The 53576-nt window shown below is 71.9% G+C and carries 49 protein-coding genes, 1 pseudogene and 1 riboswitch (1 of these 51 only partly in view); of the genes and pseudogenes, 25 read left to right on the top strand and 25 right to left on the bottom strand.

Features of this window, described 5'->3' with window-relative positions; all coding sequences use genetic code 11:
- On the top strand, positions 1-733 hold a 733-nt coding region (locus tag KBX08_RS10835), incomplete at its 5' end, for an L-dopachrome tautomerase-related protein (protein ID WP_210782930.1).
- 17 nt (positions 734-750) lie between these two features.
- On the opposite strand, the gene KBX08_RS10830 is transcribed toward KBX08_RS10835, so the two are convergent.
- The gene (locus KBX08_RS10830; RefSeq protein WP_210782928.1) at positions 751-1506 is read right to left on the bottom strand and encodes a dienelactone hydrolase family protein; all 756 of its coding nucleotides are present in this window, start codon (positions 1504-1506) and stop codon (positions 751-753) included.
- 182 nt (positions 1507-1688) lie between these two features.
- On the opposite strand from KBX08_RS10830, the gene KBX08_RS10825 reads away from it, so the two are divergent.
- Positions 1689-2621, top strand: a complete 933-nt coding sequence (locus tag KBX08_RS10825) for an SDR family oxidoreductase (RefSeq protein WP_210782926.1) — start codon at positions 1689-1691, stop codon at positions 2619-2621.
- A gap of 134 nt (positions 2622-2755) precedes the next feature.
- On the opposite strand, the gene KBX08_RS10820 is transcribed toward KBX08_RS10825, so the two are convergent.
- The 8 genes from KBX08_RS10820 to KBX08_RS10785 all read right to left on the bottom strand — a co-directional run bounded on the left by KBX08_RS10820 (position 2756) and on the right by KBX08_RS10785 (position 14495).
- A complete protein-coding gene (locus tag KBX08_RS10820; protein ID WP_307850508.1) occupies positions 2756-4777 on the bottom strand; it encodes an FAD-dependent oxidoreductase in 2022 nt (673 codons plus the stop codon).
- A gap of 102 nt (positions 4778-4879) precedes the next feature.
- Complete coding sequence (locus KBX08_RS10815; RefSeq protein ID WP_210782924.1) at positions 4880-5560, bottom strand: response regulator; 681 nt, start codon at positions 5558-5560, stop codon at positions 4880-4882.
- On the bottom strand, positions 5557-8106 hold the full coding sequence (locus tag KBX08_RS10810; RefSeq protein WP_210782922.1) for a DUF4118 domain-containing protein: 2550 nt from the start codon (positions 8104-8106) through the stop codon (positions 5557-5559). Before KBX08_RS10810 ends, KBX08_RS10815 begins: the two co-directional genes overlap by 4 nt.
- Positions 8107-8178: 72 nt before the next feature.
- Positions 8179-9060, bottom strand: a complete 882-nt coding sequence (locus KBX08_RS10805) for a potassium-transporting ATPase subunit C (protein ID WP_210782921.1) — start codon at positions 9058-9060, stop codon at positions 8179-8181.
- Entirely contained in the window at positions 9060-11255 is a 2196-nt protein-coding gene (gene kdpB, locus KBX08_RS10800) for a potassium-transporting ATPase subunit KdpB (protein ID WP_210782919.1), read from the bottom strand. Before kdpB ends, KBX08_RS10805 begins: the two co-directional genes overlap by 1 nt.
- A gap of 20 nt (positions 11256-11275) precedes the next feature.
- Complete coding sequence (gene kdpA, locus KBX08_RS10795) at positions 11276-12931, bottom strand: potassium-transporting ATPase subunit KdpA (RefSeq protein WP_210782917.1); 1656 nt, start codon at positions 12929-12931, stop codon at positions 11276-11278.
- On the bottom strand, positions 12931-13020 hold the full coding sequence (gene kdpF / locus KBX08_RS33735; RefSeq protein ID WP_036410889.1) for a K(+)-transporting ATPase subunit F: 90 nt from the start codon (positions 13018-13020) through the stop codon (positions 12931-12933). The genes kdpA and kdpF overlap by 1 nt, the downstream gene beginning before the upstream one ends.
- Positions 13021-13454: 434 nt before the next feature.
- Complete coding sequence (locus KBX08_RS10785) at positions 13455-14495, bottom strand: TRM11 family methyltransferase (RefSeq protein ID WP_210782915.1); 1041 nt, start codon at positions 14493-14495, stop codon at positions 13455-13457.
- 72 nt (positions 14496-14567) lie between these two features.
- On the opposite strand from KBX08_RS10785, the gene KBX08_RS10780 reads away from it, so the two are divergent.
- Complete coding sequence (locus KBX08_RS10780) at positions 14568-15455, top strand: zf-HC2 domain-containing protein (RefSeq protein ID WP_210782913.1); 888 nt, start codon at positions 14568-14570, stop codon at positions 15453-15455.
- Positions 15456-15553: 98 nt separating this feature from the next.
- On the opposite strand, the gene KBX08_RS10775 is transcribed toward KBX08_RS10780, so the two are convergent.
- Positions 15554-16198, bottom strand: coding sequence for a TetR/AcrR family transcriptional regulator (locus KBX08_RS10775; protein WP_210782912.1), 645 nt, complete (start codon positions 16196-16198; stop codon positions 15554-15556).
- Between the two features lie 140 nt (positions 16199-16338).
- Here KBX08_RS10775 and KBX08_RS10770 point away from each other — a divergent pair, with 140 nt between their 5' ends.
- The 8 genes from KBX08_RS10770 (at position 16339) to KBX08_RS10735 (ending at position 24270) form a co-directional block, all read left to right on the top strand.
- Positions 16339-17505, top strand: coding sequence for an acyl-CoA dehydrogenase family protein (locus tag KBX08_RS10770; RefSeq protein WP_210782911.1), 1167 nt, complete (start codon positions 16339-16341; stop codon positions 17503-17505).
- Positions 17495-18709, top strand: coding sequence for an acetyl-CoA C-acetyltransferase (locus KBX08_RS10765; protein ID WP_210782909.1), 1215 nt, complete (start codon positions 17495-17497; stop codon positions 18707-18709). The genes KBX08_RS10770 and KBX08_RS10765 overlap by 11 nt, the downstream gene beginning before the upstream one ends.
- 15 nt (positions 18710-18724) lie before the next feature.
- Positions 18725-20881: a 3-hydroxyacyl-CoA dehydrogenase NAD-binding domain-containing protein gene (locus KBX08_RS10760; RefSeq protein ID WP_210782907.1), complete on the top strand. Its 2157-nt coding sequence runs from the start codon at positions 18725-18727 to the stop codon at positions 20879-20881.
- The gene (locus KBX08_RS10755; protein WP_210782905.1) at positions 20878-21999 is read left to right on the top strand and encodes a CaiB/BaiF CoA-transferase family protein; all 1122 of its coding nucleotides are present in this window, start codon (positions 20878-20880) and stop codon (positions 21997-21999) included. The genes KBX08_RS10760 and KBX08_RS10755 overlap by 4 nt, the downstream gene beginning before the upstream one ends.
- Before the next feature lie 114 nt (positions 22000-22113).
- The gene (locus KBX08_RS10750) at positions 22114-22572 is read left to right on the top strand and encodes a YbaB/EbfC family nucleoid-associated protein (RefSeq protein WP_210782903.1); all 459 of its coding nucleotides are present in this window, start codon (positions 22114-22116) and stop codon (positions 22570-22572) included.
- Between the two features lie 3 nt (positions 22573-22575).
- Positions 22576-22917, top strand: a complete 342-nt coding sequence (locus KBX08_RS10745; protein ID WP_210782901.1) for a WXG100 family type VII secretion target — start codon at positions 22576-22578, stop codon at positions 22915-22917.
- Between the two features lie 220 nt (positions 22918-23137).
- On the top strand, positions 23138-23980 hold the full coding sequence (locus KBX08_RS10740) for a hypothetical protein (RefSeq protein ID WP_210782899.1): 843 nt from the start codon (positions 23138-23140) through the stop codon (positions 23978-23980).
- Between the two features lie 14 nt (positions 23981-23994).
- Positions 23995-24270, top strand: coding sequence for a hypothetical protein (locus tag KBX08_RS10735; protein ID WP_210782897.1), 276 nt, complete (start codon positions 23995-23997; stop codon positions 24268-24270).
- Here the strand turns inward: KBX08_RS10735 and KBX08_RS10730 are convergent, their stop codons facing one another.
- Positions 24271-25122 carry a cytochrome c oxidase assembly protein gene (locus KBX08_RS10730; protein WP_210782895.1) on the bottom strand — a complete coding sequence of 284 codons (852 nt, stop codon included), beginning with the start codon at positions 25120-25122 and terminating at the stop codon, positions 24271-24273. It lies immediately after the preceding gene.
- Positions 25119-25601, bottom strand: a complete 483-nt coding sequence (locus KBX08_RS10725; RefSeq protein WP_210782893.1) for a DUF2243 domain-containing protein — start codon at positions 25599-25601, stop codon at positions 25119-25121. Before KBX08_RS10725 ends, KBX08_RS10730 begins: the two co-directional genes overlap by 4 nt.
- Before the next feature lie 188 nt (positions 25602-25789).
- Here KBX08_RS10725 and KBX08_RS10720 point away from each other — a divergent pair, with 188 nt between their 5' ends.
- From KBX08_RS10720 to KBX08_RS10705, 4 genes are all read left to right on the top strand, one after another.
- Positions 25790-27052, top strand: coding sequence for a DUF2786 domain-containing protein (locus KBX08_RS10720; protein ID WP_210782891.1), 1263 nt, complete (start codon positions 25790-25792; stop codon positions 27050-27052).
- Positions 27053-27198: 146 nt separating this feature from the next.
- Positions 27199-27555, top strand: a complete 357-nt coding sequence (locus KBX08_RS10715; protein WP_238690835.1) for a YciI family protein — start codon at positions 27199-27201, stop codon at positions 27553-27555.
- On the top strand, positions 27552-28805 hold the full coding sequence (locus KBX08_RS10710; RefSeq protein ID WP_210782887.1) for an RNA polymerase sigma factor: 1254 nt from the start codon (positions 27552-27554) through the stop codon (positions 28803-28805). Before KBX08_RS10715 ends, KBX08_RS10710 begins: the two co-directional genes overlap by 4 nt.
- 91 nt (positions 28806-28896) lie before the next feature.
- Positions 28897-29553 (top strand): bifunctional 2-polyprenyl-6-hydroxyphenol methylase/3-demethylubiquinol 3-O-methyltransferase UbiG, encoded by a 657-nt coding sequence (locus KBX08_RS10705; protein ID WP_210782885.1) that lies wholly within the window; start codon positions 28897-28899, stop codon positions 29551-29553.
- A 47-nt stretch (positions 29554-29600) separates the two neighbouring features.
- Here the strand turns inward: KBX08_RS10705 and KBX08_RS10700 are convergent, their stop codons facing one another.
- From KBX08_RS10700 to KBX08_RS10670, 7 genes are all read right to left on the bottom strand, one after another.
- Complete coding sequence (locus KBX08_RS10700) at positions 29601-31061, bottom strand: alpha/beta hydrolase (RefSeq protein WP_210782884.1); 1461 nt, start codon at positions 31059-31061, stop codon at positions 29601-29603.
- A gap of 125 nt (positions 31062-31186) precedes the next feature.
- A complete protein-coding gene (locus KBX08_RS10695) occupies positions 31187-31456 on the bottom strand; it encodes a hypothetical protein (protein ID WP_091395128.1) in 270 nt (89 codons plus the stop codon).
- On the bottom strand, positions 31453-31800 hold the full coding sequence (locus tag KBX08_RS10690; protein WP_210782883.1) for an ArsR family transcriptional regulator: 348 nt from the start codon (positions 31798-31800) through the stop codon (positions 31453-31455). The genes KBX08_RS10695 and KBX08_RS10690 overlap by 4 nt, the downstream gene beginning before the upstream one ends.
- A 163-nt stretch (positions 31801-31963) precedes the next feature.
- The gene (locus KBX08_RS10685; protein ID WP_210782881.1) at positions 31964-32137 is read right to left on the bottom strand and encodes a CsbD family protein; all 174 of its coding nucleotides are present in this window, start codon (positions 32135-32137) and stop codon (positions 31964-31966) included.
- A 73-nt stretch (positions 32138-32210) separates the two neighbouring features.
- On the bottom strand, positions 32211-34457 hold the full coding sequence (locus KBX08_RS10680) for a cation-translocating P-type ATPase (protein WP_210782879.1): 2247 nt from the start codon (positions 34455-34457) through the stop codon (positions 32211-32213).
- 12 nt (positions 34458-34469) lie between these two features.
- On the bottom strand, positions 34470-35420 hold the full coding sequence (locus KBX08_RS10675) for a hypothetical protein (RefSeq protein WP_210782877.1): 951 nt from the start codon (positions 35418-35420) through the stop codon (positions 34470-34472).
- Positions 35421-35433: 13 nt separating this feature from the next.
- Entirely contained in the window at positions 35434-35643 is a 210-nt protein-coding gene (locus KBX08_RS10670) for a heavy-metal-associated domain-containing protein (RefSeq protein WP_210782875.1), read from the bottom strand.
- Positions 35644-35737: 94 nt separating this feature from the next.
- On the opposite strand from KBX08_RS10670, the gene KBX08_RS10665 reads away from it, so the two are divergent.
- Positions 35738-36034 carry a metal-sensitive transcriptional regulator gene (locus KBX08_RS10665; protein ID WP_030329541.1) on the top strand — a complete coding sequence of 99 codons (297 nt, stop codon included), beginning with the start codon at positions 35738-35740 and terminating at the stop codon, positions 36032-36034.
- A gap of 6 nt (positions 36035-36040) precedes the next feature.
- Here the strand turns inward: KBX08_RS10665 and KBX08_RS10660 are convergent.
- Positions 36041-36607: pseudogene (locus tag KBX08_RS10660) on the bottom strand (HAD-IC family P-type ATPase); the annotation flags it as partial.
- 242 nt (positions 36608-36849) lie between these two features.
- Here KBX08_RS10660 and KBX08_RS10655 point away from each other — a divergent pair.
- Both KBX08_RS10655 and KBX08_RS10650 read left to right on the top strand, forming a co-directional pair.
- Positions 36850-38220 (top strand): YibE/F family protein, encoded by a 1371-nt coding sequence (locus tag KBX08_RS10655; RefSeq protein WP_210782873.1) that lies wholly within the window; start codon positions 36850-36852, stop codon positions 38218-38220.
- Between the two features lie 166 nt (positions 38221-38386).
- A riboswitch (cyclic di-AMP (ydaO/yuaA leader) is annotated at positions 38387-38517 on the top strand.
- Positions 38518-38521: 4 nt separating this feature from the next.
- The gene (locus KBX08_RS10650) at positions 38522-39541 is read left to right on the top strand and encodes a hypothetical protein (protein WP_210782871.1); all 1020 of its coding nucleotides are present in this window, start codon (positions 38522-38524) and stop codon (positions 39539-39541) included.
- A 56-nt stretch (positions 39542-39597) separates the two neighbouring features.
- On the opposite strand, the gene KBX08_RS10645 is transcribed toward KBX08_RS10650, so the two are convergent.
- Entirely contained in the window at positions 39598-40332 is a 735-nt protein-coding gene (locus tag KBX08_RS10645; protein WP_210782869.1) for a carbonic anhydrase, read from the bottom strand.
- Between the two features lie 226 nt (positions 40333-40558).
- Here KBX08_RS10645 and KBX08_RS10640 point away from each other — a divergent pair, with 226 nt between their 5' ends.
- Positions 40559-40894: a MarR family winged helix-turn-helix transcriptional regulator gene (locus KBX08_RS10640; RefSeq protein WP_210782867.1), complete on the top strand. Its 336-nt coding sequence runs from the start codon at positions 40559-40561 to the stop codon at positions 40892-40894.
- Between the two features lie 51 nt (positions 40895-40945).
- A complete protein-coding gene (gene mycP, locus KBX08_RS10635; protein WP_307850505.1) occupies positions 40946-42175 on the top strand; it encodes a type VII secretion-associated serine protease mycosin in 1230 nt (409 codons plus the stop codon).
- A 102-nt stretch (positions 42176-42277) separates the two neighbouring features.
- Here mycP and KBX08_RS10630 read toward each other — a convergent pair whose 3' ends face one another.
- The 3 genes from KBX08_RS10630 to eccCa form a co-directional block, all read right to left on the bottom strand.
- On the bottom strand, positions 42278-42556 hold the full coding sequence (locus tag KBX08_RS10630) for a WXG100 family type VII secretion target (protein WP_030329555.1): 279 nt from the start codon (positions 42554-42556) through the stop codon (positions 42278-42280).
- A 25-nt stretch (positions 42557-42581) separates the two neighbouring features.
- Positions 42582-42890: a WXG100 family type VII secretion target gene (locus tag KBX08_RS10625; protein ID WP_030329557.1), complete on the bottom strand. Its 309-nt coding sequence runs from the start codon at positions 42888-42890 to the stop codon at positions 42582-42584.
- A 206-nt stretch (positions 42891-43096) separates the two neighbouring features.
- Positions 43097-47062 (bottom strand): type VII secretion protein EccCa, encoded by a 3966-nt coding sequence (eccCa, locus tag KBX08_RS10620; protein ID WP_210782865.1) that lies wholly within the window; start codon positions 47060-47062, stop codon positions 43097-43099.
- Positions 47063-47228: 166 nt separating this feature from the next.
- Between eccCa and eccD the strand changes: the two genes are divergently transcribed.
- A complete protein-coding gene (gene eccD / locus KBX08_RS10615) occupies positions 47229-48626 on the top strand; it encodes a type VII secretion integral membrane protein EccD (protein WP_210782862.1) in 1398 nt (465 codons plus the stop codon).
- Positions 48627-48645: 19 nt separating this feature from the next.
- Here eccD and KBX08_RS10610 read toward each other — a convergent pair whose 3' ends face one another.
- Entirely contained in the window at positions 48646-49833 is a 1188-nt protein-coding gene (locus tag KBX08_RS10610; protein ID WP_210782860.1) for a type VII secretion protein EccE, read from the bottom strand.
- Positions 49834-49996: 163 nt separating this feature from the next.
- Here KBX08_RS10610 and eccB point away from each other — a divergent pair, with 163 nt between their 5' ends.
- From eccB to KBX08_RS10590, 4 genes are all read left to right on the top strand, one after another.
- Positions 49997-51592 carry a type VII secretion protein EccB gene (eccB, locus tag KBX08_RS10605; RefSeq protein ID WP_210782857.1) on the top strand — a complete coding sequence of 532 codons (1596 nt, stop codon included), beginning with the start codon at positions 49997-49999 and terminating at the stop codon, positions 51590-51592.
- A gap of 46 nt (positions 51593-51638) precedes the next feature.
- Positions 51639-52049 (top strand): hypothetical protein, encoded by a 411-nt coding sequence (locus KBX08_RS10600; protein WP_238690716.1) that lies wholly within the window; start codon positions 51639-51641, stop codon positions 52047-52049.
- Positions 52042-53313 carry a WXG100 family type VII secretion target gene (locus tag KBX08_RS10595; RefSeq protein ID WP_210782855.1) on the top strand — a complete coding sequence of 424 codons (1272 nt, stop codon included), beginning with the start codon at positions 52042-52044 and terminating at the stop codon, positions 53311-53313. Before KBX08_RS10600 ends, KBX08_RS10595 begins: the two co-directional genes overlap by 8 nt.
- Before the next feature lie 207 nt (positions 53314-53520).
- A protein-coding gene (locus KBX08_RS10590) for a hypothetical protein (RefSeq protein WP_210782853.1) crosses the window boundary here: on the top strand, positions 53521-53576 show its 5' end (the start). Its footprint extends 319 nt past the window's final position; 56 of the gene's 375 nt are visible here — the first part of the coding sequence; its start codon is at positions 53521-53523; its stop codon lies off the right edge, out of view.

The following is a 53576-nucleotide window of genomic DNA, read 5'->3' as shown; positions in this document are numbered from 1 at the left end:
GGTGATCACCTTCCCGACGGACGTGGCGCTGCCGACGACGTATCTCAACGACGTCCGCTTCGACCTGCGGCGGGGCGAGGCGGGGGTCGCGTACATCACCGACTCCGCCGACTCCGGGCCGAACGGGATCATCGTGGTGGACCTGGCCAGCGGAGCCTCCTGGCGGCGGCTGCACGACCACCCGTCCACCAAGGCGGAGCCGCTGACGTCGTTCCGGCCGGTGGTCGAGGGCCGACCGTTCCTCGAACGGCCAGCCGACGGCCCGCCGAAGCCGGTGAGCATGGGCTCGGACGGCATCGCCATCTCCGCCGACGGCGACCGGCTCTACTACTGCCCGCTGGCGTCCCGACGCCTGCACAGCGTGTCCACGGAGGCGCTGGCCGACCCGGGCGTCACCCAGGAGGCGGTCGCCGCCACAGTCGTCGACGAGGGCGACCGGGGCACCGCCTCGGACGGCTTGGAGAGCGACGACGCCGGACGGCTCTACCTCACCTCGTACGAGCACAACGCGGTGCTGCGTCGACTGCCCGACGGCGAGTACGAGACGCTGGTGCACGACCCGCGACTGCTCTGGCCGGACACCATGTCGGTGGCCACCGACGGGTACCTCTACGTCACCGCCAACCAACTGCACCGGCAGCCGCAGTACCAGCTGGGCAAGGACCTGCGACGCAAGCCGTACGCGCTGTTCCGCACCCGCATCGACGCCGGTCCGGTGCTGCTGCGCCGCTGATCAGGCAGGCGCGCTCGTCAGCTGACGGGCAGGGTGCGGTCCAGCAGGTCGAAGAGGGCGGCCCAGTGGCGTTCGGTGGCCTGCTCGTCGTACGCCGGGGTGTCGGCCATCGTGTAGCCGTGGTGCGCGCCGACGTACACCTCGGAGCGGTAGCGCACCCCGGCGGCGTCGAGCGCCTCCTCCAGCGTGGCGATCTGCTCGGGCGTCATCGACTGGTCGGCGTCGGCGTGCCCGAAGTACACCTCGCCGGTGATCGAGCCGACGCCCAGGTGGGGGCTGTCCGGCGCGTCGGTGACGATCCGCCCGCCGTGAAAGCTCGCCACCGCGGCGATGCGGTCCGGGTGCGCCTCGATGGCCCGCAGCGCGTTCGTGCCGCCCATGCAGTAACCGGTCATGGCGACCGGGCCCGGCTGGACGTCGTCGCGGGCGGCCAGGAAGTCGAGGAACGCGGCGGTGTCCCGGTTGATCACGTCGGGAGTCAACGCGCCAACCAGCGGCATGATCTTCTCGAAGAGGGCGGCGCGCTGGTCGGCCTCGCCGAGGCGGGACAGGTCGAACAGCGGTGCCCGGCCGGCCCGGTAGAACAGGTGGGGCGTCAGCACCAGGTAGCCGCGTTCGGCGATCCGCTCGGCCATCTCGACCAGGCGCGGGCGCGGTCCGAAGGCGTCCATGAAGAGCAGCACCGCCGGGAACGGGCCGTCCCCGTCCGGTCGGGTCAGGCTCGCGTCCGCCACTCCGTCGCTGGTCGGGATGTCCACCGTCGTCGTCAGCACCGCGCCTCCTCGTACGCCGATCTTGGTCCGTTCGGAACGTTACTCGCCAGAGCGGCGAGTACGGCACCGGTCCGTCAGCCAGGGACTGCCGATCCCTGGACAAGGCCACCCTGGGCGGTGGCCGGAGCCTGACCCAGTGTTGGTGGCGACCAATAAAGGACACCGTTGACCTGGGGGTTGTCGTGCTCGACCTGACCGTTCCGGAGCTGACCGGAAAGCTCGCCGTGGTGACCGGAGGCAGCGACGGGCTGGGCCTCGGTCTGGCCGCCCGGCTGGCGCGCGCCGGTGCCGAGGTGGTGCTGCCGGTCCGCAACCCGGCCAAGGGCACCGCCGCGCTGGAGGCCGTCCGGGCCGCCGCGCCCGGTGCCGTCGTGTCGACCCGGCCGCTGGACCTCGCCTCGCTGGGGTCGGTGGCCGCGCTGGCCGACACGCTGCTCGGCGAGGGCCGACCGATCCACCTTCTCATCAACAACGCGGGCGTGATGACCCCTCCCACCCGACACGCCACCGCGGAGGGCTTCGAGCTCCAGTTCGGCACCAACCACCTCGGCCACTTCGCGTTGACCGGACGGCTGCTGCCGCTGCTCCGGGCGGGGCAGGCCCGCGTCACCACGATGTCGAGCAGCGCCGCCCGCTCCGGCCGGCTGGACTGGGACGACCTCCAGAGCAACCGCAGGTACGCGTCGATCCGCGCCTACAACGCCTCGAAGCTGGCCACCCTGCACTTCGGGCTGGAACTCGACCGGCGCAGTCGGGCCGGTGACTGGGGCATCGTGAGCAACGTCGCCCACCCGGGCACCACCATGACCAACCTGTACGCGTCCGGCCCCAATCTGGGCCGCAGCCGCCCCTCGCTGCACCACTCGATCATGGGTCGGCTGGCCCGCTGGGGGATCCTGGTGCATTCGGTGGATGCTGGGCTGCTTCCTGCCCTGTACGCGGCCACCAGCCCACAGGCGCAGGGCGGCCGGTTCTACGGCCCGGACGGTGTGGGCCAGTTCACCGGCGCACCAACCGAGTTGACCGTCTACCGCTCGGCGCGCAGCACCGACGACGCCGCCCGGCTCTGGGCTGCCTCAGAGCGGCTGGTAGGCGTCGAGTACCCCGGCAACTGATTGGGGCGCCCCGCCGTGAACGCGGCGTCAAGAAATGGCGGTGGCCCGCGCCCGCTCGGCATCGAGGTGATCCAGGTCGACCCGCTGCTGGTGGCCCCGCCACTTGACCGGGTCGACCCGGCACCCGCCTCCGGTCAGGCACGCACGAAGCGCACCGCGTCCGCGACCACGTGGCCGTCGGTGTCCTCGGTGCGGATCAGCACGCTTCCGTCGCTGCCCGCCGTGAACTGATAGGTGCCCAACGGCACCCACTGGCCGCCGGACTGTCGCTGGTTGACCGTCCGGGTGACCAACCCCCCGGAGTACGCGATGTCCACCGGCACGTTCGTCGCCCGGTTCGGGTCCGCGGTCCAGCGCAACTGCACTGTCCACGACCCGGAGGCGGGAAGTGAAGGGCGGAACCGCAGCCGGTTGACGCCCTTGGCGGTGTTGCCGTCGTGCTCGTAGTCCGGGCCGTAGTAGCCGCCGATGCTGGTGCTGCGCAGCCACGTCCCGGCCCGGGTGATCCCGCTGGACGCGGCGTTGTCCAGGATCACCTCGCTCGTCGAGCCCCACTCCAGCACCGCGCCGTCCTGGCGCAGCCGGGTCTGGAGGGCGGGCACGGAGACGGCCTGCACTGCCAGGTTCCCGGCGAGCGCCAGGGAGGCCGCTGTGGCAGCGGCCTGCCCGAGGATCATGAAGACGGGTTCCATCCGGATCGAGCCGTACGCGATGTGACTCGCCGAGAGACAGACGGGCACCAGCAGGTTGGCGCACTGCGCCTGGTGCGGCACTATCGCGCGGTAGCTCACCGGGTACGGCGCCGGCACGCCGATCTGCACGTCTCCCTCGTTGCGCACCTTGCCGTCGACGACCACCCGCTGACAGTTGTGCGAGTCCATCGTGTAGCTGGCCAGGCCCACCGAGTCGGTGGCGCGTACCCGGCCCCGGCAGTCGGCCTCGGTCATCACGTACGCGGAGATCATCCGGCGTGCCTCGCGGATGTAGAGCATCGGTGGCCAGCCGCCCGTGCCGGTGAACTCGTCCACCGGCAGCCCCCACCGGGCCGTCGAGTCGCGTACCGACGCCGGCAGTCGGGGGTCGTTGGCCAGGAACCACATCAGCCCCTGCTGGTAGGTGCGGTGCTCGGCGATGATGCTCTCCCGCGTGGCCCAACTCGCCGTCGGGTACGCGTAGTTGAAGCCGATGTTGTCTGTCGACACGGCCCCGTTGTTGTTGGAGTCGGTCTTCCCGCCGCCGACCGAGTGGGTGGTGAAGTACGGCCCCGCGTAGCCGGCCTGGATGTGCCGCAGCAGCAGCTCGTACCGGATCGGGTCGTAACCGGACGGTTTGCCGAACGGGATCCGGTTGGCCGCCTGGGTCAGACACATCCGGAAGCAGTACGCCTGGATCTTGTCGTCGCCGCTGCCCTGCGGGGCGAGCGGGGTGGCGGAGATGCCCGGCAGCAGCCCGCTGGCGGGCGAGCCGGCCGTCACGTACGGGTCGACGGGGTAGGCGAACTGGTGGGTGTTGCGCGACTGCACCCCGTTGATCGTCTCGCCGTAGGTGTCATTGGACTCCCGCCCGACGGTGAACCCCACCCCGGCCATGGCCAGCAGATCGCCCTCGTAGGTGGCGTCGACGAACACCCCACCCCGGTAGATCGACCCGTCCTCGGTGCGCAGCTCGGTGATCCGGTTGCCGGTTCGACCGATGCCGGCCAGCCGGGCGTCGACGACCACCGGGACGCCCGCCTCGGCCAGCATCTCGGCGAAGACGGCGGTGGCGACGCGCGGTTCGAAGGTCATCCGCAGCGGTGACGTCGGCGTGAGGGTTCCGCCGTGGTACTTCACGTACACCCGGCGATAGAACTCTGCGGCCAGCCCGCCGATGGACGCCTGGACGCCGGTGTCGGTGGCGCCCAGCCCGGCGGTGCTCAACCCGCCGACGTGGCCGGTGGGCTCCACCACCACTGCGGTGCGGCCGAGCCGGCGCATGGTGATCGCGGCGGCCAGCCCGCCGGAGGTGGCGCCGTAGACGACCAGGTCGGCGGTGGTGACGGCGGCTCGGGCGGGGACGGCCCGGAACGGGTCGGTGAGACCGGCGAGGACGAGGCCGGCACCGCCGGCGACCAGCAGCCGGCGACGGGACAGGGGCAGGGGCAGGGGCACGGACACGGCGGGCTCCCGAGGGGTAACCGGTGAAGGGGACGGTTACAGAAGCACGCCGCTGCCGCTGCGAAAGAAATTCTTCAATCTCTGCCGGCGGGTGTCAACGGTTCACGGCCGGTAGCGGTAACCCATTCCCGGCTCGGTGATGAGGTGGCGGGGGCGGGCCGGGTCGTCCTCCAGCTTGCGCCGCAGCTGGGCCAGGTACTGCCGCAGGTAGTTGGTCTCGTTCTGGTATTCCGGCCCCCACACGTCCTGCAGGAGCTGACGTTGGCTGACCAGCTTGCCGGGGTGACGCAGCAGCTTCTCCAGCACACTCCACTGGGTGGGGGTCAGCTTGACCTCGGTGCCGTCGTCCCGCAGCACGCTGTGGTCGGCCAGGTCGACCGTGTGCTGGCCGATCCGCAGGGCCGGCACCGCTTCGCTGGGCGCGCCGAGGCGGCGGGTCACCGCGCGGATGCGGGCCAGCAGCTCCTCCACCCCGAACGGCTTGGTGACGTAGTCGTCCGCGCCCGCGTCCAGCGCCGCGACCTTGTCCTCGCTGCCGGCCCGACCGGAGAGCACGATGATCGGCACTGTGGTCCACCCGCGCAGGCCCCGGATCACCTCCACGCCGTCAATGTCGGGCAGGCCGAGGTCCAGCACCACCAGGTCGGGCGGGTGGCTGGCGGCGGCCTTCAACGCGGCGGCCCCGGTGCCGGCGACGTCCACGTCGTACCGGCGGGCGCGCAGGTTGATGCGCAGGGCACGCAGGATCTGCGGTTCGTCGTCGACGACCAGGATGCGCGTCATTCCTGCGGCCCCTCCGAGCTGGTCGGCGCGGCGGGCAGCCGCAGCACCATGGTGAGCCCACCGCCGGGGGTGGTCTCCGGGGTGATGCTGCCACCCATCGCCTCGGCCAACCCCCGGGACAGGGCAAGACCGAGACCGACGCCGGTCTGGTTGTCCCGGTCACCGAGGCGTTGGAACGGCAGGAAGACGTGCTCCCACTGGTCCTCCGGAATGCCCGGCCCCCGGTCGATCACCCGCAGCTCGACCTGGCCGGCGTGGGCGCTGGCGGTGATCGTGGGCGGTTGGTCCGGCGGGCTGTACCGCAGCGCGTTGGCGACGATGTTGACCAGCACCCGTTCCAGCAGGCCCGGGTCGGCGGTGGCAGCGGGCAGGTCGGCCGGGATGTCCGTACCGACGGTCGCGGCGGCCGGGCCAAGGTCGTCCAACGCCAGGGGTACGGCGTCCTCCAGGCCGATCGCGGTTGCCGAGATGCCCAGCACGCCCGCCTGGAGCCGGCTCATGTCCAGCAGGTTGCCGACCAGCCGGGCGAGGCGGTCCAGCGACTCCTCGGCGGTCTCCAACAACTCCTCGCGGTCGGACTCGTCGAACTCGATGTCGTGGCTGCGCAGGCTTGTCACGGCCGCCTTCGCGGACGCCAGCGGGGTACGCAGGTCGTGGCTGACCGCCGCGAGCAGCGCGGTGCGCATCCGGTCGGCGGCGGCGAGAGGCCGGGCCGTGGCGGCCTCCTCGGCGAGCCGTTCCTGGCGCAGCGCGACGGCGGCCTGGGCGGCGAACGCCTCGACGATCCGCCGGTCGGCGGCCTCCAACCGCCGGCCGCAGAGGACGACGGTGATCCGGTCGTCGACAGGTACCGCCGTCTCACCACCTTCGGGTGTGCAGGCCGGGCCCTCGCCGACGCTGGCCACGACGCTCCAGGCGTGCTCCTCGCGGGCCCGGTCGGGGCGCCCGCTGGCGTCCTCGGCCAACTCCAGCACGCTCACCGCACGCAGCCCGAAGGTCTCCCGGAGCTGATCCAGTAGGGCGGGCAGCGGACGTTCGCCGCGCAGCACGCCTCCGGCGACGGCGGCGAGGGTCTGCGCGTCGGCGGCGGCCCGCGCGGCCTCCCGGGTACGCCGGGCGGCCACGTCGACGATCCAGCTCACCGCGAGGGCAACGCCGACGAAGACGGCCAGGGCGAGCAGGTTGTCCGCCTCGGCGATGGTCAGCGTGCGGAAGGGTGGGGTGAAGAACCAGTTGAGCAGCAGCGAGCCGCCGAGCGCGGCGACCAGGGCCGGCCACACCCCGCCGACCAGCGCGACCCCGACGACCCCGGCGAGGAACAGCAGGATGTCGTTTGTCAGCGTCAGGTCGGGCAGGGTCCTCAGCAGCACTGTGAGCAGCGGCATGCCCAGCACCGCCAGGCCGAAGCCGAGCAGTCGGCGGCGTCGGGACAGCGCCGCCGGAACGGCCGCCGCCCGCCGGCCCTTGCCGGCCTGTTTGTGGGTGACCAGGTGCACGTCGATCGCCCCGGACAGCGCTGTGGTGGTCACCCCGACACCCCGGGCGAAGATCTGCGCGAGGCGACCACGCCGGCTGGCCCCCAACACCAACTGGGTGGCGTTCACGCCCTGGGCGAAGTCGAGCAGCGCGGCCGGCACGTCGGTGCCGAGCACCTGGTGGTACGTGCCGCCGAGGCTCTCCACCAGCACGCGTTGCCGGGCCAACTGGGCCGGGTCGGCCCCGGCCAGGCCGTCGCTGCGGGCCACGTGCACGGCGAGCAGGTCGGCGCCCTTGCTGCGGGCCGCGACCCGGGCCGCCCGACGGATCAGCGTCTCACCCTCCGGGCCACCGGTCAGCGCGACCACTACCCGTTCCCGGGCCTCCCAGGTGGCAGCGATCCCCTGCTGGCTGCGGTAGCGGTCGAGCTGCTCGTCGACCTTGTCGGCCAGCCAGAGCAGCGCCAGCTCGCGCAGCGCGGTGAGGTTGCCGACCCGGAAGTAGTTTCCCAACGCGGCGTCGATCTTGTCGGGTCGGTAGATGTTGCCGTGCGCCATCCGCCGACGCAGCGCCTCCGGGGTCATGTCGACCAGCTCGACCTGCTCGGCGGCGCGGACGATCTCGTCCGGCACGGTCTCCCGCTGGGTGGTGCCGGTGATCTGCGCGACCACGTCGTTCACCGACTCCAGGTGCTGCACGTTGACGGTGGACAGCACGTCGATCCCCGCGTCGAGCAACTCCTGAATGTCCTGCCAGCGCTTGTCGTGCCGGGAACCGGGCACGTTGCTGTGCGCCAGCTCGTCGACCACCGCGATCTGTGGCCGGCGGGCCAGCACCGCGTCCAGGTCCATCTCGGTGAACGCCGCGCCGCGGTAGTCCATGATGCGGCGGGGCACCTGCTCCAGGTCGCCGAGCATCGCGGCGGTGTGTTGGCGGCCGTGGGTCTCCACGAAGCCGATCACCACGTCGGTGCCGCGCGCGGCCCGCCGCCGGGCCTCCTCCAACATGGCGTACGTCTTGCCGACGCCGGGTGCGGCCCCGAGATAGATGCGCAGTTCTCCGCGTGGCACGGGGACCATCCTCCCTGGTCAGATCGACGGGCGGGGCCGCGCCGGTCGGCACGGCCCCGCCCGCGAGGGTGCTCAGCGTGCGGCGAACTGCTTGTCGAGGGCGAGGTTGAGCTCCAGCACGTTGACGCCGGGCGCGCCCAGGAAGCCCAGCCCACGCCCGCCGGTGTGCTCCTCGACCAGCTTGCGGACCGCCGCCGGGTCCGCGCCGCGCTCCCGCGCGACCCGGTTCACCTGCAGTTCGGCGTACGCCGGGCTGATCTGCGGGTCGAGACCGCTGGCGCTGGCGGTGACCGCGTCGGCGGGCACCGCCGGCTCGGCGAGCGCGTCGCCCCGGATCGGGGTGACCACCCCGCCGGCGGCCACGTAGTCCTCGCCGGGCTGGGCCGGCTCCACAGTCACCCCCTGGTACTCGGGGACGAACGGGGTGGCCGGGGCGGCCTGGTTGACGCTGACCACCCGGGTGACCGGGCCGGTCAGACCGTCGGCGCGGAAGACCGCGAGCACGGCACCTACCCCGTCGTCGGTGCAGTAGGGGCGCCGGCCGTCGACGCCGTTGAGTTCGCCGACCGACTTGCTGCGCCCGCAGACCTGGGTGAGCAGGCTCTCGCTGGACTCCTCCGGATCGGTGGCGATGGTGTCGACCACGCTCTCCGGGCCCAGGTTGCTGGCCGAGGTGGCCGTCGGGTCGTAGCCGTCGCCGGCGGCGGAGGGGCGGGACTGGAAGTACCGGGCGACGGGGTTGCCGTCCGCGTCGGTGAAGGACTGGCCGATCAGCGCACTGCCGACAGTCGTCCCGCCGGAGGAGATCAGCGAGCCGTCGGTCTTGTGGTTGAGGCCGGGTAGCTGACCAACCGCTACCAGGGCCAGCGGGTAGACCAGGCCGAGCAGCACAGTGAAGACGAGTACGGCGCGCAGCGCGGCGAGGTGTTGGGCGATCCAGGTGGGTAGGCGCATCACGAAATCCCCGGGATGAACTGGATGAGCAGGTCGATGAGTTTGATCCCGATGAACGGCACGATGATGCCGCCCAGCCCGTACACCAGCAGGTTGCGGCTGAGCAGCTTCGACGCGGCGGCCGGCCGGTACCGCACGCCCCGCAGGGCGAGCGGGATCAGCGCGATGATCACCAGGGCGTTGAAGATGACAGCGGACAGGATCGCCGACTCCGGGCTGGACAACCGCATGATGTTCAGCGCGTCCAGGCTCGGGTAGAGGCCGGCGAACATGGCCGGGATGATCGCGAAGTACTTCGCGATGTCGTTGGCGATGCTGAACGTGGTCAGCGCGCCACGGGTGATCAGCAACTGCTTGCCGATCTCCACGATCTCGATGAGCTTGGTCGGGTCGGAGTCGAGGTCGACCATGTTGCCGGCCTCCTTGGCGGCCGACGTGCCGGTGTTCATTGCCACCCCGACGTCGGCCTGCGCGAGCGCCGGCGCGTCGTTGGTGCCGTCACCGGTCATCGCGACCAGCCGGCCACCCTCCTGCTCCCGCTTGATCAGCGCGAGCTTGTCCTCCGGCGTCGCCTCGGCCAGCAAGTCGTCCACCCCGGCCTCGTCGGCGATCGCCTTCGCGGTACGCGGGTTGTCGCCGGTGATCATCACGGTTCGGATGCCCATCCGGCGCATCTCGTCGAACCGCTCGCGCATGCCGGACTTGACCACGTCCTTCAGGTGGATGACACCCAGGGCGCGGGCGGGCGCACCGTCGACGTGCTCGGCGACGACCAGCGGGGTACCGCCGGTGCCACTGATCGCGTCCACGATCTCGCCGACCTGCTCGGTGGGGTGACCGCCGTTCTCCCGTACCCACTTCATCACCGCGGCGGCGGCGCCCTTGCGGACCCTGCGGGCCGCGCCCACCGCGCCGGCGTCCACGCTGGCGTCCGGGGTGAGGTCGACGCCGCTCATCCGGGTCTGCGCGGTGAACGGTACGAAGGTCGCGTGCGGCATCACGCCGGGCTCACGCTCGCGCAGCCCGAACTCGTTCTTCGCCAGGACGACCACCGAGCGCCCCTCCGGGGTCTCGTCGGCCAGGCTGGACAGTTGCGCGGCGTCGGCCAGCGTCGCGGGGTCGACCCCCTCGACCGGTACGAACTCGGCGGCCTGCCGGTTGCCCAGCGTGATGGTGCCGGTCTTGTCCAGCAGCAGGGTGTTGACGTCGCCGGCAGCCTCGACGGCCCGGCCGCTCATGGCCAGGACGTTGCGCTGCACCAGCCGGTCCATGCCGGCGATGCCGATGGCGGAGAGCAGCGCGCCGATGGTGGTGGGGATCAGGCAGACCAGCAGCGAGATCAGCACCACGCCGGTGACACCGGAGTCGGTGATCGCCCCACTGTTCGGCGCGGCCGCCTGGTACGCCTTGGAGAAGATGGCCAGCGGCTGGAGGGTGACAACTGCCAGCAGGAAGATGACGGTGAGCGCGGCGAGCAGGATGTTCAGCGCGATCTCGTTCGGCGTCTTCTGCCGGTTGGCCCCCTCGACCAGGGCGATCATCCGGTCGATGAAGCTCTCCCCCGGCTTCTGAGTGATCTTCACGATGATCCGGTCGGAGAGCACCTTGGTGCCGCCGGTGACCGCGCTGCGGTCGCCGCCGGACTCCCGGATGACCGGGGCCGACTCGCCGGTGATGGCCGACTCGTCGACGCTGGCGATCCCCTCGACGATGTCGCCGTCGCCGGGAATGATGCCGCCCGCCTCGACGAGCACGACGTCGCCCTGACGCAGGTCCGGCGCCGGCACCGCCTCGTCGCGGTAGGTGTTGGCCCGCGCGCCCGGCTTCCAGTCGATCAGCCGGGTGGCGATGGTGTCCTTCTTCGCCTGCCGCAGGGTCGCGGCCTGGGCCTTGCCCCGACCCTCGGCCACCGCCTCGGCCAGGTTGGCGAAGACCACTGTCAGCCAGAGCCAGATGGTGATCGCCCAGGCGAACACCGACGGGTCGATCACCGCCAGGACGGTGGTGAAGGCAGCACCGACCTCCACGATCAGCATCACCGGGTTGCGCCACAGCGTGCTGGGGTTGAGCTTGCGTACCGCGTCCGGCAGGGACCGGATCAACTGCTTGGGGTCGAGCAGGCCCCCGCCGATCCGGTTGCCCTGGGTGGCGGGCGTGCCGGGGAGTTGCTCTGTCGGGGCGGACGTGACGGACATGTCCTCGTTCCTCATGATGGTCAGAGCCCCTCTGCCAGCGGACCGAGCGCGAGCGCGGGCAGGAAGGTCAGCGCGACGAGGACCACGGTGACGCCGACGACCATGCCGATGAACAGCGGTCGGTGGGTCGGCAGGGTGCCCTCGGACGCGGGGGTGGGTGCCTGGCGGGCCAGCGAGCCGGCCAACGCGAGCACGAAGATGAGCGGCAGGAACCGGCCCAGCAGCATGCACAACCCGAGCGCGGTGTTCCACCAGGTGGTGTTGACCGTGATGCCGGCGAAGGCGGAACCGTTGTTGTTGCTGGCCGACGTGAACGCGTACAGCACCTCGGAGAGGCCGTGCGGGCCGACGTTGAGCGCCGTGGAGTTGTTGCCGGTGCCGAACGCCGCCGCCGTGCCGACGAGCACCAGGATCGGTGTGATCAGGAAGTAGAGCGAGGCGAACTTGATCTCCCGCGAGCTGATCTTCTTGCCCAGGTACTCGGGGGTGCGGCCCACCATCAGGCCGGCCACGAAGACCGTGATCACCGCGAGGATGAGCAGGCCGTACAGCCCCGAACCGGTACCGCCCGGCGCGACCTCGCCGAGCATCATGTTGACCATCGTCATCATGCCGCCCAGCGAGGTGAACGAGTCGTGGAACGAGTTCACCGCACCGGTCGAGGTGAGCGTGGTGGCGGCGGCGAAGGTGGCCGAGTTCGACACGTCGAACCGCACCTCCTTGCCCTCCATCGCCGCGCCGACCGCCTGCGGCACCGTGCCGTGACCGGCCAGCTCGAAGATGTTGGTGATGGCGACGCTGAGGAACGCGAGGATGCCCATCACCGCGGCGATGGCGTAGCCCTGCCGGTTCTGCCCGACCATCCGGCCGAAGACCCGGGGCAGGCTGAACGGGATCAGCAGGAGCAGGAAGATCTCCAGCCAGTTGGTCCAGGTGGTGGGGTTCTCGAACGGGTGCGCGCTGTTGACGTTGTAGAAGCCACCACCGTTGGTGCCCAGCTCCTTGATCACTTCCTGGCTGGCGACCGGACCACCGGTGATGGTCTGGGTGCCACCGGTCAGCGTGCTCACGTCGGTGCCGCCGGACAGGTTCTGCACCACGCCGCCGATCATCAACACGATGGCGCCGAGCACCGCGATCGGCACGAGGATGCGCAGCACGATCCGGGTCAGGTCGACCCAGAAGTTGCCGAGCTGCCCGGTGCGGCTGCGGGCGAAGCCGCGTACCAACGCGACAGCCACCGCGATGCCGACCGCCGCCGAGGTGAAGTTCTGTACGGCCAGACCGGCCATCTGCACCAGGTGGCCCATCGTCGACTCACCCGAGTACCACTGCCAGTTCGTGTTGGTCACGAACGACACGGCCGTGTTCCACGCGCCGTGCGGCACCACCGGGTCGAGCCCCAGCGACAGCCACAGGTGGTTCTGCACCCGCTGGAACAGGTACAGGAACAGGATCGAGACCGCGGAGAGCGCCAGCACGCTGCGGGCGTACACGCCCCAGGTCTGCTCGGCGGCCGGGTTGACCCCGACCAGTCGGAAGATGCCCCGCTCGACCCGCGACTGCCTCGTGCCGGAGACCGCCCGGAACATGTAGTCACCGAACGGCTTGTAAACGGCGACCAGGGCCGCCACCAGCGTCAACACGAAGATGACGCCTGCTGTTGTCGTGGTCATCAGAAGCGCTCCGGGAACAGCAGGGCGAACACCAGGAACGCGCCCAGGACGACCGCGAGCACCAGACCGACGGCGTTGACGGCGTTCACAGCTTCTCCACCGCCCGGACCACCAGGGCGAGCACTGCGAACAGCACCACCGTCAGGACCACGAAAACCACGTCAGACACGCTGACTCCTCAGCCGGAAAGGTTCGTCGCGACCGCCTTCCGGTCGCGCCGGGCAATCAAAGCCCCACCACCCGCCGGACGGCAGGGGTCATAACGCGACCATGACGGCGGCGAACCTTTTCTTGACGTGGTTTTCACACCTACCCACTGAACAGGTGAAATGCGGCACAGAGCACCGGTGGTCCGCGAGGTCAAGACGGGTGGTCCGCCCTTTGCTCTGCACCCGCGGAGGCGACACTCACGGTCTGTAGCTGGTGCCTCCGCGGGTGCAGAGCAAAGGGGAATGCAGGAGAGAGACCACGCGCGACCCGGATGGGATGGCTCATGGCGCGGCGGGGCGGAGGTGCGAGCCCGTCAGGCCGGGCGGCGGGCCACCAGCACGTCGCGCATGATCGACTGGTCCACCCGGTGCCGCAGCGCGCGGTAGGGCTCGGCGTCGACCACCGTCAGGCCGGCGTCGGCCAATGCCGCCGCCGCGTCGTCCCGACTGGCGACGTGGGTGTTCCAGGAGATCCCGAGCGCACCACCGGGGCGCAACAACCGGGCCCAGACCGGCGCGGCGTCTGCGAGCAACGCCAGCGGATCGCGGGTCAACCCCTGCCCAGCGGTACGACTGCCGTGCTGCACGCCGTACGGCGCGTCGGCGACGACCAGGTCGACGGTCTCCGGGCGGAAGAACTCCGCCGACCGGGCGGTGTCGGCGTTGACCACGTCCAGCAACTGCGTCTGGCCGGCCTTGTGCTCCTCGCGGGTCGGCGCCAACTCGATCCGCACCCGCCGGCCGACCACCTTGCGCTCCCGGCGCACCGGCCCCGACTCCAGCACCCGGTGCTTGACCCGCTTCTGCTTCAGCCAGGTGGTGATGAACGCCCGGTACGCCTCGACGTCCTTCTGGTCGCGCTCGATCCCGGCAGCGTCGAAGCCGTACATCAGCGCCTGGTTGAGGGTGGTGCCCCGACCGCAGAGCGGGTCGAGCACCCGGAACCGGCGGCTTGTCATCTCGGCGGCCCAGTCCGAGGCGAGCAGGGTGACGTTGAGCAGCAGCTTGGTGAACTGCTCATTGGTCTTGCCCGGGTACTTCTGGATGGTGAGCAGATCGTCGTCGTAGCGGTCCAGGCGGGTCCACTCGATCGGTCGCAGCAGCTCGCCGACGATCTCGAACAACGCGTACCCGGCGGAGAGGTTGCCCAGGACGGCCAGGTCACGCTCGGTCAGCCCGTCGCCGGTGAACGTGATGTAGGACGCCCCTCCCACGACCTCGGTGTTCAGCTCGCCGATCCGGCCGTCCAGCGCCGAGCGGCCGAAGATCTCCAGCTCGGCTCGGGTGAGGTCGACTGCGGCGCGGGCGTACACCCGGTTGGTGGCGGGCAGGATCAGCAGGCCGTAACGCGTCATGATCCGGCGAGTATTCCACAACCAGTCACTGTCGCCGGGAACCGGAGCGGCTGCCGGAGCGACTACTGATACATGGGGTGTGAGCAGTGGCGGGAGGTCCTGTCCGCGCAGCTGGACGGGGAGGAGACCGCCGCCGAACTGACGGCGGTGCAGGGGCACCTGGACGGGTGTGCCGAGTGCCGGGCCTGGTTCACGGCGGCGGCCGCGGTGACCCGTCGGGTTCGTACCCGATTGGTGGTCGAGGTGCCCGACCGGACGGCGGCGATCCTTGCCGCCGCCAGCGCGGCCCCGGCCCGCCGTTCACGGTGGCGGCGCGGCCCGCTGGTCGCCGGCCTGCGGAAGGTGCCCGGACGGGGCCAGCTCGCCGCCGGGTTGCGTGCGGCGTTCGGACGTGGCCCGCTCGTCGCCGGCCTGCGGTCGGCGCTCGGGCTGCTCGGCGCGGTGCAACTGGTGCTCGGCCTGGCCCAGGTGGGCCGGGGCGCGACCGCCGACCACCTGCACCCCACCGGCCAGCACCTGTGGCACGAGTCGGCGGCGTGGAACGTGGCAGTGGGCGCGGGCTTCCTCTTCGTGGCGCTGCGCCGCAGCCCACCCGCCGGTCTGCTGCCGATGCTCAGCGCGTTCGTCGGCACGTTGCTGCTGCTGTCGGTAAACGACCTGGCCACCGGTTCGGTGGGCGGGGAACGGCTGATCAGCCACGGCTTCCTGGTGGTCGGCTACCTGATCACCGTGCTGCTGTCCCGGCCCGGGCTGCGCCCCGGTGGCCCGGCACCACAGCGGCAGCCGACACCGTCGCGCTGGCGGTTCGGGGCCGACGAGGTGGACCGGCCGCTGCGGGTGGTACGCCCCGAGTCCTATCCGGCGCAGGCGGCCGACCGGTACGCCGCACCGGCGGCGCATGCCGGCCAGGCCGCTCCGGCGGCTCGTACCGGCCAGGCCGGCGACCGACGCGCCGCCTGAGCGACCGGCGCCCTTCGGCGGACGGCGGTCAGCGCTCAGCGGCCCCGGCGTTCAGCGCTTGGCGGCCCCGGGCGGTCAGCGCTCAGCGGCCCCGGCGGTCAGCGCTCTGGTCGCGTCGGTTCGCGGTCGGCGAGGACCTGCGGGATGACCTGCTCGACGATGGTCAGCAGGGTCGTGGTGAGCAGCAGGTGCACCTGGGCGCGGGTCAGCGCGCCACGCTGGAGCCATTCGCGGGCCGTCGAGGTCGCCAGACCCCCGTACGCCCGGACCATCCCGCGCAACTCCTCGCGGTGCTCCGCCTCGCCGGCCAGCCCGACGGCGACCAGCATGCGGTCCGCGGCGACCTCCTCGGCCTCGGCGAGCACCCGCTCCACGTCGGCGTCGCCGCCCATCCCCCGGGCGGTGACCGCCGCCAGCCACGAGGTGCTGTGCCGGGAAACCACGTCGAGGAACCAGGTGACGCTGGCGTCGACCCGGGTCCGGAGATCACCCTTGGGCAGCCGCTCCAGGGCAACCTCGGGGATGGTCACCATGACCCGGACGACCTCCAGGTACAGGTCCTTCTTCGCACCGAAGTAGTGGTTGACCAGCCCGCGAGCGACACCAGCCTCGCGGGCGACGTCGGTGGTCGACACGTCCGCGTACGGGCGCTCGCCGAACAGCCGGACCGCGCAGGCCAGGATCTGCCCACGCCGGGCGTCCGGCTCCAGCCGGCGGCGGCGCGGAGCCGTCTCGACACTCATCTGCCCGACCCTATCGACAGCCCACCGGTCGGCCGCCGTTCCTCACCATGATCACTTGATGCCCAGTAGTCGTCAGAGCTGCCTCTGAGCTACTCAGCATCTTATTGACATGCTGCCAACAGCGCGCGAGGGTGGTGCACATGCCGACCCCCCCGCCCGACGGCTCCCCCTCCCCCTGGCGCGAGCCGGAGCATGACGACCTGGCCGAGCTGGCCCGCGCCTTCTTCACCAAGGAGGTGTTGCCGCACGCCGAGCGCCTGCTGACGCAGGGCCATCCGGACCGCGAGCACTACCGGCGCGCCGGCGAGCTGGGGCTGCTCGGCCTGTCGGTCCCGGAGGAGTACGGAGGTGGGGGCGGCGGGTTCACCCACGAGGCGGTGCTGCTGCACGAGCAGGCGTACGCCGGGGAGAGCAGCCTCGGCCTGGCCGTCCACAGTGGCATCGTCACCGGTTACCTGGTGGCGTACGGCAGCGAGGAACAGAAGCGACGCTGGCTGCCCGGCCTGTGCAGCGGTGAGCTGGTCGGCGCCATCGCGATGACCGAGCCGGACGGTGGCTCCGATCTTCAGGCGATGCGCACCCGGGCGGTCCGCGACGGCGACGACTACCTGGTGACCGGCGCGAAGACGTTCATCACCAACGGTGCTCTGGCCGATCTGGTCATCGTGGCCGTGAAGACCGACCCCGAGCAGCGGGCGTCCGGCGTCTCGCTGCTGATCTGCGAGGTGGGTGGCGACCCGGCGGGGTTCCGGCGAGGCCGACTGCTGTCCAAGATCGGCCTGCACGCCAACGACACGGCGGAGTTGTTCTTCGACGAGTTCCGGGTGCCGGCGTCCAACCTGCTCGGCGGTGCCGAAGGGCTGGGCTTCATCCAGCTCATGCAGCAGCTTCCGCAGGAGCGGCTGGTGATCGGCGTCGGCGCGGTGGCGGCCATGGAACGGGCGGTCGCGCTGACCGTCGCGTACGCCAAGGAGCGCACCGCCTTCGGCAAGACCCTGATGGGTCACCAGAACACCCGGATGGTGCTCGCCGAGTGCGCCACCCGCGCCCGGGTCAGCCGCGTCTTCCTGGACGACTGCATCGTCCGACACACGCGTGGCGACCTGGACGTCTCCACAGCGGCGATGGCGAAGTCATGGCTCACCGACGGACAGTGTGAGGTCGTCGACCGGTGCCTTCAGCTCTTCGGCGGCTACGGCTACACGACTGAGTACCCGATCGCCCGGATGTACGCCGACGCCCGCGTCCAGAAGATCTACGGCGGCACCAACGAGATCATGAAGGAGCTGATCGCCCGTGCTCTCTGAGGCGTACGTCTATGACGCGGTCCGCACCCCGCGCGGGCGCGGCCGGGACACCGGCGCGCTGCACGGGGTCAAGCCCATCTCCCTGGTGGTCGGCCTGATCGACGCGTTGCGGGAGCGCAACCCCGGCCTGGACGTCGGCCGGCTGGAGGACCTGCTGCTCGGCATCGTGACCCCGGTCGGCGAGCAGGGTGGCGACCTGGCCCGGGCCGCCGCGCTGTTGGCCGGGCTGCCCGACCAGGTGGGCGGGGTGCAGCTCAACCGGTTCTGCGCCTCCGGGTTGGAGGCGGTCAACTCCGCCGCCGCCCGGATCCGCTCCGGCTGGGAGCATCTACTGCTCGCCGGCGGGGTCGAGTCGATGTCCCGGGTGCCGATGGGCTCCGACGGCGCGGCCTGGGCCACCGATCCGCAGACCGCGCTGGCCACGTCGTTCGTGCCGCAGGGCGTCAGCGCGGACCTGATCGCCACCCTGGAGGGCTTCACCCGCGACGACGTGGACGGCTACGCGCTGCGGTCGCAGGAGAGGGCCGCCAAGGCGTGGGCCGGCGGGTACTTCGCCCGCTCGGTGGTGCCGGTCCGCGACGGCAACGGACTGGACATCCTCACTGTCGACGAGCACCCGCGCCCGGAGACCACCCGGGAGGCGCTGGCCAGGCTCACCCCGTCCTTCGCCACGATGGGTGAGGCGGCCGGCTTCGACGCTGTCGCGTTGCAGAAGTTCCACTGGCTGGAGGCCATCGAGCACGTCCACCACGCGGGCAACTCGTCCGGCATCGTTGACGGCGCGGCGCTGACGCTGATCGGTTCGGAGCAGGTCGGTCGGGATCTCGGCCTCACCCCGCGCGCCCGGATCGTCGGCGCGGCGGTCACCGGCGCGGACCCGACGCTGATGTTGACCGGCCCGATCCCGGCCACCCACAAGGCGCTCGCCGTCGCCGGGCTCACAGTCGACGACATCGACCTGTTCGAGATCAACGAGGCGTTCGCCGCTGTGGTGCTCAAGTACGTCCGTGACCTGGGCCTCGACCCGGACCGGGTGAACGTCAACGGCGGCGCGATAGCGCTCGGCCACCCGCTCGGCGCGACCGGAGCGATGCTGCTCGGTATGGCGTTGGACGAGTTGGAGCGGCGTGACCTGCGCCGCGCCGTGGTGACCCTCTGCATCGGCGGCGGCATGGGCGTCGCCACCGTTCTCGAGCGCTGCTGACCGGGGAGGACGACAATGACCAACACCATCCGGTACGACCGCGGCGCCGACGGCATCGTCACGCTCACCCTCGACGACCCCACCCAGTCCGCCAACACGATGAACCGGGCGTACGCCGCCTCGATGAGCGTCGCCCTGGACCGGCTGGAGGCCGAGCACGATCTCGCCGGCGTCATCGTGACCAGCGCGAAGTCGACCTTCTTCGCCGGCGGCGACCTGCCCGAGATGATCCGGGCCACCCGCGCCGACGCGCCCGACCTGGCCGCCCTGCTCGGCACCATCAAACGGGACCTGCGCCGGCTGGAGACGCTGGGCCGACCGGTGGTCGCCGCGGTCAACGGCTCGGCGCTCGGCGGTGGCCTGGAGATCGCGCTGGCCTGCCACCACCGGATCGCACTGGACGCCCCCGGCAGCCGGCTCGGGTTGCCCGAGGTGACGCTGGGCCTGCTGCCCGGGGCGGGCGGCGTCACCCGGACCGTGCGGATGCTCGGCCTGGCCAGCGCGCTGACCACGGTGCTGCTCACCGGCCGGCGGATGCGCCCGACCGACGCCCTGTCGGTCGGGCTGGTCGACGAGGTGGTCGCCACGCCCACCGAGCTGCTGGAACGGGCGCGGGCCTGGATCGCGGCGAACCCGCACCCGGCGCAGCCGTGGGACCGGCCGGACTATCGGATGCCCGGCGGCACCCCGGCCAGCCGTTCGCTGGCCGCACAACTGCCCGCCTTCCCGGCGACGCTGCGCAAGCAGCTCAAGGGTGCCCGGCTACCCGCGCCCGAGGCGATCCTGGCCGCCGCCGTCGAGGGCGCACAGGTCGACCTGGAGACCGCCCTGACCGTGGAGACCCGGCACCTGATCGGCCTGCTCACCGGGCAGGTCGCCAAGAACATGATCGGTGCGTTCTTCTTCGACCTGAAGGCCGTCAACGGTGGCGCGGCCCGACCGGCCGATGTGGACGCCGCACCGGTACGCCGGCTGGCGGTACTCGGGGCCGGCATGATGGGCGCGGGCATCGCGTACGCCTGCGCCAAAGCAGGGCTGGACGTCGTGGTCAAGGACGTCACGCCGGAGGCCGCCGGCCGGGCCCGGGAACACGCCGAGCGGCTACTGGCCCGCGCGGTACGCAAGGGTCGCACCACCGAGGCGGACGCCCGTGCCGTACTGGACCGGATCACCACCACCGACCAGGTGGACGCGCTGGCCGGCTGCGACGTGGTCATCGAGGCGGTCTTCGAGGACCCGGCGCTGAAGCAACGGGTCTTCGCCGAGGTGCTGCCCGTGCTGGCGCCCGACGCACTGCTCGCCTCCAACACCTCCACCCTGCCGATCACCGGGCTGGCCGCCGGCGTGGACCGGCCGGCGGACTTCATCGGCATGCACTTCTTCTCTCCGGTGGACCGGATGCCGCTGCTGGAGATCGTGGTCGGCGAGCGGACCGGGGACGTGGCGCTGGCCCGTGCGTTCGACCTGGGCCGGCGGATCGGCAAGACCCCGATCGTGGTCAACGACGGCCGGGGTTTCTTCACCAGCCGGGTGATCGGCAAGTTCATCGACGAGGCGGTCGGCATGGTCGCCGAGGGTGTCCCCGCCGCATCGGTGGAGCAGGCCGCCCTCCAGGCCGGCTACCCGACCGGGCCGCTGGCGCTGGCCGACGAGGTCAGCCTCACGCTGATCCAGCGGATCCGCCGCCAGTTCGAGGCGGCCAGCGAGGAGTTCCGCCCGCTTCCGGCGCACCGCCTGGTGGACGAGTTGGTCGACGCGTACGACCGGCCGGGGCGCGCCGCCGGACGCGGCTTCTACTCCTACGACGACGGCACCCGGGGCCGGCTGTGGCCCGGTCTCGCCGACCTGATCACCGACGCGGGTCGGGCGGTGCCGTTCACCGACCTCCAGGAACGGATGCTCTTCGCCGAGGCGCTGGACGCGCTGCGCTGCCTCGACGAGGGGGTGCTGCGCACCGAGACCGACGCCAACATCGGCTCGATCTTCGGCATCGGCTTCCCGGCGTGGACGGGCGGGGTGATCCGCTACGTCCGGCAGTACGCGGGCGGCCCGGCCGGCTTCGCGGCCCGTGCCACCGAGTTGGCCGGCATCTACGGCGACCGGTTCACGCCCCCCGCCGACCTGGCCGACCGGCTCGCCGCCCTCCGGGCCGAACCGGCTGACGTCGCATGACGGCGGCACACGGCGGGCCGCTGGCCGGGGTGCGGGTGGTCGAGCTGGCCAGCCTCGCCCCGGCGCCGTTCGGTTGCATGGTGCTCGCCGACCTCGGCGCGGACGTGGTGCGGGTGGACCGGCCGGGCGCCCCCGGAGCGGGCCGGCTGTCCGCACCGACCAGCGGGCCGCTGCAACGCGGGCGGCGGGTCACGGCGCTGGACCTGAAGTCCCCGGCCGGGGTGGCGGACCTGCTGCGCCTCGCCGACCGCGCGGACGTGCTGGTCGAGGCGTACCGGCCGGGGGTGGCCGAGCGGCTCGGCATCGGGCCGGAGGTGTGCCAGGCCCGCAACCCCCGACTGGTGTACGCGCGGATGACCGGCTGGGGTCAGGACGGCCCGCTGGCAGCCCGAGCCGGGCACGACATCGACTACATCGCGGTGGCCGGGGCGTTGGAGCCGCTGGGGCGGGCCGGCGAACGCCCGTACGCGCCGATGAACCTGCTCGGCGACTTCGGCGGCGGCGGGATGCTGCTCGCCGTCGGGGTGCTGGCAGCGCTGCTGGAGCGGGAGCGCTCCGGCTTCGGCCAGGTTGTCGACGCGGCGATGGTGGACGGCTCTGCGCTGCTCACCTCGTTCCTGCACGGGCTGCTCGGCACCGGCCTGTGGGCCGCCCCGCGCGGGCGCAACATGTTCGACGGCGGGGCGCCGTTCTACGACACGTACGCCACCGCCGACGGTGGATTCATGGCGGTCGGCGCGATGGAACCGGCCTTCTACGCCGTACTGCTCAGCGGCCTCGGCCTCGCCGACGACCCGAACCTGCCCGCCCAGTACGACCCGAGCGGCTGGGACGAACTGCGCCGCCGGTTCACCGATCGGTTCGCCGAGCGCACCCGGGACGAGTGGACGGCGGTCTTCGCCGACCTGGACGCCTGCGTCGCGCCGGTGCTCGCCCCCGGCGAGGCGCACGCGCACCCGCACAACGCGGCCCGGGGCACGTTCGTCGAGGTGGGCGGCGAGATCCAACCGGCCCCCGCGCCCCGCTTCGACCGCACGCCGACCGCACGGCCAACCCCGGCGCCAGATCCGGAGCAGGACGTCCTACCCGTCCAGGAGATCCTCACCGGCTGGAAGTGAACTCGGCGATCAGGGGTCGCGCCGCTCCACAGGGGACGTGGTGGGGCAGCCACGCAGGCGCCGCGTTGATACCGTCGCTCTTGATCGTGGACTGCAGACCCGAAGGGGACGAGCATGGCGAGCGGAATCGACCCGGCCGGCCTCAGCCGCTCACTCGAGGAGGCCATGCGCCTGCTGAGCCAGATTCCGGGTTCAGCCTCGGCGCAGCCGGACGACGTCGATGAGCAGGACGACAGTGCCGCACCCGCCGTCGATCAGCTGACGGGGCGGGGCACCGGCGGGAACGGTCTCGTCGAGGCGGAAGTCTCCGCCTTCGGTGCCCTGCAGACCCTGGTGATCGATCCGAGCCTGTCCCGGGCCGGCACCGGGGCCATCGCCGAGTACGTCCTGGAGGCGGTCCAGGCAGCGCAGGCCGACGAGCGGGCCCGCAGAGCTGAGCTGACGGCGGCCGCTCACGTCGACACCGTGGCCCTCGGCAAGCAGCTTGAACGTGTCTCGGAAGACGCGTTCCGGGGTTTCCAGCAGATGATCGGCGACCTGGACGTCGTCACCCGCCGGACAGGCCAGCGCTGAGTCATGTCCGACGGGATCCAGGTCGACCTCGACGCTCTCCACGGCGCGGCGGCGTCGCTCGCGACAACCGGCCAGCAGCTCGGCGCGGAGATCGCCAGTCTTGAGTCGACTGTCAACGGGGCGGGTAACCCGTGGGGTGACGACGAGGCCGGCTCGCTGTTCGGTGCCGCGTACGTGGAAGTTCTGACGCACGCGCTCGACGTCTACCGGTCGATGGCCGACCAGTTGTTGGAGGCCGCCGGGAACCTCGACGCCAGTGCCGACGCCCACGAGGCGACAGACATCGCAAATGCCGAACTCTTCACGCGGATGGAGCTGCCCAGTGGGTATGCAGCTCCCTCCTGAACTCGCCGAGGCCCTGGGATGGGTCGGGTTTACCTGGCCGGCCGCCGACGAGGAGTTGCTCTTCCAGGCGTCCCAACTGTGGTTCGCGTTCGCCGGCCGGCTCCGCACAGCGGTCGGGGAGGCGGAGGCGGGCGCTGCGAAGGTCGGGATGACGAACAGCGGGGACGACGTCCGCGCGTTCGAGCAGGCGTGGCAGGGCGAGGAGGGTGCACCGCGCCGGATGGAGGACGGCGCGCAGGCGGCTGAACTTATCGGTACGGCGTTGCTGGTGATGGCCATCATCACCCTGACCCAGAAGGTCCTCGTCATCGTCCAGCTGACGATTCTGGTGATTCAGGTAGCGATGGCGTTGGCGGCAGCGGCACCCAGCCTCGGCTCCTCGTTGGCCTCGATCCCCGTCTCGATCGGCCTGGCCCGGATGGCCATCCAGCGGATCATCAAGGAGATCATCGAGCGGGTCGTCAAGGAGATCATTCCGCGGTTGTTGAAGCGTGCGAAGACGCTGCTGCGCCGTTTCAACCGCAAGGGCGCGAAGCCGGGTGGCCCCGGACGACCCGGTGTGCCCGGTCCGCACACCTCCCCGCGCTACCACAACACAAAGCCGATGCTCGACAAGTACCGCAACGAGCACCTGCCCGGAGGGCACTTCCCGACGGCGGTGCGCCGGCTCAGTCCAGAGGAACTCGAACAACACCGGGTCTTCTTCGACAGCAACGGCATGTTGCGCAGCGCCAGAAGCGGCGAGCCGTTCGACACGTCGAGCGCTCAGACCGTTTTCAGCGGAAACGGTCAGGCGATTTTCGTGATGGACCGGAACGGCAACCTCTATGCGTCCAACTACCAGAAGGTCGGCGACTTCCATCACTCCACACTGGGCAACGGGCAGCCGGTCGCCGCGGCGGGCGAGTTGGTCGTCAAGGACGGTAGGGTCCAGTACGCGACGGCACGCAGCGGTCATTACCAGCCCGATGTGAGCCACATGGCCAATCTCGACGCCGAGTTCAAGCGCAACGGCGTGGGCGGGGTTCCGATCCTTGCCTGGGACGGCAGCCAGATCTTCTAGGGGAGTCGACGAGCATGGGTACGGACAGCTGGAAGGGCCACGTCAACGGAATCCTCTACGGGATCCAGTTCGACCGGGTGCTCGACGACTCGGTAGTGACCCGGGTCGTCGACGGGGTGACCGCCGGGCTCTACCCGGGAGACAGGGCTGAGACGCGGGACGCACTGGACCAGGCGCTGCGCTATTCGGGCCCGCTGAACGACCAGGCTGAGACGCACCACGGTGAGGACGAGATCCGCTCGTTCTTCGGCCGACTCTCCGCCGCACTGGCCACTCCGCCTTCGAGCTGATCAAGAGGTTTGCGTCAAGGAACTGCCTTCCGGTGACGCAAACTTCTTGATCAACGGGAGTGGGGACGGGCGAGGGCGAGGGCGGCGGGAGTGGTACCAGGTGGCGAAGAGGGCTGCCGCCAGGAGCAGCTCGGCCAGGTCGCCGCCGTAGTACATGAGTAGGGCGGCCGAGCGAAACGCTTCCGGGTCCCGGTCGCTGAGGCCGGGCGGGAGGGTTTCGGCCTGGGCGTACAGGTACTTGGCCAGCACGGCGTGGCCAGCCGACGCGGCCAGTAATGCGCCGACCCGTACCGCCAGTCCGGGGCGACGCGGCGCCGGGTCCGGCCCGGCCAACGACCAGGCGAAGAGGTACCCGGCGGCCAGGTAGTGCAGGTGCACGGCGTGGTGCAGGACGGGTTGCCGTTCGGCCGCCGCGTACAGCGGGGTGAGCAGCACCAACGCCAACCCGCCGGTGGTCAGCAGCGCGGCGGTGACCGGGTGGGCGAGCAGGTGCAGCGGACGGGCGCGCAGCAGGAGGCCGACCGCTCGGCGTACCGGCGGCGGCGCTACCCGCAGCAGCAGCGTCACCGGGGCGGCGAGCACCAGCCCCAGCGGGGCCAGCATGCCCAGCAGCAGGTGCTGCGTCATGTGCCCGCTCGGGTTGTCGGGGAGTTGGGCCAGCGGTCCGACGGCGACCGCCAGCAGGGCGCAGCCGACCAGCCAGGAGGCGGTGCGTCGGTGGTCCCAACCCCGCGGGTCCCGAACGGCGGCCAGCACGTAGGCGACCGCCAACAACGCGACCGGGAACAGCGGGAACCAGTTCGGCCCGGCCGCATCGTGTCCGGCGTGCGCCAGCGGCCCGGCCACCGTCATCGGGGGCCGGCGCCGGGCCGGCGGGAGCGGGCCCGCCACAGGACGGCGACGCCGGCCAGCAGCAGCACAGCGCCGGCCACGTTCCAGACCACGTCGTACGGCACCAGGTGTACGCCGTAGCGGATCTGGTGCAGTCGGAGCACCTTGTGGTCGACGAGCCCGTCGAAGAGCTGGAATCCTCCGGCGCCGAGCAGGAAGCCACCCCAGGCCAGCCGGCTCGCCAGGGCATGCCGTCGACGCAGGTCGGCGAACCAGAAGAACCCACCGACCAGGGCGATCACCTCGGCGGCGTGCAGCAGCCCGTCCGAGAGCAGCGCCACCGAGGGGGTGGAGCGGTCGTAGAAGTGGTGCCAGGCGAGGAGTTGGTGAAAGACGATCTCGTCCACCGCGGCCATGATCGCGATGCCGATCAGGACGCCGACGAGGGTGGAGGAACGAACGTCGGCGGAACGGGGCCTCGACAGGCTCGAATCGACCACCACACACCTCGCAGTCAGCTGGATCAGGTTGCAAATACCCCGAACCGCACGAAACATGCCGGGCCGACGCGGCGGGAAGGCCCATTGGCTCGGTGGCACATCCCCGTTTCGTGACTTCCGGGCCACTGACGGCATGATCATGGAGCCTGGAGGGGCAGCGACAGCCAGATACCGAGAAGGAGGTGCCCGTGCCGGACGCGGACGAACTCGTCGCCAACGCGCTCGCGGCGGTGCGCGGCACTGACGTACGGCAGGCCGAACGGCAGCTGGACCAACTGATGGTCGGCACCGGCGCCGCGGACGGCACCACGGCGGTGGACGCCGCTCTGCTGCGTCGCCTGGTCCGCGGCCTGGGCCGGCTCTGGCCGCGCGGTTGGCAGCCGGTCGACGTGGACCGGATCACCGGTCGACGGCTCGACGCCCGCGCGGCCCGGCTGGTCCGTGCCGCGATGGCCGTCCAGCGACGCGTCCAGGCCGAGCCGATCCCGGCCTGGTGGGACGACCAGCTACGCGAGCTGGTGGCCACCGAGGGCGGTGCTGACGGCGGCGTGTTGGCGGGTTGGGCAATCCGGGAGGGTCTAGACCGGGCCGACGCGCTCCGCGCGGCCGTGGACACCCTCGCGCTGGTGGAGAGCCTGCCGCCGATCGCGGTGCTGCGCCCACCGCCGGGCACGAGCGGCGCGGCACTGCCCCGCACTGCGGGCACGGCTCGCAGCGGGTCGCCGATGCTGGATCGGGTGCGGGCGCTGCTGGCGAAGGCCGAGTCGACCACCTTCCCGGCGGAGGCGGAGGCGCTGACCGGGAAGGCCCAGGAGCTGATCGCCCGGCACAGCATCGACGAGGCGCTGCTGGCAGCCGGGTCGGAGCGCGGAGACCTGCCCGGCGGGGTACGCCTGAGCACCGACGCCCCGTACGCGGGCGCGAAGGCGCTGCTGGTGCAGGAGGTGGCGGCGGCGAACCGGTGCGAGGCGGTCTGGTCCGACGATCTCGGCTTCGCCACAGTGCTGGGCTGGCCGGCCGATCTGGTGGCGGTGGAGTTGCTCTACACGTCGCTGCTGGTCCAGGCCACTGCGGCGATGCTGCGGGGGCGTGCCGAGCGCCGGCCGGGGTCGGGGCGACGGACGAAGGTCTGGGACGAGTCCTTCCTCAACGCGTTCGCGCTGCGGATCGGCGAGCGGCTGCGCACGGCCACCGAGGCGGCGACAAACGCGGCGGACCAGGCGGCGGCCGAGACGGCCGGGGCGGAACGGCTGTTGCCGGTGCTCGCGGCGCGGGGCGAGGCGGTCCGGGAGCGGTTGGACACGCTCTTTCCCGGCGTCACCCGGCACCGGCTCAGCGTGCGCGACGCCGAGGGCTGGTCGTCCGGCACCTCGGCCGCCGACCGGGCTTCGCTGGACGTCGGCGGTGCCCGGAAGCCCCGACAGGTGCCCGGCCGACCCGATCCGCGCTGAACCATCCGGCGTGGGAACGCACCCAGCGGATGTTTCTGCGATTTTCTTCGGTACGCGGTAGGGATCGGGGGAACGGCTCCGACCCTCCGGTGAGTCGCGCCCCGGTTGGGTGCGACCGGAGCCTGAGGAGCATCGCCGTGAAGTACATGCTGCTGATCTGGAACCGGCCCGGCTTCACCGAGGAGCTGAGCGAGCAGGAGCGCACCACGCTCTTCGGTGAGGTCGACGAGATCATGAAGGAGCTGACCGAGACCGGCGAGCTGATCGGCGGCCAGGCGTTGGCCAGTCCGTCGCAGACGTCGACGGTCCGGCTCGTAAACGGCAGCCCCGAGGTCCTCGACGGCCCGTTCATGGAGAGCAAGGAGCAGTTCGCCGGTTACCTGGCCGTCGACTGCGACAGCCCGCAGCGCGCTGCCGAGATCGCCGCCCGCTGGCCGGACGTCAGGTACGGCGGCGCGATGGAGGTCCGCCCGATCATGGACGAGGCCGGGACGGAGATGTGACCGAGGACCGGACGGTCGAGGATCTGCTGCGCACGTTCGCGCCGCAGGTCCTCGGCCTGCTGGTCCGTCGGCACGGACAGTTCGACAGATGCGAGGACGCGGTCCAGGAGGCGCTGCTCGCCGCCGCGACGCAGTGGCCCGGGCAGGGCGTACCGGACAGTCCGCGCGCCTGGTTGCTCACAGTGGCCACCCGACGGCTCACCGACGAGTGGCGCAGCGAGAGCGCGCGCCGGGACCGCGAGGTGGTGGTGGCGCGGCGCGAGCCGGCGTACGCCGCGGTGGCGCCCTCGGCGGACGCGGAGCCCGCCGTTCCGGCCGACGACGACACCCTCACACTGCTGTTCCTCTGCTGCCACCCGGCGCTGCCCGGATCGGCGCAGGTGGCGCTCACCCTGCGGGCGGTCGGCGGTCTCAGCACCGCCCAGATCGCCCGGGCGCACCTGGTGCCCGAGGCGACGATGAGTCAACGGATCCGGCGGGCCAAGCAGCGGATCGAGGCCGCCGGGGCGAGGTTCACCATGCCCGGGCCGGCCGAGCGGGGCGAGCGGCTGGGAACGGTGCTGCGGGCGCTCTACCTGATCTTCAACGAGGGCTACACCGCGTCCAGCGGCCCGGATCTGCGCAGGGCCGAGCTGACCGGCGAGGCGATCCGGCTGGCTCGCATCCTGCGCGGGCTGCTGCCCGACGACGGCGAGGTGACCGGGCTGCTGGCGCTGATGCTGCTGACCGACGCGCACCGGGCGGCCCGGGTGGGGCCGGACGGGGAGTTGGTGCCGCTGGCCGAGCAGGACCGTTCCCGGTGGGACTCCGCCGCCATCGCGGAGGGGGTCGCCCTGATCACCGAGGCGCTGACCTGGTCGCCGCCCGGCCCGTACCAGCTCCAGGCGGCGATCGCCGCGGTGCACGCCGAGGCGTCGACGGCGGCGGAGACGGACTGGCGGCAGATCGTCGCGCTCTACCGACTGCTGGCCCGGATCGCGCCGAACCCGATGGTCACCCTCAACCAGGCGGTGGCGGTGGCCATGGTCGACGGGCCCCGGGCCGGGCTCGCCCTGCTCACGCCGTTGGACGCCGACGAACGCACGGCCGGGCACCACCGGCTGGCCGCCGTCCGGGCTCACCTGTTGGAGCTGGCCGGGGAGGTCGGTGCGGCGCGGGAGGCGTACCTGGTGGCGGCGCGGGGCACGACGAGCCGGCCCGAGCAGCGCTACCTGGAGGTACGGGCGGCCCGGCTGACCGGGCAGGGGTGAGCGACATCGTCTTGCCGTTTTGGCAATAATCTTTGCGCATCGTCCGGTCGCCGGTCACAGTCGTTGCCGACGCGCGAAGGAGCAGGCACCGATGACCGAGCAGCACGAGTTCGACAAGGACTACTGGGAGCGGCACTGGCACCAGGCACACCACGACCGTCCCGGCGCGATGAGCACGAGTCCCGCGCACCCGTACCTGGCCCGGGAGATCGGCGCTCTGGCACCGGGCTCGGCGCTGGACGCCGGGTGCGGCGCGGGCGCCGAGGCAATCTCGCTCGCCGCCCACGGCTGGCAGGTCACCGCTGTCGACATCGCACCCGTCGCGCTCGCCCGAGCCGCCGAACGCGCAGCGGAGAGCGGGGTGTCCGAGCGAGTGCGATGGGTGGAGGCGGACCTGACGACCTGGGCCCCGGAGACGAGGTTCGACCTGGTAACGACGCACTACGCGCACCCCGCGATGCCGCAGCTGGCCTTCTACGACCGCGTCGCTGGGTGGGTGGCCCCCGGCGGCACCCTCCTCATCGTCGGGCATCTGCACACCGCGGAAGCCACCGCGGCGGGGCACGGGCACGGGCATGGGCACGGACACCACCCGCCGGAAGAGGCATCGGTCACCCTCGCGGACATCACCGCTGGCCTGGACAGCAGCACCTGGGAGATCATCACTGCCGAGGAGCAACGCCGCACGATGCCGGGCCGGGAGGTCCCGCTGCACGACGTGGTCGTACGCGCCACCCGACGACGCTGAGCACACCGCTGCCGACCGCCGGGCGACCCGGCGGCCGGCAGCGGCCGTCACACCTCGGGTTCGACGGCCGGGCAGCTGGCACCCCCGGCGGGCACCACCTGATCGATCAGGTAGGAGTCGACGGCTCGTTGCACGCACGGGCTGCTGCTGTAGCTGCCGTGGCCCCACCCCTGGTAGCTGAGCAGCGCGCCGTGCCGACCCAACTGCCGCGCCACGTTGCGCGCCCAGCCGTAGCCGCTGGCCGGGTCGTGCACTGTGGCGGCGAGCAGCAGCGGCACGTCGGTATGGACCCGTAGCCGATGCTGCGGGTTGGCGACCGGCGTCGGGGTGCCCAGACAGGTGACCAGCGCGAACAGCGCCGGCGGGTAGCGCAGGTCCGGCGCGAGCCGGGCCGTCCGGCGCAGATGTCCGACGTACTCGCGGTAGTCGCGGACCGGCAGGCTCCAGTCCTGGCAGAAAACCGCGAAAGGGTACGGAGCCACGGCCTCGTCCGCCAACGGACGGACGCTCGGCGTGATGGCGGCGCCCTCCAGTCGGACGATCCACTCGGCCAGCCCCGGCCACCGCCAGGTGTCGTAGAACTCCTTGTGGGTGAGCCGGCTCAAATCGAACGGGGTCAGCACCACCCCGGGCCGTTTCGGGTCGGTCAGCAGGCCGCGCTCGGCCCGCACGTGCAGCCCGGCCCAGATCGCCCGGAGGTCCCGACCGTGCAGGGCACAGGCCGTGGACCGGTCACACCAGGCAACGAACTCGTCGAACGCGCCCTCCGCGGTGACGGCCTGGCTGTCGAGGAAGGCCCGGGTGCCGACGCTGTGGTCCATCGTGGCCTCGAGCACCATGGCCCGGACCCGGTCGGGGTACAGCTCGGCGTACCGCTGCCCGAGCAACGTGCCGTACGAGCTGCCGTGGAAGGTCAACTGCCGCTCTCCGAGCGCGGCGCGGACCGCGTCCAGGTCGCGGGCGGCGCTTGTGGTGTCGACGTGGTCGTAGAGCGCCCCGGTGCGGGCCCGGCAGTCGGCGCGCAGCAGGGCGTTGTTGGCCAGGACGGCGTCGAACTGGGCCTGGTCGGCGATCAGCTGTGGTTGCCGGGCGAGCAGGTCCCGGGCACAGACCACGGGGTGGCTGTCGCCGGTGCCGCGCGGGTCGAAGCTGACGATGTCGAACCGGGCACGCAGGTCGGTGCTGAACCGGGAGCTGCCGTCCACCACCCGGTCGACACCGCTGTCGCCCGGCCCGCCGGGGCCGAAGATCAGCGCGCCTTCCCGGGTGGCCGGCTTGGCGACCCGGCGGGCCAGCGACAGGTCGAAGCGCTCACCTCGGGGTCGGTCCCAGTCCACCGGCAGCGACAGGGTGCCGCACTCGGCGCTGCTGTCCTCGGCGCAGGGCCGCCAGTCGATCGTCGGGGCGGGCTGTGCTCGGGCGGCGGCCGGGCTCGCCGGGGTCAGGCCGGCTGCTGTGAGGGCCAGGGCGACCGCCCAGCCGACTGCGGATTTGCGTACGCGCAGCATGAGGTGCTGTCCTCTCCTCGAAGGAGCGTTGCCGGTGAAACTCGCCCACTGGGCGAGGTGATGCTGCTTCCACCCGGGCCGTCGAGTAGCCGCTCGACGGCCCGGGGCCGCTCTCGCCCGCCGGGTCAGTCGACCTCGCGCAGGACGCGTTCGAGCGTGGTCATCCGGGTCTCCATCCCGCCCAGCCGGCCGTCCATCGCGGCGAGCAGTCGGGCGTTCTCCGCCTGGGCCTGAGCGGCCGTCTCGGCGAGCCGGCGGTAGTCGTCCGCCCGGTCCGCCTCGTACCGGGCCCGCCGGGTCTTGGCGAGCTGCACGACGGTCACAGTGACCACGCTGATCAGGAAGGCGAAGATGCCGATCGCGCCGACCACCTCGGTCCAGTCGTGCTCGCTCATCGCTGTGCTCCCGGCTGCTCGCCCGACTCGGGCACTGTCAGCGTCTCGACCGCCGCCGCGATGACAGCGGGGGTGAGTGTGAGCACGAACGGCTCCACCTCGTAGTAGTTCATGGCCTTCCCGTCCTCCGACAACTCCAGGCGGGCGGTGACCAGCCCGGCCGCCGCCAGCTTCCGTAGGTGGACCTGCAACAGCGCCCGGCTGATGCCCAGTTGCCGGGCCAGCCCGCTGACGTACGCACGCTCGCGGGCCAGCGCGGCGACGACCCGCAGCCGGTGCGGGTTGGCCAGGGTGGCCAGCACCCGGACCAGGTCGTCGCCGGTCGGCGGTGAGGCGGTGCTCATAACCAGCCCTTGCACATGCCAAGGAAAGTTAGCAGGTGCCGGCGAGCTGCGGTGCGGACGGAAAACAGAATCAGGGGGATCTCAGGGTCGGCGAGAGAGGCCGGACACACAGCACGCCGGGCCGGTGATGATCACCGGCCCGGCGTGCGGGGTACGTCGTACGTCAGCTCTTGAAGGCGTCCTTGATCTTTTCGCCCGCCTGCTTGAGCTTGGCGGTGGACTGGTCAGCGCGACCCTCCGCCTCCAGCTGCTCGTTGTCGGTGGCCCGACCGGCGCCTTCCTTCAGCTTGCCGGTCGCGTCCTCGGTGGCGTTGTTGATCTTGTCGTCGAAAGCCATGCCAACCTCCATTGCGAGCGTCGCTACAACCACAGAGGTACCCCCGCCGTCACCGGCCCAACCATTACCGTCGTCACAGATCGGCAGCGGCCGGACGAAAGCGACGCAGGCGCAGGCTGTTGGCCACCACGAAGACCGAGGACAGCGCCATCGTGGCGCCGGCGATCATCGGGTTGAGCAGCCCGGCGGCGGCCAACGGCAGGGCCGCCACGTTGTATCCGAACGCCCAGAACAAATTGCCCCGGATGATGCCGAGCGTGCGCCGGGACAACCGGATGGCGTCCACCGCCGCGTCCAGGTCGCCCCGGACGAGGGTGAGGTCGGCTGCCTCGATCGCCACGTCAGCGCCGGTGCCCATGGCCAGCCCCAGGTCGGCCTGGGCCAGCGCCGGGGCGTCGTTGACCCCGTCACCGACCATCGCCACCGACCGCCCCTCGGCCTGAAGCCGCTTGATCACGTCGACCTTGCCGGCCGGCAGCACCTCGGCGATCACCTCGTCGACGCCCACCTCGGCGGCGACCGCACGAGCCACAGTGGTGTTGTCCCCGGTCAGCAGGACCGGGGTCAGCCCCAGCCCGCGCAGCCGGGCCACCGCCGCCCGGCTGGTCGGCCGGACCACGTCGGCGACGGTGAGCACGCCGCGGGCCTGTCCGTCCCAGCCGGCGACGATCGCCGTACGGCCCGCGGCCTCCGCGTCACGCACGGCCCACTCGACCTCCGGCGGTACGTCGATCTCACGCTCGCGCAGCAGCCGGACCCGGCCGACCAGCACTGCCAACCCGTCGACAGTGCCGGTCACCCCCAGCCCTTCGAGGTTGCCGAAGGCGGTCACCGGGGGCAGCGCGCCCGCGTCCGTGGCAGCGGCCGCGACCGCACGGGCGATCGGGTGTTCGGAGGCGGCCTCCACCGCCCCGGCGAGCCGGAGCAGCTCGGCCCGGTCCACGCCGCTCGCCGGCACCACGTCCACCAGTGTCATCCGGCCGGTCGTCACGGTGCCGGTCTTGTCGAGCACCACGGTGTCCACCCGGCGGGTCGACTCCAGCACCTCCGGGCCCTTGATCAGTACGCCGAGCTGAGCGCCCCGACCGGTGCCGACCAGCAGCGCCGTCGGGGTGGCCAGGCCGAGCGCGCACGGACAGGCGATGATCAGCACGGCCACGGCGGCGGTGAACGCGGCGGTCGGACCGGCCCCGGTGCCGAGCCACCAACCGAGAGTGCCGACGGCGAGGGTGATGACTATCGGCACGAAGACCCCGGAGATCCGGTCCGCCAACCGCTGCACGGCCGCCTTGCCGCTCTGCGCCTGCTCCACCAGGTCGGCCATCCGGGCGAGCTGGGTGTCCGCGCCGACCCGGGTGGCGGTGACGATGAGCCGCCCACCCGCGTTGATCGTGGCGCCGACCACGCCGTCACCCGGGCCGACCTCGACCGGCACCGACTCACCGGTGAGCATGCTGGCGTCGACAGCGGAGGTGCCCTCGTCGACCACCCCGTCGGTGGCGATCTTCTCCCCGGGGCGGACCACGAACCGGTCACCGACGGCGAGCCGGTCCACGGGGATCAGGGTCTCCACGCCGTCACGCAGCACCGTCACCTCCTTGGCCCCGAGGTCGAGCAGAGCGCGCAGTGCGGCGCCGGCAGTCCGCTTGGAACGGGCCTCGAAGAAGCGACCGGCCAGGATGAACACGGTGACCCCGGCGGCCGCCTCCAGGTAGATGTTGCCTGCGCCGTCGGTCCGGGTGATGTCGAAGCTGAACGGGTGCGTCATGCCGGGCATCCCCGCGTCACCGAGGAAGAGCGCCCAGAGCGACCAGCCGAACGCGGCCAGGGTGCCGAGCGACACCAGCGTGTCCATGGTGGCCGCGCCGTGCCGCAGGTTGGTCCAGGCGGCCCGGTGGAACGGCAGCCCACCCCAGACCACCACCGGGGCGGCCAGGGTCAGCGACAACCACTGCCAGTAGTCGAACTGCCAGGCCGGGACCATGGCCAGCAGGACCACCGGCACGCTCAGGGCCACCGACACCCAGAGCCGGGTACGCGGCCCCCGCAACGGGTCCACCGGGGGTTCGGCGCTGGGCGGGGCCGGCAGCGCCGCCGTGTAACCGGTCTTCTGCACGGTCCCGATCAGGTCGTCCGGCGTGACGCCGTCGGCGTACCGGACGGTCGCCTTCTCGGTGGCGTAGTTGACAGTGGCGGTCACCCCGTCCATCCGGTTGAGTTTCTTCTCGATCCGGGCGGCGCACGCGGCGCAGGTCATCCCGCCGATCGCCAGTTCGATCCGGTTCGGCGCCTCGGGCAGCGGTCTGCTGGTGGTGGTCATCTTCTGGTCCCGTCAGTTGTGTCCGTGCCCGGGGGTGCCGTGGTCGGCCCCGCCGGTCGGTGCGGGCCCGCTCGGGGTGGGGGCCCCTTTGGTCGGGGCAGCGCCGGCGACCACCGTGAACTCGGCGGTGTGCACCCGCCCGCCGTGTTGGAAGTCGAGGTAGAGCCGGTAACTGCCGGCCGAGGGCACCTCGGCGAGGAAGGTGACGGCAGGACCGGGCCGGGTGCGCCCATCGCCGGGCTTTCCGTCCGGGTGCACGTGCAGGTACGCCAGATCACCCCGACGTAGAGCCACCAGGTGCCCGTACGCGCCCAGGTAGGGCTCCAGGTCGGTGACCGGCTGACCGTCCCGGCTGACGGTCACTGTCAGCGACGACGTGCGGCCGGGCTGCGGCGCTCCGGTCAGGGTGACCGTGTAGCCGTCGACGGTGGTGCTGGTCGCCGGAGCGGGCAACGGCCGTTCGGTCAACTCGCCGGGGACTGTCACGTCCACGCCGAGGGTCAGCGGTTCGCCCCCGGTCGGGGTGAAGTCGGCGAACGCCCGCCACTGCCCGGGGCCGGCCAGCGGGGTGTCGACCCGCCAGGTGCCGTCCGGGGCCAGCTCGGGGTGGACGTGACGGAAGCCGGAGAGGTCCCGACGGGCGACGATCAGATGCATCTGCTTGTCGTGCGCCACGTCGTACCGGGTGACCGGGCGGCCGTCCGGGCCGGCGATCCGGAAGGCGAACTCGTCGGCCGGGGCGTCGACCGGTTCGAGGGTGTAGCCCCGGTCGGAGACGAGCAGCCCGCCGGGGAGCCGGTCGGCCGTCCCGCCCCGTTCGTCCGCCGTCGGGGTGGTGGCGGCATCGTCGTGCCGGCTCTCGGCGACCGGGGCGGTGTCGACGACCCGGCCGATCCCGTAGGTGGCGCCGAAGATCGCCGCCAGGCCGACGGCGAACCCGGCCAGTCTCGTCACGGTGCGCACGTCGGCCCGCCGATCACGCGTCGACGAGGTCGTAGCCGGCCTCGTCGACTGCGGCTCGGATGACAGCGGTGTCCAGTGGCTGATCGCTGCTGACGGTGACCCGGCCGGCCGCGAGGTCGACCTGGACGTCACGCACGCCGGCGATGGCGCCGACCTCGGCGCTCACCGCGCTGACGCAGTGCCCGCAGGTCATGCCCTGCACCTGGTACGTCGTGTTGACCATTGGATCGTCTCCTTCGCGGTACCGGTACCCCGTGGGGGTATCTCAACAGAACCGACCGTACCATACCCCCTGGGGGTACGCTATCCTTGTCGACATGACCGCACCCACCCCGATCCGCGGATACACCGCCAGCAAGGACCAGCTGCTCGCGCGGCTCCGCCGCGTCGAGGGGCAGGTCCGGGGCATCGAGAAGATGGTCGACGACGACCGCTACTGCATCGACGTGCTCACCCAGATCTCCGCCATCCAGGCCGCCCTCGACAAGGTGGCCCTCGGGCTGCTCGACGGGCACGCCCGGCACTGCATGCACGAGGGCGCCGCCGAGGGTCGGGCCGACGAGATGGCCACCGAGATGATGGCGGCGGTCGGCCGGCTCATGAAGCGCGGCTGACCGGGCTCAGTCCGGCGCGGGGTCGAGACGGACCCTGCGCAGCAACTGCGCGTTGAGCGCCACCACGATGGTGGACGCCGACATCAGCACCGCGGCCAGCGCCGGGCTCAACGCCACGCCGGCCCAGGCCAGCACCCCGGCGGCCAGCGGCAGCGCCACCACGTTGTAGCCGGCCGCCCAGGCCAGGTTCTGTCGCATCTTCCGGTACGACGCCCGGGACAGCCGGACCACGGCACCCACCCCGCGCGGGTCCGAGGACGCCAGCACCACCCCGGCGGACTCGATGGCCACATCGGTGCCCGCGCCGATCGCGATACCCACGTCCGCCCGGGCCAGCGCCGGCGCGTCGTTCACCCCGTCACCGACCATCGCCACGACCAACCCCCGCCGCTGGAGCTCGGCCACCCGATCGTCCTTCGCCGCCGGCAGCACCTCGGCGAAGACCTCGTCGACCCCAGGTCGGAAGCCGAGGTCGGCGGCGACCGCCTCGGCCACCGGCCGGGCGGCTCCAACATGCCGCCTCGGAGACCGCCGCGCGAGCGGTTCGGCCGCCCGACACTCCGCCACGACCTGCAACCCCCGGGAGGGCTGGCTAGCATCTCCCACGATGGCCCTCCGAATGCCGCTGCACAGTCGGGCACCGGCGCCGCCACGTCGTGGCGGCGCCCCCGGCCGACCGGGCCGAGCACTGACCGTCCGTGATCAAGCGGTCGTCAGGCAGCGATCCGCCCCGCCGTCCGCCGCGTTTCCACCGCAACGGTGAACCGCCCGGCCCGCTGACCCGTATCCCGCACCGGATCGTTGGGAGTCTCACCTTGGCCGCCGACCACACTCACCCCGCTCCGTCCGCCCCACCACGGGTGCGACGGATCCTCGTCGTGACGGTGGTACCCCTCTTCGTCGCCACCGTGCTGGCCGCAGTGCTGCTCTGGCCGCGCGGCGGGTCACCGCAGACCGACGGTGGTGCGGACGTGCCGCGCTACCCCGGCACTGTCACCCGGGTGGTGAGCGAGCCGTGCCCGCCGGTGCCGTCGGTTCCGGAGGGCACACCGAGGGTCGGCGACGGGCGGTGCGGCACTGTCGACGTCCGGGTGGACGACGGGCCGACCGCCGGCCAGCAGGTGCGCACACCGGTGCCCGACGGGCCCGGCGCACCCCGGGTCGAGGTCGGCGACGAGGTCGTCCTGGTCGAACTGGCCGATCCGATCGATCCCACCGTCAGCAACTGGAACATCGCCGAGCACCAACGCGGCACCCCGATGGTGTGGCTGGCGGTGGTCTTCGCGGCCGCGATCGTCGCGTTCGGTCGGTGGCGGGGCCTGGCAGCGCTCGCCGGGCTGGCCGCCAGCTTCGCCATCCTGCTCACCTTCGTGCTGCCGGGCATCAGCGCGGGCAGGTCACCGCTGCTGGTGGCGGTGGTCGGCGCGGCCCTGATCATGTTCGTGGTGCTCTATCTGACCCACGGGGTCACCGCACAGACCTCGGTCGCAGTGCTCGGCACCTTGGGCAGCCTGGTGCTGACCGGCGTGCTCGCCACCATCGCCACGGCCGCGACCCACCTCACCGGCTTCGGCAGCGAGGACGCCACCACCCTGTCGATGTTCCAGGGCGACGTGGACCTGCACGGTCTGCTGCTCGCCGGCATCATCATCGGATCGCTCGGGGTGCTCGACGACGTGACGGTCACCCAGGCGGCCACCGTCACCGAACTGGCGAACGCCAACCCCGGGCTGACCCGGTTGCAGCTGTACCGTGCCGCCACCCGGGTCGGCCGCGCGCACATCGCCTCCACCGTCAACACCATCGTGCTGGCGTACGCGGGCGCGTCACTGCCCCTGCTGCTCCTGCTCACCGCCGACTCGCGGCCGATCGGGCAGATCCTCACCAGCGAGTTCCTCGCGCAGGAGATCGTCCGCAGCGCGGTCGCCACCCTCGGCCTGATCGCCGCCGTGCCGCTGACCACCGGGCTGGCCGCGGTGGTGACCGCCGCCGGGCGTACCGATGCCACGGCGTCCACCGACGCTCCCGCGCCCCGGCCCCAGCCGGACCGCAGCGAGGCACTGGCCGCACTCAGCTCACCGCGTACGGCCGGCTCCGACGAGCCGGACCGGACGCGGACCGCACCCCCATCAGAGGCCACCGACCGGTGGCCGGAGTCGAACAGGAGCACGGATACGGCATGGTGACACTCCTCAGCGTGACCAGATCGGGCATCCACCCTGAGAACCGCGTCACTGGTCACTCAACGCTATGGCGAAATGACGCTTTTGGTCGGCATCCAGGCATAGCTCAGCCGGTCGACTCTCGGGTAACCTCGCTGCCGGTTACCGATGAAGGCGCGAAGCGGCGCCTGCGGTGCCACCGCCCAATCGCCAACCGGCGAGCCGGGGACCCAGGTGCCTGGGGTGAATCCGCGTCAGCGGTAGGGGCCACTTCCGCCCCGAACCCGTCAGCTAACCCGGTCGGCGGTCGACGGAAGGGAACATTGTGACGGCACCCCTACGCCGCTGGTTGACTCCCGTGGTGGCCGTGATCGCCGCACTTACCGTGCTCGCCGGGCCGCTCCCGGCGCACGCCGCCCCGACGAACCCCACACCGTCCGGGCACGAGGAGGACGGCGAGCCCAAGCTGCTCAACGACGTCATCGAGCAGGCCAACCGCGACTACTCCGCCGCAAAGTCCAAGCTGGACAAATCCAAGAAGCGGCAGAGCGAGTTGGCGGCGGAGGTCAACCGGGCCAAGGCTGACCTGGACGCGTTGGCCCCGCAGGTCGGGCGGATCGCCGCCCAGGCGTACCGGACCGGCCGGATCGGCGCTGTCGCGATGCTGCTGGAGAGCGACGCTCCCGACTCGTTCGTCCAGCGCGCCGGGATGCTCGACGAGATGAACATGGTCAACGAGAAGAAGCTCTCCGAGGTCAACGAGGTGAAGGCCCGCGCCGAGCAGGCCAAGCTCGCCCTCGACACCGAGGTCCGGGAGCAGCAGAAGCAGACCGCCCTGATGGCGAAGCGCAAGAGCGAGGCCGACAAGGCGCTCTCCCTCGTCGGCGGCAAGGGTTTCACCGGCGGCCTGGTGGATGCCACCTCCAAGGTCGCGAAGATCGGCCCGGGTCGCACGGCCGACGGTGACTGGAAGCCCCAGTCGTGCAGCGAGAACGACCCCACCACGTCCGGCTGCGTCACGCCGCGCACCCTGCACGCGTACAAGGAGGTCAAGGCGGCCGGCTTCAACCGGTTCGTCGGCTGCTACCGCCCCGGCGGGCCGTGGGAGCACCCGAAGGGCCGCGCCTGCGACTGGTCGCTACAGAAGAGCGGGTTCTCCCCGTGGCACAACAACGACACCCGGACGTACGGCAACAACGTCGCCGCGTTCCTCATCCGTAACGCCGACCGGCTCGGCATCTACTACGTGATCTGGAACCGGCAGATCTGGTTCCCGGCCACCGGCTGGAGCTCGTACAGCGGGCCGTCGAACCACACCGACCACGTCCACATGTCGCTGCTCTGACCCGCACGATCCCCGACGAGGGCCGTTCCGCGTGACGCGGAGCGGCCCTCGTCGCGTCAGACGGTGGCAGGCGCGGCCGGTTCGGTCGACTCGGTCGAGGCCGGGGGCTCCAATGTCGCGAAGCCGGCCGGTACGGCGGCCACCGTGCGCACCGCTCCGGCGGCCAGCCGGTAGGACACCCCCACCACCGCGCACCGCCCCCGCGCCACCTCGTCGGCCAGCACGGGCGACTGCCCGAGCAACGTCTCGACGGTCTGGGCGATGTGGATGTCGACGATGCCGTCGATGTCGTCCACGCCCTCGGACGTGGCGCGGCGCAGGCTGGGCAGCACGGCGTCGACCACCGCGCGCAGATGGCCGCTCGACGCGGTACCGGTCGCGGCGGACTCCCGGGCGGCCTGCACCGCACCGCAGGAGTCGTGGCCGAGCACCACCACCAGCGGGGTGCCGAGCACTGTCACCGCGTACTCGACGCTGCCGAGCACCTCGGGGCCGGCGGTGTGCCCGGCGGTGCGAACCACGAACAGGTCGCCCAGGCCCCGGTCGAAGATGATCTCGGCGGCCAGCCGCGAGTCGGAGCAGCCGACGATCACCGCGAACGGGTGTTGCCCGTCGGCCACTGCGGCCCGGTGCCCGGCATCCTGGTTGGGGTGGCGTGGGGCGCCATCGACGAAGCGCCGGTTGCCGGCGACCAGCTCGGCGTACGCCCGGGTCGGCTCGCTGAGCGCGGTGGCCCGGTCGGTGGTCCGCTGCGGACCCGGCTGACCGCCGGAGCTCCCGGTATGACTCATCCCGCACCTCGTCTCGACGCATCTGACCTGGTCAAACCGGCTCTCCGCCGGCCGGGCGGCGGGCGCTGGCTCGCGCTCCACCGTCACACGCACCGTAAGATGCGTCAAGGTATGCGTGATTTAGATTTCATACGTTGACTCCGACCACCCCCTGGGCAACCGTCCCGGGGCACGGCGGACCAGACTCTCGCGAGGGCAGACGGACATCCGGAAAGGCGGTAACACGATGGCGAGCACGGTGACGGACGACACCGGCGGCGGGCGGAACTGGACGTTCCTCACCAATCACGGACACGTCCTGCTGGCCATCGCCCGCGATCCGACGGCCCGGCTGCGCGACGTCGCGGCCGAGGTCGGAGTGACCGAACGGGCCGCGCAGGCGATCGTCGCCGACCTGGAGGCGGGCGGTTACCTGCACCGCACCCGGGTCGGGCGACGTAACGAATACACCCTCAACCCGGCCGGCCGGTTCCGGCACCCCGCCGAGGCCGACCGGCAGGTCGGCGACCTGCTCGCGCTGTTCGCCGACGCTTCCACCGCGAAGGCGGAGCCCGGGGCCTGACCCTGCTCACCGGGGGCCGCTGACCGACGGCCACGGCGGTAACCTTTGCGGGTGCGCGAATGCCCGCCGTTGAGCGCGACCCCGTCCCGCCGTGCCCTTCGCGGCGTCCTCAGTGGAACGCTGGCGGTCCTGCTCGGCGCCGGCCTGGTGGCACCCGCCCCCGCGACCGCCGCGCCGCCCCTCTGCGGTCCCACCGGCACCGACAGCCTGACCCAGGTGCCGTGGGCGCTCCGCCGGCTGGAGCCGTCCTCGGCGTGGCCGCTGTCCCGGGGCGCCGGGATCACGGTGGCCGTGATCGACTCCGGAGTCTCCGCCGCCCACCCGCTCCTCAAGGGGCAGGTGCTCGAGGGTCGCGACTTCAACGGTCTGCCGGCCCGCCAGGGCCAGTGCGACGAGGCCGGGCACGGCACGCTGATCGCCGGCATCATCGCGGGCCGGGAGGGCACCGTCGTCCCCTTCAGTGGCATCGCCCCGGCCGCCCGCATCCTGCCGATCCGGGTTCTGCCGCAGCTCGGCGCGGTCAACAACCCGCAACTCCCCGCGCAGATCGCCGCCGCCATCGACTGGGCGGTCGAGCAGGGCGCCGACGTGATCAACCTGTCCCTGACCACAATTCCCCGCCCCGAACTGACGGCGGCCGTCGAGCGCGCGCTGGCCAAAGGGGTGGTGCTGGTCGCCGCCGCGGGCAACCGGTCGGAAGACTCGCAGAACCTGCCGGGTTACCCGGCCGCGTACCCCGGGGTGATCGCGGTCGGCGGGGTGGACGAGCAGGGCGGCCACGTCGGCACCTCGATCAGCGGCGACTACGTCGACATCGCCGCACCCGGGATGAACATCGTCGGGCCGGCACCCGGAAACAGCGGCTACCGCACCGTGCCGGAGGGCGGCACCAGCTACGCCGCCGCGTACGTGTCGGGAGTGGCCGCGCTGGTCCGGGCCGCCTACCCCAGTCTCGACCCGCAGCAGGTCGCGGATCGGCTGAAACGCACCGCGGACAACCCACCCGAGGGTCAGAACGCCGACATCGGGCACGGGATGGTCAACCCGTACCGGGCGGTGTCGAGCCTGCTCGGCACCCGGTCGAACCCGCCGGCCGGCGCGCTCCCGGCACCCGCCGTACGGGACGACCCGCTGAGCTGGCAGCGCCCCATCGCGATCTGGGCGGCGGTCATCGGCGGGCTACTCGCCGGGTTGCTGCTGGTCGCGCGACCGATCACGGCCCTCGGCCGCCGACGCGACTGGCGCCCCGGCCGACGCACCGACGCGCCAACTGCCGGCTGAGCGGCGCACCGCAGCCCGGTCCCGGCGCCTACGGCAGCCAACGCCAGACACAGTGCGGCTCCGGGCCGGACGAACCGGACCGGAGCCGCTCGTGCGAATGCCTCAGCTCCACACCTTGGAGTTGCTCATCTCCGTGGTGAGGTAGTTTTCGCGGGCGATGCCCACGGCACCGCCGATCTCGTTCAGGATCCGGTTGATGTCCCGGACCGCCGCGTCCCACTTCGCCTGGTGCTGCTCGTAGGCAACCCGGTCCTCGCCGTCCCAGTGCAGCTTGGTCAGCATCGAGCGCAGCGTGTCAAGCTTTTCCTCGAGGGTCTTCGAGATGGCCTGCATCTGCTGGTTGCTGCTCTCGAGGACCGCATAGTCAACTTTGATCGTCACGATTTCCTCCTCTGCCGGCTACGGATCACGGGTTGAGAGCAGAGTGGAACTTGTCCAGCATCTGCTGCTGCTCTTCGTCGTTGACCTGGTGCGTCGTACCCGACTTGTCGAGCAGGTCAGCGATGCTGTCCATCGCCGTCAGCAGTTTGACGGTGTCCTCGTTCCAGCGCGTCATCAGCGACTGGAAGCCCGTGGACGCCTGACCCTTCCACGCGATGGCCAGGTCATCGACGACGTTCCACAGCTTCTTCAGCTCGCCGTCGACCTCGCTGCGCGTGGACCGCACGTCACTCGCGGCGGTATGCAGAGTCGCAGCTTCGACCTCGAACGCCATGCTTCACACCCTTCCGTCTGTTGTGGTGGCGGCTTCGCCGCACCCCTCCCCCGCGGCAAGGCAGCAACACCCCACCGACGGACACTCCTGTGAAGACCGTAGCGGAACGTGTCCAGCCCTCGCAGCCCTGACCGGCGACGTTCGATGGATGATGGTGAATCGGGCCGGAACGGCCCACCACCCCCCTGCCGAACGACCGACAGCGCTCAGGTTGGTTCGGACCAGGCGGTCTGAATCAGCTGCTGGCCGTCACGACGGCGGACCAGGGTGCCACGGCCGGGCGGTTGCGGGCTCGGCCGCAACGTGCCGAAGACCGCGCCCTCCTCCCGGTTTCCGGACATCAGCAGGCCCGGCGAGTCCAACTCCCGCAGTCGTTGCAGCACCGGCTCGTACAGCGCCCTGGACACACCACCGACCCGGCGCGTGACGATCAGGTGCAGACCGATGTCGCGGGCCTGCGGCAACAGCTCGTGCAGGGCGCTCAGCGGGTTGCTGCCGCCCGAGGCCACCAGGTCGTAGTCGTCCACCAGGATGTACAGGTCCGGACCCTTCCACCAGCTCCGATCACGCAGCTGGGCGGTTGTCACGTCCGGGCCGGGCAGTCGGTTGGAGAGGGCGCTGCGGATCGACCCGAGCCCCTGGGCGAACGCCTGGTTCGACGGGGCGTAGTCGAGCAGGTGGTCACCCTCCACCGCCCCCAGCAGGCCACGCCGGTAGTCGGCGATCACCAGCCGGGCCTGCGCAGGCGTGTACCGCTCGGTGATCCCCCGGGCGATCAGGCGCAGCAGGTTGGTCTTGCCGCACTCCGCGTCGCCGAAGACCGTCAGGTGCGGCTCGTTGGCCAGATCCAGGTAGACCGGCGCGAGTGCCGACTCGTTGACACCGATCGGGAGACCGGGTGCCGACCGGTCGATGATCCGGGCCAGCTCCGCCACCGGCAGCCGGCGCGGAAGCAACCGTACCTTCGGCGCCGGACGCCCCGGCCAGTTCGCCGCCACGTGCCCGGCCAGGGACAGCGACGCCTCGCTCAGATCGTCGATGTCGCGACGGCCGTCGATCCGCGAGATGGCGGTGAGGAAGTGCAGCTTGTCGCGGGTCAGGCCACGACCGGGCGACTTCTCCGGTACGTTGTTCGCCGCCCGACGGTCGATCTCGGACTCCGACGCGTCGCCGAGGCGCAGCTCCAACTTGGTGCCGAGCAGATCCCGCATGTTGATCCGGATCTCCGCCCACCGTACGGCGGTGAGCACCACGTGCACACCGAAGCCGAGGCCCCGGTTGGCCAACGTGGTGATGGTCTGCTCCAGCTCCTCGTACTCCTGGCGCAGGGTGTTCCACCCGTCCACCACCAGGAACACGTCGCCGAACGGGTCGTCGGCGAACTCGCCGGCGGCACGGCGACGGCGGTAACTCGCCACCGAGTCGATGCCGTGCTGGGCGAAACGAGCCTCCCGCTCGTCCAGGACGGCGACCACCTCGGCCACCGTCCGGCGGACCGCCTCGACGTCGCGTCGACCGGCCACCCCGGCCAGGTGCGGCAACCGCTCCATGCTGCGCAGCGCGCCCCCGCCGAAGTCCAGGCAGAAGAACTGCACCTCCCGCGGAGTGTGCGTGAGCGCCAGCGAGGCCAGCAGCGTACGCAGCATCGTGCTCTTGCCACTCATCGACCGACCGACGATGACCACGTTGCCGCCAGCCCCGGCCAGCTCGACCATCATGGGGTCCCGGCGCTGCTCGTAGGGACGGTCCACCACACCGACCGGCACCGTCAGTCGCCCGCGCCCGGGCCAGGAGGCGGTGCACAACCCATAGGTCGGGTCCACCGCCAGCGGACCGAGCAGCTCACCCAGGCCCGGCGGGTCGGCAAGCGGCGGCAACCACACCTGGTGCGCCGGGCGGCCCCGGCCCTTGAGCTGGTCGATCAGCACGTCGAGCATCGCGACGGCCTTGCCGTCGGCCGGCTGCTCCGGCTCCGGAGCGGTGGCCACCGGCACCTGCGGGACCTGCACCGGAACGAAGTCGAGACCGTACGGCACGATCCGCCGCTGCACCAACGCCTGCGAGGCGGACGCCTGCTGCCCCGGCGCCCGGTACGCCCCCGACACGTACGCGGCCCGGAACCGCAGCATGGTGCTGGTGTCCGTCTTCAGGTAGCCGTGGCCCGGCGCGTTCGGCAGCTCGTACGCGTCCGGTACGCCGAGCACGATCCGGCTCTCCACAGCGGAGAACGTCCGCAGACCGATCCGGTACGACAGGTGCGTGTCGAGGCCCCGCAGCTTGCCCTCTTCGAGGCGCTGGCTTGCCAGCAGCAGGTGCACGCCGAGGGACCGACCCAACCGGCCGATCATCACGAACAGGTCGATGAAGTCCGGTTTGGCGGCGAGCAGCTCGCTGAACTCGTCACAGATGATCAGCAGGCTAGGCATCGGCGCCAGCGGCTCACCGGCCGAGCGCGCCTTCTCGTACTCGAAGCGGGAGACGTAGTTGCCGGCCGCCCGCAGCAGTTCCTGCCGGCGCACCATCTCGCCGGCGAGCGCGTCGCGCATCCGGTCGACGAGCGGCAACTCGTCGGCCAGGTTGGTGATCACCGCGCTGGTGTGCGGCAGGGCCTCCAGCGAGGCGAAGGTCGCGCCGCCCTTGAAGTCGACCAGGACGAAGTTCAGTTCCTCCGACGAGTGGGTCACCGCCAACGCGGCCACCACCGTACGCAGCAGCTCGCTCTTGCCGGAGCCGGTCGCACCGATCACCAGACCGTGCGGGCCCATGCCCTCGTGCGCCGACTCCTTGAAGTCGAGTTCGACCACGTTGCCGTCCGGGCCGACGCCGAGCGGGATGCGCAGCCGGTCGCGGTGCCCACGCGGGCGCCAGGTGTTCTGCACGTCCACCGCCGCGGCGTCACCGACGCCGAGCAGATCCGGCAGCTCCGTGCTGCGGGCCAGCGGCTCGTCGCCGCCGGTCTGCTGCTGGGAGAGCCGGAAGGGGGCGATCTGTCGGGCCAGCCCCTCCGCGGCCTCGGCGCTGAGCCGGTCGGGCCGACCCAGCGTCGACGACGAGCTGCCCCGGACCAGGTCGAGTGAACCTCCGTCATTGACATCGAGGCAGAGCAGCCAGCGGCCGGCGTCGCGTGGCACCGTCCCGGAGAGGTCGATCACTGTGGCGCCGAGCAGCCCTGGACCAACCAGCTGACAGGTCGGTGAGATCTCCCCGCCGTCGATCACCACGACCAGGTGCGGGGCGGTGGTCAGCGGCTTGGCCTCCGGCGCGAACCGAGGCCGCCCGGCCCGCTCGGCGGCGAGCGATGCCTCGGCCTCGGCCAGGCTGGCGAAGACCAGGCGGCGCGCGCCGGCCGCGTCCGTACGACCGCTGTGGTGGGCGTGTGGCAGCCACTTCACCCAGCCCCAGGAAGACTGCCGGTCGGGTGCGGCGACCACCGCGATCACCAGGTCGTCCGGTGCGTGGAAGGTGGCCAGCTGCCCCAGCGCCGCCCGGGTCAGGTCGAGCACCGGCTCGCGGTCGCCGCGCAGCACCACCCGACTGAACGCGCGAACCGACAGCGCCGTCGGCAGTTCGGGCACAGTGGAGTGTGCCCGGACGAACCGACGAAGCGCGATGGCGCTCATCGGCTCCAGGTCCTCCACCGGCTTCGTCTCCGGTGGAACGATCTCCACGGCGAGCCGCTGCGGGCCGAGGGCGATCCGGGTCTCGCCGAAATCGTCCTCGGTGATCCGCCGCTCCCAGAGTCGCCGGGACGCGGCGATCGACCAGAGCGCGTCGGGCTCCGGGTGCCGCCAGGCCATCGCGGCCCGCTGCTGCTCGGCGGCACGGCGGGTGCGCTTGCGCATCTGCGCCAGGTAGCGCATGTAGTCGCGGCGATCAGCGTTCAGCTCCGCCTTGTCCTTGCCACCGCTGTTGGCCAGCGAGCCGATCGCCATGCCGAGCATCGAGACACCGAACAGACCACCGGCGACGTAGGTCATCATGCCGCCGCCCTTGCCGGCGTAGAGGAACGCCATGGCACCGACCCCGCAGAACATCGGCAGGATCATGAGTAGCTGCCCCATCCCGCGGGGCGTCGGCTCGGGCAGCTCGGGAGGCGACTCCAGCAGCACCTCGCCGCGCGGTAGGGCCGGCCCCGGCTGACGCGGGAGCCGGCGGAACACCACAGTGCTCACGGCTGTCTCCTCCCCAGAAGCGGCCCTGATGACGTGCGGCCCGCGGAACACCGCCCGCGGGTGGGCATCGTACGTGCCGTCATCGTAGGTAATCTGCCGTGTGCGCGGTGGACCCGGACCGCAGCATTCCAGCCAGCCGATCACAGACGCACACCTGGAGGCCACTGTGGCGACGAAGACGGCGACCGGTGGTCTCAGCCGAATCACCATCGTGGCTCCGCGTACCCGGATGGATCTGGCGCTGCCGTCGGACGTGCCGTTGGCCGACTTGCTCCCCACCCTGCTGCGCTACGCCGGTGAGGACATGGCCGACGAGGGCGCGCGGCACGGCGGATGGGCACTGTCCCGATTGGGCGGTGCGCCCCTCGACGGTGGTCGTACAGTGGCGCAGCTCAGCGTCCGCGACGGTGAAGTGCTCTACTTCAACCCCCGCTCCGACGCCGCACCGGAGATCGTCTTCGACGACGTGGTGGACGCGGTCGCCACCGCGACCAACCAGCGCCCCGGCGCCTGGCAGGTGGGCGCGACCCGCTCCTTCGCTGTGGTCTTCGCGGCGGCGGCGTTCGGCGCCGGCGCGCTGGCCGCCCTCTTCGCCGGTCCACCGCACCTGCCCGGCGCGCTGGCCGCGCTGCTGGTCGCGGTGGCGCTGCTGGTGGGCGCGGCGGTGCTGTCCAGGGCCGCCGGTGACAGTGGCATCGGCGCGGTGCTGGCCCTGGTCGCCCTGGTGCACGCGGCCACCGGCGGCCTGCTGCTGCTCGCCGGCGATCGATCGCTGAGCGACCTGGCCAGTCCGCATGTCCTGCTCGCGGCGACCGCCGCGGTGGTGGCCGGCGCGGTGGCCGTGCTGGCGGTCGGCGACCGGTACCCCCTCTTCTTCGCCGCGATCGGGGTCGCGGCCGCGACCGGCCTGGGCGCGGTGCTCTGCCTGGCCCTCGGCCTCGACGCGGCGGCCTCCGCCGCGGTGGTCGCGGCAGTCGCGTTCGGCGTGGTGCCGGCGCTGCCGATGATGGCCTACCGGCTGGCCCGGCTGCCGGTGCCGTCGATCCCGACCGGTCCGGAGGACCTGAAGACCGACAGCGAGTCGGTGGACGGCCGGCAGGTGCTCCAGCAGAGTGAGCGCGCCGACCAGTTCCTCACCGGTCTGTTGTGGACGGTGTCGCTGCTGGTGCTGGGCGCGCAACTCGTGCTGGCTCTGGACGGGCGCCTGCCCGCGGTGCTGCTGTGCCTGGTGCTGGCCCTGCTGGCGCTGCTGCGGGCCCGCCCCCTCCTGGGCCGGGCCCAGCGCACCCCGGTGCTGCTGGCCGGCACAGTGGGTCTGGGCCTGGCCGCCGCGACCACCTTCGCCGGTGGGTCGCTGCCGGTCCGGCTCGGCCTGATCCTGGGCGGTCTGGTGCTCGCCGCGGTGATCAGCCTGATCTACGGTCTGACCGTCGCCGGCAAGCGCATCTCGCCGGTCTGGGGCCGCCTGCTCGACATCGCCGAAATCCTGCTCATCATCTCGCTGGTGCCGCTCGCCTTCTGGGTCTGCGGCCTCTACGGCTGGATCGTCAACCTCCGACCCTGACCGTGGGCCGCCGCACCGGTCAGCGCTGTCGCGGACCGGTGGAGACGCCCAGCGCCGACGCGACCGGAGCGGTGGCGTAGACGCCCGGGGCATGCTGCCCGTCCATCGGCCGGGTGGACGCGCCCACCCGGCCGGCGACCTCGCGAACCACCTTGACCAGGGCCTCGACGTGGTTGTCCATCGCCGCCACCCGCAGCAGCGGTGCCGCCACCCGACCGTCCGACGAGACTGTCACGGCCACCGTGTGCGACGGCGCCGAGGTCGCGGTGATCGCGTCCACGAGCGGACCGAGCGGCGCGTCGAAGCGGCCCCGCAGGGCCATGCAGCGGTGCGTCCAGCCGCCGCCGCGCAACCCACGCCAACTCTCCGCCGGCGCCTCGGGCACCAGGTCCAGACCGGCGGCCGAGACGATGGCGGCCCGTAGCTCCTCCCGGCCCAACGGGCGATGTGCCAACCCCGCCGAGGTCAGCGCCTTGCCGAGCCGGCCGATCCCGGCCGCCACCGTCCGGTGTACGCCGGTCAACCCGCCGCCCCGGCTCACCGCCTCGACCCGGGCGTCCCGGACGGTGAGCCGCACCGCCACCCACACGGTCCGGTGGGCCGCCGGCGGCGCACCGGGCGCCGGGTACCAGACCAACGTGTGCGCGACGACCTGAGCCCGGGAGACCGGGGCGCTGAAGTCCGCGAGCACCCGCAGCGCGCGGTCCACAGCGGCGGCGTCGACGGAGCCGACCGCCGCACCGGTCGCGGACTGCAGGGCGACGGCGGCGAACCAGCCCTGGTCGTCACGCCCGATGCCGAGCCGGGTGCCTCGGTCGGTCAGCTCGATGACGCTCAGCTCAGGAGCGAGCGCAGCCAACCTCGGGTCGGTCGCCGTACCGCTGGCCAGCGCGGCCGACGCCCGCTCACCGCGTCGCCGCAACCGCTGGCGCAGCAGCAGGTCCTCGAACCACCAGCGGCCACCCCGACGGGCGAAGGCGGCCAGGACCACCAGCAGCGCCGCGGCAGCCGCCGCGGCGAGCACCCAGCTGGGTCCGGCCGTGGCGGCCCAGACGCCGACCACGCACAACTCGAGTACGACGAGCTGCCCGACCAGCACGGGGCCGACCCGCCCACGGCCGGGCCGCTCGGCCGGGGGCACCGGCCGGGTCGGAACGTCGACAGGGTCCGTGACCGCTCGGGCGGGTGGCGCCTGAACCTGCGTCATCGCTGACTGTCCCTCCTGCACGGTACGACTCTGCGCCGGGTCTCCTCCGGTGCCGGCCACGAGCGGTGGTCCCAAGGAACCACCGTCGGCCCCTTATCGTAGGGAAGCCCGCGACGGCACCCCGACCCTGATCGTCGCGGATCCACCCCGCCGGAGGTAAGTCATGCGGACCCGCCGCGATCAGGTGCAGGCGTACCGCTTCGTCACCCGCCGCATCGTCTCCGCCTTGCTGTCGGGCGACCCGGAGACCACCAACCTGCCGATGCGACGGCTCGGCATGGCTGTTTTCGGCAGTGTCCTCACCGCGGCCATCGTGCTCGGCGGAGTGGGCGCCTACGGCCAGTTGACCGGTGGCGCGGCGCCGCTGGACGACCAGACCCTGGTCATCGAACGGGAGACCGGCGCCACGTACGTGTTCATCGAGGGCAAACTGCACCCGACGCTCAACTACACCTCGGCGCGCCTCATCGTGAACGACGCGAGTGCCCAGGTGCGGACGATGTCTCAGGCGTCGCTGCGGGACCGGCCCCGTGGCGTCACCGTCGGCATCGTCGGGGCACCGGACGCCCTGCCGGACCGCAAGTCGCTGACCGGCCTGCCCTGGTCGGTCTGCGACGTGCCCGACCCGGTCGACCGGCAGCGGTCCAGCACCCGGCTGGTGATCGACCGGGCGCTGCCCGGCGGCACGCCGTTGGGTGACCGGGCGGTGCTGGTCTCGGTGAACGACCAGCGGTACCTGGTCACCAACAACACCCGACTCCAACTGCTCGACCCGTCCCGCACGATCACGGCGCTGCGGATGGCCGGCACCGAGCGACTCCAGGTCGGGCAGCAACTGCTCAACGCCGTGCCGGCCGGGCCACCGCTGCGCCGGCCGTCGCTGCCCGGTGAGGGCGAGCCCAGCAGTCGCACGGTGGCCGGGCAGAGGCACGACGTCGGTTCGGTGTTCAAGGCCGCCGGGCGGCACTACGTGCTGACCCGGGACGCTCTCGTCTCGATCAGTGAGATCACCGCTCTGCTGCTCGTCAGCAGCGGCGGTCGGATCACCGACATCACCCCGAACCAGGCAAGCGAGGCGTTCGAGGAGCGGCGGATCGAGGAGGAGGGGGTGCCCCCGACGATGCCCGCCCTCTACCCGGCCCAGCCCGGTCAGACCACGCTGTGCGCGACGTACCGCAAGGGCAGCGCTGGCGGCCCGCCGACCACCACCCTGGAGGTCTTCGACCGGGTGCCGAGCGAGTTGACCGACAGTGATCCGGGCCTGGTGCCGGTGCGCCAGACCAGGCGCGACGCCGTACGCACCGCCGAGGCGGTGCTGCTGCCCGGCGGCAAGGGTGTCATCGCGCAGGCGTCACCCGGTGCCGGGACCAGCGGGTCCGGGGCCGCCGGGTCGACGATCTACCTGATCAGCCCGCAGGGCATCCGGTATCCGCTCGGCTCGGCGGAGACACTGGACGTGCTCGGCTACGGCGGGATCACCCCGCTGGCGGTGCCCGGCTCCCTGCTCGCGCTGATCCCGACCGGGCCGACGCTGGACCGCGAGGACGCGTTCGCCGTCTTCACTGCCGACGGTCCGGCGCCGTCCGCACCACCGTCGGCCGCGCCGAGGTCGGGCTCACCATCCGCGGCGCCGCCCTCGGGCGCGCCGTCCGCAACGCCACCGTCGGGATCGTCGTCCGCGGCGCCACCGTCGGGGTCGACACCGTCGAGCGGCGGGACCGGCGGGGGGTCCACGGAATCGACCGGCGCCGACGGCTGAGCAGCTTCGACGGGTCGCCCGGAGTCGCACCGGTGGACTAACCTGGATGCCGCTGACGGTTGTCAACCAGAACGACGGGGATGTTGCCATGGCCGGGCGTACGGAAGTCGATCTGTTGTCCCTTGAGGACTTCCACGAGCACCTGGCGTCGCGGTTGAGCCAGGCCGAGTCGGTGCTGCGCAAGCTCAACACCGAGATGCAGTGCAGTCCTCCGGCGCTGGGCTCGTTCTTCGACGCCACCGACAAGGCGCGTCGCTACAGCGAGGTGCACCAGTCCTATGTCGACCAGGCCGAACGGATCCGGCAGGCGGTGCTGGCGGCGCAGCAGGCAACCAGCACGATCCTGAGCAACTACCGCACCGCCGAGGCGCGTAACGCGGCCAACGCCGACGATGTCACCGCCGCGCTGACCCCGGTCGACCGGGCGTTTCAGCCGAAGGAGGACGGGCGTGTCTGAATACACCCAGCGCTACCAGGGCAACAGCCACCAGCAGCTGTACGACGGCCTGATGGCGGGCAAGCCGGAGCAGATCGAGGGCGTGGCCACCCAGTGGGCCGAGCTCAAGGGCATCCTCGACGGCCTCGGCCGGGATCTGAGCGGCGACCTCGACAAGCTGAGCAACACGTGGACGGGTTCGGCCGGTCGGGAGTTCCATCGGCGACTCAGCCTGATCGTCGCCCACACCGACGCGTTGGGCGAAGGGATGGCCGGCATCAAGCAGGGGTTGACCATGATGGCCGACCATCTGCGCGCCGCCCACAAGCAGGCCGAGAGCCCGGAGGAGACCGACGACAACGACAAGGCGATCGGCGGTGCGATCAAGGGTGGCGCGGTCTTCGGTCTGACCGGTCTGATCGTCGGGGGCATCGCGGGTCACCAGCAGGACAAGGCAGAGCAGGAGAAGGCCCACCAGCGGATGGTGAACCTGGTGGCCGGCCTGGCCAACAGTTACGAGATCTCGGCCTACGACCGGGTGGTCGAACCGCCCCCGCCCGACCCGGATACTCCGACCACCGCCCGCAAGGATCCGACGACGCCACAGAGTGTCTCGGCCATCGCCAGGGTGTCCGGCGGCCCCACCACCGGCGCTGACACCGCGCGCACCGGCGACGCGACCATCTCGTCGCCCGACCGCGTTGCCCAACTGCCGGGCGACGGTTCGACTCCGGGTGAGGTCGGCTCGGGCAGCGGTGGCAGCCCGGCTGTCGGCGCCGCGCCGATCGGCGCTGGCAGCGACCTCGGTGACCGCGGCACCTCCCTCGCCGGAGCCGACCCAATGGTCGGCGGCGCGCTGCTCGGCGGTGGTGCCGCCGGGCTGGTCGGGCTGTCCGGGCCGGCCGGCGCACCCGCTGCGGCGAGCACCGGTCCCGGCCTGCTCTACGGAGCACAGGGCGGGTCACCGGCCGGCGGGGTGTTGCGCAGCGGCGCGCTCGCGGGCTCGGGCAACGCGCCCCCCGCCTCGGCTCGACCGACCGGCGGTGGTGCGGCCCCGGCGGAGACCCGCGCCGCCAACGGGGTCGGGCGCAGCATCGACGGCCAGCGCGGTGGAAGCGGCGGACGCCCGGCCATGACCGGCGGCGGCCGGCCCGGCGTGCTCGGCGGGCAGGGTCGAGCGCAGGACGACGACTCCGACGAGCGGCTGACCTGGTTGACCGAGGACGAGATGGTGTGGCAGGGCGACGACAAGGCCGCACCTCCGGTGCTCGGCACCGGCGACTGATCACGGCTACCGCCGGCACGCACGCACCACCACCGGCGGAGCCACCAGGACGATGTGCGGTGCCCCCGATCGGACCCGATCCGATCGGGGGCACCGCCGTTCCAGGCCCTGGTCGGCGGCGTCCACAGTGCACATGGTGGTGGCGGTCACGCCCGCGCCGGACGTCGCCGTGCTGCGGTGGGCAGGAACGGGCGATAGGTTGGTCGGGTGTCATCCGCAGCGTTCGTCCGCCCAGCCAGGTGGGCTGTGCTGCGGTCACTGCG

The organism is Micromonospora sp. H61, from assembly GCF_018070325.1.
Taxonomy (GTDB): domain Bacteria; phylum Actinomycetota; class Actinomycetes; order Mycobacteriales; family Micromonosporaceae; genus Micromonospora; species Micromonospora salmantinae.
Note: the sequence above shows the minus strand (reverse complement) of the source record. Positions and strands in the feature narration are given on the sequence as shown.

What these genes read in the sequence shown, in the direction of transcription:
- KBX08_RS10815 (WP_210782924.1), bottom strand. Translation starts at nt 5,560, where the DNA reads ATGACGCGCATCCTGGTCGTCGACGACGAACCGCAGATCCTGCGTGCC.
- KBX08_RS10805 (WP_210782921.1), bottom strand. Translation starts at nt 9,060, where the DNA reads ATGCGCCTACCCACCTGGATCGCCCAACACCTCGCCGCGCTGCGCGCC.
- kdpB (WP_210782919.1), bottom strand. Translation starts at nt 11,255, where the DNA reads ATGTCCGTCACGTCCGCCCCGACAGAGCAACTCCCCGGCACGCCCGCC.
- kdpA (WP_210782917.1), bottom strand. Translation starts at nt 12,931, where the DNA reads ATGACCACGACAACAGCAGGCGTCATCTTCGTGTTGACGCTGGTGGCG.
- KBX08_RS10785 (WP_210782915.1), bottom strand. Translation starts at nt 14,495, where the DNA reads ATGACGCGTTACGGCCTGCTGATCCTGCCCGCCACCAACCGGGTGTAC.
- KBX08_RS10780 (WP_210782913.1), top strand. Translation starts at nt 14,568, where the DNA reads ATGGGGTGTGAGCAGTGGCGGGAGGTCCTGTCCGCGCAGCTGGACGGG.
- KBX08_RS10775 (WP_210782912.1), bottom strand. Translation starts at nt 16,198, where the DNA reads ATGAGTGTCGAGACGGCTCCGCGCCGCCGCCGGCTGGAGCCGGACGCC.
- KBX08_RS10770 (WP_210782911.1), top strand. Translation starts at nt 16,339, where the DNA reads ATGCCGACCCCCCCGCCCGACGGCTCCCCCTCCCCCTGGCGCGAGCCG.
- KBX08_RS10760 (WP_210782907.1), top strand. Translation starts at nt 18,725, where the DNA reads ATGACCAACACCATCCGGTACGACCGCGGCGCCGACGGCATCGTCACG.
- KBX08_RS10755 (WP_210782905.1), top strand. Translation starts at nt 20,878, where the DNA reads ATGACGGCGGCACACGGCGGGCCGCTGGCCGGGGTGCGGGTGGTCGAG.
- KBX08_RS10750 (WP_210782903.1), top strand. Translation starts at nt 22,114, where the DNA reads ATGGCGAGCGGAATCGACCCGGCCGGCCTCAGCCGCTCACTCGAGGAG.
- KBX08_RS10745 (WP_210782901.1), top strand. Translation starts at nt 22,576, where the DNA reads ATGTCCGACGGGATCCAGGTCGACCTCGACGCTCTCCACGGCGCGGCG.
- KBX08_RS10740 (WP_210782899.1), top strand. Translation starts at nt 23,138, where the DNA reads ATGGAGGACGGCGCGCAGGCGGCTGAACTTATCGGTACGGCGTTGCTG.
- KBX08_RS10735 (WP_210782897.1), top strand. Translation starts at nt 23,995, where the DNA reads ATGGGTACGGACAGCTGGAAGGGCCACGTCAACGGAATCCTCTACGGG.
- KBX08_RS10730 (WP_210782895.1), bottom strand. Translation starts at nt 25,122, where the DNA reads ATGACGGTGGCCGGGCCGCTGGCGCACGCCGGACACGATGCGGCCGGG.
- KBX08_RS10715 (WP_238690835.1), top strand. Translation starts at nt 27,199, where the DNA reads ATGCTGCTGATCTGGAACCGGCCCGGCTTCACCGAGGAGCTGAGCGAG.
- KBX08_RS10705 (WP_210782885.1), top strand. Translation starts at nt 28,897, where the DNA reads ATGACCGAGCAGCACGAGTTCGACAAGGACTACTGGGAGCGGCACTGG.
- KBX08_RS10700 (WP_210782884.1), bottom strand. Translation starts at nt 31,061, where the DNA reads ATGCTGCGCGTACGCAAATCCGCAGTCGGCTGGGCGGTCGCCCTGGCC.
- KBX08_RS10695 (WP_091395128.1), bottom strand. Translation starts at nt 31,456, where the DNA reads ATGAGCGAGCACGACTGGACCGAGGTGGTCGGCGCGATCGGCATCTTC.
- KBX08_RS10690 (WP_210782883.1), bottom strand. Translation starts at nt 31,800, where the DNA reads ATGAGCACCGCCTCACCGCCGACCGGCGACGACCTGGTCCGGGTGCTG.
- KBX08_RS10685 (WP_210782881.1), bottom strand. Translation starts at nt 32,137, where the DNA reads ATGGCTTTCGACGACAAGATCAACAACGCCACCGAGGACGCGACCGGC.
- KBX08_RS10680 (WP_210782879.1), bottom strand. Translation starts at nt 34,457, where the DNA reads ATGACCACCACCAGCAGACCGCTGCCCGAGGCGCCGAACCGGATCGAA.
- KBX08_RS10670 (WP_210782875.1), bottom strand. Translation starts at nt 35,643, where the DNA reads ATGGTCAACACGACGTACCAGGTGCAGGGCATGACCTGCGGGCACTGC.
- KBX08_RS10665 (WP_030329541.1), top strand. Translation starts at nt 35,738, where the DNA reads ATGACCGCACCCACCCCGATCCGCGGATACACCGCCAGCAAGGACCAG.
- KBX08_RS10645 (WP_210782869.1), bottom strand. Translation starts at nt 40,332, where the DNA reads ATGAGTCATACCGGGAGCTCCGGCGGTCAGCCGGGTCCGCAGCGGACC.
- KBX08_RS10640 (WP_210782867.1), top strand. Translation starts at nt 40,559, where the DNA reads ATGGCGAGCACGGTGACGGACGACACCGGCGGCGGGCGGAACTGGACG.
- KBX08_RS10625 (WP_030329557.1), bottom strand. Translation starts at nt 42,890, where the DNA reads ATGGCGTTCGAGGTCGAAGCTGCGACTCTGCATACCGCCGCGAGTGAC.
- KBX08_RS10610 (WP_210782860.1), bottom strand. Translation starts at nt 49,833, where the DNA reads ATGACGCAGGTTCAGGCGCCACCCGCCCGAGCGGTCACGGACCCTGTC.
- eccB (WP_210782857.1), top strand. Translation starts at nt 49,997, where the DNA reads ATGCGGACCCGCCGCGATCAGGTGCAGGCGTACCGCTTCGTCACCCGC.
- KBX08_RS10600 (WP_238690716.1), top strand. Translation starts at nt 51,639, where the DNA reads ATGCCGCTGACGGTTGTCAACCAGAACGACGGGGATGTTGCCATGGCC.